This window comes from Streptomyces pinistramenti (assembly GCF_020564935.1).
Lineage (GTDB): Bacteria > Actinomycetota > Actinomycetes > Streptomycetales > Streptomycetaceae > Streptomyces > Streptomyces pinistramenti.
Map to the genome: position 1 here is coordinate 1 of NZ_JAJCXB010000015.1, position 57,671 is coordinate 57,671.

The 57,671-nt window shown below is 72.0% G+C and carries 43 protein-coding genes; 15 read left to right on the forward strand and 28 right to left on the reverse strand.

Features of this window, described 5'->3' with window-relative positions; translation table 11 throughout:
* Nucleotides 1–51 precede the first annotated feature (51 nt).
* From pyk to pta, 3 genes are read right to left on the reverse strand one after another with little or no spacing between them, the layout of a single operon-like run.
* On the reverse strand, nt 52–1,476 hold the full coding sequence (gene pyk / locus LIU39_RS13155; protein ID WP_227046855.1) for a pyruvate kinase: 1,425 nt from the start codon (nt 1,474–1,476) through the stop codon (nt 52–54).
* 60 nt (nt 1,477–1,536) lie between these two features.
* Nucleotides 1,537–2,748 carry an acetate kinase gene (locus LIU39_RS13160; protein WP_227046856.1) on the reverse strand — a complete coding sequence of 404 codons (1,212 nt, stop codon included), beginning with the start codon at nt 2,746–2,748 and terminating at the stop codon, nt 1,537–1,539.
* Between the two features lie 45 nt (nt 2,749–2,793).
* Nucleotides 2,794–4,890 carry a phosphate acetyltransferase gene (gene pta / locus LIU39_RS13165; RefSeq protein ID WP_227046857.1) on the reverse strand — a complete coding sequence of 699 codons (2,097 nt, stop codon included), beginning with the start codon at nt 4,888–4,890 and terminating at the stop codon, nt 2,794–2,796.
* Between the two features lie 230 nt (nt 4,891–5,120).
* On the opposite strand from pta, the gene LIU39_RS13170 reads away from it, so the two are divergent.
* Nucleotides 5,121–6,146 (forward strand): ATP-dependent 6-phosphofructokinase, encoded by a 1,026-nt coding sequence (locus tag LIU39_RS13170; RefSeq protein WP_227046858.1) that lies wholly within the window; start codon nt 5,121–5,123, stop codon nt 6,144–6,146.
* A gap of 76 nt (nt 6,147–6,222) precedes the next feature.
* On the opposite strand, the gene LIU39_RS13175 is transcribed toward LIU39_RS13170, so the two are convergent.
* From LIU39_RS13175 to LIU39_RS13195, 5 genes are all read right to left on the reverse strand, one after another.
* The gene (locus LIU39_RS13175; protein WP_227046859.1) at nt 6,223–8,784 is read right to left on the reverse strand and encodes an ABC transporter permease; all 2,562 of its coding nucleotides are present in this window, start codon (nt 8,782–8,784) and stop codon (nt 6,223–6,225) included.
* Nucleotides 8,785–8,845: 61 nt separating this feature from the next.
* Entirely contained in the window at nt 8,846–9,625 is a 780-nt protein-coding gene (locus tag LIU39_RS13180; protein WP_227046860.1) for an ABC transporter ATP-binding protein, read from the reverse strand.
* Between the two features lie 165 nt (nt 9,626–9,790).
* Complete coding sequence (locus tag LIU39_RS13185; RefSeq protein WP_227046956.1) at nt 9,791–10,504, reverse strand: helix-turn-helix domain-containing protein; 714 nt, start codon at nt 10,502–10,504, stop codon at nt 9,791–9,793.
* A 162-nt stretch (nt 10,505–10,666) separates the two neighbouring features.
* Nucleotides 10,667–11,347: a response regulator gene (locus LIU39_RS13190; protein WP_227046861.1), complete on the reverse strand. Its 681-nt coding sequence runs from the start codon at nt 11,345–11,347 to the stop codon at nt 10,667–10,669.
* Between the two features lie 49 nt (nt 11,348–11,396).
* Complete coding sequence (locus LIU39_RS13195) at nt 11,397–13,088, reverse strand: sensor histidine kinase (protein ID WP_227046862.1); 1,692 nt, start codon at nt 13,086–13,088, stop codon at nt 11,397–11,399.
* A 143-nt stretch (nt 13,089–13,231) separates the two neighbouring features.
* On the opposite strand from LIU39_RS13195, the gene LIU39_RS13200 reads away from it, so the two are divergent.
* Complete coding sequence (locus LIU39_RS13200) at nt 13,232–14,638, forward strand: cation:dicarboxylate symporter family transporter (RefSeq protein WP_227046863.1); 1,407 nt, start codon at nt 13,232–13,234, stop codon at nt 14,636–14,638.
* Between the two features lie 188 nt (nt 14,639–14,826).
* On the opposite strand, the gene LIU39_RS13205 is transcribed toward LIU39_RS13200, so the two are convergent.
* Entirely contained in the window at nt 14,827–15,459 is a 633-nt protein-coding gene (locus LIU39_RS13205; protein ID WP_227046864.1) for a TetR/AcrR family transcriptional regulator, read from the reverse strand.
* A 108-nt stretch (nt 15,460–15,567) separates the two neighbouring features.
* On the opposite strand from LIU39_RS13205, the gene LIU39_RS13210 reads away from it, so the two are divergent.
* Together LIU39_RS13210 and LIU39_RS13215 are read left to right on the forward strand one after the other, a co-directional pair.
* Nucleotides 15,568–17,313: an MFS transporter gene (locus tag LIU39_RS13210; RefSeq protein WP_227046865.1), complete on the forward strand. Its 1,746-nt coding sequence runs from the start codon at nt 15,568–15,570 to the stop codon at nt 17,311–17,313.
* A 111-nt stretch (nt 17,314–17,424) separates the two neighbouring features.
* Nucleotides 17,425–17,841 carry a DUF4259 domain-containing protein gene (locus LIU39_RS13215; protein WP_227046866.1) on the forward strand — a complete coding sequence of 139 codons (417 nt, stop codon included), beginning with the start codon at nt 17,425–17,427 and terminating at the stop codon, nt 17,839–17,841.
* Nucleotides 17,842–17,940: 99 nt separating this feature from the next.
* Here LIU39_RS13215 and glgB read toward each other — a convergent pair whose 3' ends face one another.
* From glgB to LIU39_RS13265, 10 genes are all read right to left on the reverse strand, one after another.
* Complete coding sequence (gene glgB, locus LIU39_RS13220; RefSeq protein ID WP_227046867.1) at nt 17,941–20,406, reverse strand: 1,4-alpha-glucan branching enzyme; 2,466 nt, start codon at nt 20,404–20,406, stop codon at nt 17,941–17,943.
* A gap of 87 nt (nt 20,407–20,493) precedes the next feature.
* A complete protein-coding gene (locus LIU39_RS13225) occupies nt 20,494–21,960 on the reverse strand; it encodes a maltokinase N-terminal cap-like domain-containing protein (protein ID WP_227046868.1) in 1,467 nt (488 codons plus the stop codon).
* Between the two features lie 291 nt (nt 21,961–22,251).
* Nucleotides 22,252–23,970 carry a maltose alpha-D-glucosyltransferase gene (gene treS, locus LIU39_RS13230; RefSeq protein ID WP_227046869.1) on the reverse strand — a complete coding sequence of 573 codons (1,719 nt, stop codon included), beginning with the start codon at nt 23,968–23,970 and terminating at the stop codon, nt 22,252–22,254.
* On the reverse strand, nt 23,967–25,970 hold the full coding sequence (locus LIU39_RS13235) for an alpha-1,4-glucan--maltose-1-phosphate maltosyltransferase (RefSeq protein ID WP_227046870.1): 2,004 nt from the start codon (nt 25,968–25,970) through the stop codon (nt 23,967–23,969). Before LIU39_RS13235 ends, treS begins: the two co-directional genes overlap by 4 nt.
* Nucleotides 25,971–26,266: 296 nt before the next feature.
* On the reverse strand, nt 26,267–27,895 hold the full coding sequence (locus tag LIU39_RS13240; RefSeq protein WP_227046871.1) for a M4 family metallopeptidase: 1,629 nt from the start codon (nt 27,893–27,895) through the stop codon (nt 26,267–26,269).
* 286 nt (nt 27,896–28,181) lie between these two features.
* A complete protein-coding gene (locus tag LIU39_RS13245; protein WP_227046872.1) occupies nt 28,182–30,206 on the reverse strand; it encodes a M4 family metallopeptidase in 2,025 nt (674 codons plus the stop codon).
* Nucleotides 30,207–30,497: 291 nt separating this feature from the next.
* On the reverse strand, nt 30,498–32,387 hold the full coding sequence (locus LIU39_RS13250; RefSeq protein ID WP_227046873.1) for an ABC transporter ATP-binding protein: 1,890 nt from the start codon (nt 32,385–32,387) through the stop codon (nt 30,498–30,500).
* Nucleotides 32,384–34,243 carry an ABC transporter transmembrane domain-containing protein gene (locus tag LIU39_RS13255; protein WP_227046874.1) on the reverse strand — a complete coding sequence of 620 codons (1,860 nt, stop codon included), beginning with the start codon at nt 34,241–34,243 and terminating at the stop codon, nt 32,384–32,386. Before LIU39_RS13255 ends, LIU39_RS13250 begins: the two co-directional genes overlap by 4 nt.
* A gap of 42 nt (nt 34,244–34,285) precedes the next feature.
* A complete protein-coding gene (locus LIU39_RS13260) occupies nt 34,286–35,455 on the reverse strand; it encodes a methyltransferase (RefSeq protein WP_227046875.1) in 1,170 nt (389 codons plus the stop codon).
* Nucleotides 35,456–35,590: 135 nt separating this feature from the next.
* Entirely contained in the window at nt 35,591–36,250 is a 660-nt protein-coding gene (locus tag LIU39_RS13265; protein ID WP_227046876.1) for a DUF4328 domain-containing protein, read from the reverse strand.
* 321 nt (nt 36,251–36,571) lie between these two features.
* Between LIU39_RS13265 and LIU39_RS13270 the strand changes: the two genes are divergently transcribed.
* Nucleotides 36,572–37,255: a DUF899 family protein gene (locus LIU39_RS13270; protein WP_227046877.1), complete on the forward strand. Its 684-nt coding sequence runs from the start codon at nt 36,572–36,574 to the stop codon at nt 37,253–37,255.
* 74 nt (nt 37,256–37,329) lie between these two features.
* Here the strand turns inward: LIU39_RS13270 and LIU39_RS13275 are convergent, their stop codons facing one another.
* Entirely contained in the window at nt 37,330–39,231 is a 1,902-nt protein-coding gene (locus LIU39_RS13275) for an ABC transporter ATP-binding protein (protein WP_227046878.1), read from the reverse strand.
* Nucleotides 39,228–41,180, reverse strand: coding sequence for an ABC transporter ATP-binding protein (locus LIU39_RS13280; protein WP_227046879.1), 1,953 nt, complete (start codon nt 41,178–41,180; stop codon nt 39,228–39,230). Before LIU39_RS13280 ends, LIU39_RS13275 begins: the two co-directional genes overlap by 4 nt.
* A 265-nt stretch (nt 41,181–41,445) precedes the next feature.
* Here LIU39_RS13280 and LIU39_RS13285 point away from each other — a divergent pair, with 265 nt between their 5' ends.
* The 7 genes from LIU39_RS13285 (at nt 41,446) to LIU39_RS13315 (ending at nt 48,662) form a co-directional block, all read left to right on the forward strand.
* The gene (locus LIU39_RS13285) at nt 41,446–42,699 is read left to right on the forward strand and encodes a L,D-transpeptidase (RefSeq protein ID WP_227046880.1); all 1,254 of its coding nucleotides are present in this window, start codon (nt 41,446–41,448) and stop codon (nt 42,697–42,699) included.
* 325 nt (nt 42,700–43,024) lie between these two features.
* Nucleotides 43,025–44,245, forward strand: coding sequence for a L,D-transpeptidase (locus LIU39_RS13290; RefSeq protein WP_227046957.1), 1,221 nt, complete (start codon nt 43,025–43,027; stop codon nt 44,243–44,245).
* Between the two features lie 91 nt (nt 44,246–44,336).
* On the forward strand, nt 44,337–45,104 hold the full coding sequence (locus tag LIU39_RS13295) for an enoyl-CoA hydratase/isomerase family protein (RefSeq protein ID WP_227046881.1): 768 nt from the start codon (nt 44,337–44,339) through the stop codon (nt 45,102–45,104).
* A 273-nt stretch (nt 45,105–45,377) separates the two neighbouring features.
* Nucleotides 45,378–45,905, forward strand: a complete 528-nt coding sequence (locus LIU39_RS13300; protein WP_372463851.1) for an ATP-binding protein — start codon at nt 45,378–45,380, stop codon at nt 45,903–45,905.
* Between the two features lie 537 nt (nt 45,906–46,442).
* Nucleotides 46,443–46,907 carry a hypothetical protein gene (locus tag LIU39_RS13305; protein WP_227046883.1) on the forward strand — a complete coding sequence of 155 codons (465 nt, stop codon included), beginning with the start codon at nt 46,443–46,445 and terminating at the stop codon, nt 46,905–46,907.
* A 103-nt stretch (nt 46,908–47,010) separates the two neighbouring features.
* Nucleotides 47,011–47,772 carry a DsbA family protein gene (locus LIU39_RS13310; protein ID WP_227046884.1) on the forward strand — a complete coding sequence of 254 codons (762 nt, stop codon included), beginning with the start codon at nt 47,011–47,013 and terminating at the stop codon, nt 47,770–47,772.
* Nucleotides 47,769–48,662: a cytochrome c biogenesis CcdA family protein gene (locus LIU39_RS13315; RefSeq protein ID WP_227046885.1), complete on the forward strand. Its 894-nt coding sequence runs from the start codon at nt 47,769–47,771 to the stop codon at nt 48,660–48,662. The genes LIU39_RS13310 and LIU39_RS13315 overlap by 4 nt, the downstream gene beginning before the upstream one ends.
* Nucleotides 48,663–48,736: 74 nt before the next feature.
* Here the strand turns inward: LIU39_RS13315 and LIU39_RS13320 are convergent, their stop codons facing one another.
* The 7 genes from LIU39_RS13320 to LIU39_RS13350 form a co-directional block, all read right to left on the reverse strand.
* Entirely contained in the window at nt 48,737–49,336 is a 600-nt protein-coding gene (locus LIU39_RS13320; RefSeq protein WP_227046886.1) for a hypothetical protein, read from the reverse strand.
* A complete protein-coding gene (locus LIU39_RS13325; protein WP_227046887.1) occupies nt 49,333–49,617 on the reverse strand; it encodes a hypothetical protein in 285 nt (94 codons plus the stop codon). Before LIU39_RS13325 ends, LIU39_RS13320 begins: the two co-directional genes overlap by 4 nt.
* 114 nt (nt 49,618–49,731) lie before the next feature.
* Nucleotides 49,732–50,997 (reverse strand): WXG100 family type VII secretion target, encoded by a 1,266-nt coding sequence (locus LIU39_RS13330; RefSeq protein ID WP_227046888.1) that lies wholly within the window; start codon nt 50,995–50,997, stop codon nt 49,732–49,734.
* A 193-nt stretch (nt 50,998–51,190) separates the two neighbouring features.
* Entirely contained in the window at nt 51,191–51,511 is a 321-nt protein-coding gene (locus tag LIU39_RS13335; protein ID WP_227046889.1) for a hypothetical protein, read from the reverse strand.
* Nucleotides 51,512–51,723: 212 nt separating this feature from the next.
* On the reverse strand, nt 51,724–52,554 hold the full coding sequence (gene nadE / locus LIU39_RS13340; RefSeq protein ID WP_308409379.1) for an NAD(+) synthase: 831 nt from the start codon (nt 52,552–52,554) through the stop codon (nt 51,724–51,726).
* A 54-nt stretch (nt 52,555–52,608) separates the two neighbouring features.
* Nucleotides 52,609–53,163 (reverse strand): GH25 family lysozyme, encoded by a 555-nt coding sequence (locus LIU39_RS13345; protein ID WP_227046890.1) that lies wholly within the window; start codon nt 53,161–53,163, stop codon nt 52,609–52,611.
* A gap of 105 nt (nt 53,164–53,268) precedes the next feature.
* Nucleotides 53,269–54,609 carry a glycosyltransferase family 4 protein gene (locus tag LIU39_RS13350; protein ID WP_227046891.1) on the reverse strand — a complete coding sequence of 447 codons (1,341 nt, stop codon included), beginning with the start codon at nt 54,607–54,609 and terminating at the stop codon, nt 53,269–53,271.
* Nucleotides 54,610–54,816: 207 nt separating this feature from the next.
* Here LIU39_RS13350 and LIU39_RS13355 point away from each other — a divergent pair, with 207 nt between their 5' ends.
* From LIU39_RS13355 to LIU39_RS13365, 3 genes are all read left to right on the forward strand, one after another.
* Nucleotides 54,817–55,560: a response regulator transcription factor gene (locus tag LIU39_RS13355; RefSeq protein WP_227046892.1), complete on the forward strand. Its 744-nt coding sequence runs from the start codon at nt 54,817–54,819 to the stop codon at nt 55,558–55,560.
* A 1-nt stretch (nt 55,561) separates the two neighbouring features.
* Complete coding sequence (locus LIU39_RS13360) at nt 55,562–57,052, forward strand: HAMP domain-containing sensor histidine kinase (RefSeq protein WP_372463852.1); 1,491 nt, start codon at nt 55,562–55,564, stop codon at nt 57,050–57,052.
* A 273-nt stretch (nt 57,053–57,325) separates the two neighbouring features.
* On the forward strand, nt 57,326–57,625 hold the full coding sequence (locus LIU39_RS13365) for a hypothetical protein (protein ID WP_227046893.1): 300 nt from the start codon (nt 57,326–57,328) through the stop codon (nt 57,623–57,625).
* The last annotated feature ends 46 nt before the right edge of the window (nt 57,626–57,671 follow it).

The window sequence follows — 57,671 nt, forward strand, 5'->3', positions numbered from 1 at the left end:
CGCGGGGGGGCCCCCCCACCGCCGTTGTCCGTCAGCGCCGTCGGCGGGCGGTCAGCTCTCGCCGCCGAGGTGGTGCACCCGCACCATGTTGGTGGTGCCGGGCACGCCGGGGGGCGAACCGGCAGTGATGATCATGGTGTCGCCCTGGCTGTAGCGCTGGAGCTTGAGCAGCTCCGCGTCGACCAGGTCGACCATCGCGTCGGTGTTGTCGACGTGCTGCACGACGAAGGTCTCCACACCCCAGCTCAGCGCGAGCTGGTTGCGGGTGGCCGCGTCGGTGGTGAAGGCCAGGATCGGCTGGGCGGCGCGGTAACGGGAGAGCCGGCGTGCCGTGTCACCGGACTTGGTGAAGGCCACCAGTGCCTTGCCGTTGAGGAAGTCCGCCATCTCGCAGGCCGCGCGGGCCACCGCGCCGCCCTGCGTACGCGGCTTCTTGCCGGGCACCAGCGGCTGGAGCCCCTTGGACAGCAGCTCCTCCTCGGCCGCCTCGACGATCTTCGACATCGTCTTGACGGTCTCGATCGGGTACTGGCCGACCGAGGACTCCGCGGAGAGCATGACCGCGTCGGCGCCGTCGAGGATGGCGTTGGCGACGTCGGACGCCTCGGCGCGGGTCGGCCGCGAGTTGGTGATCATCGACTCCATCATCTGGGTCGCCACGATCACCGGCTTGGCGTTCCTGCGGCACATCTCCACCAGGCGCTTCTGCACCATCGGGACCTTCTCCAGCGGGTACTCCACCGCCAGGTCACCACGGGCGACCATGACGGCGTCGAACGCCATCACGACCTCTTCCATGTTGTTGACCGCCTGCGGCTTCTCGACCTTGGCGATCACCGGAACCCGGCGGCCGACCTCGTCCATGACGCGGTGCACGTCCTGGACGTCCTTGGCGTCCCGGACGAAGGACAGCGCCACCATGTCGCAGCCCATGTGCAGGGCGAACTTCAGGTCATCGACGTCCTTCTCGGACAGCGCGGGGACGTTCACCGCGGCGCCGGGGAGGTTGATGCCCTTGTGGTCGGAGATGACCCCGCCCTCGATGACGATGGTGCGCACCCGCGGGCCGTCGACCTCGACGACCTGGAGGGCCACATTGCCGTCGTTGATCAGGACCGGGTCGCCCTTGGAGACATCGGCGGGCAGCCCCTTGTAGGTGGTGCCGCAGATGGTCTTGTCGCCGGGGATGTCCTCGGTGGTGATGACGAACTCGTCGCCGCGCACCAGCTCCACGGGGCCGTCGGCGAAGGTCTCCAGGCGGATCTTGGGGCCCTGGAGGTCGGCCAGCACGCCGACGGCGCGGCCGGTCTCCTCGGATGCCTTGCGGACGCGGTGGTACCGCTCCTCGTGCTCCGGCTGGGTTCCGTGGCTCATGTTGAAACGGGCCACGTTCATTCCGGCCTCGATCAGCGTCTTGAGCTGATCGTAGGAGTCGACGGCGGGGCCCAGGGTGCAGACGATTTTCGAACGGCGCATGGGCTGAATCCTATCGGTTTGTTTCGGAGCGGAATATTCCCCCGGGGGAAACACCAGGGACTAGGCGCTGACCAGGGCGTATGTCTGCTGGGCGATCTCCAGCTCCTCGTCGGTGGGCACCACGGCGACCGCGACCCTGGCGTATTCGGGCGAGATCAGCCGGGGCTCTCCGGACCGCACGGCGTTGAGCGAGGCGTCCACGGCCAGGCCCATCTCCTCCAGGCCGGCGATGGCGGCCTCCCGCACCGGCGCGGCGTTCTCGCCGACACCCGCGGTGAACGCCACCGCGTCCACCCGGCCGAGGACGGCGCAGTAGGCGCCGATGTACTTCTTCAGACGGTGGATGTAGATGTCGAAGGCGAGCTGCGCGCGCGCGTCGCCCGCGTCGATGCGGCGCCTGATCTCCCGCATGTCGTTGTCGCCGCACAGGCCGACCAGGCCGCTCTTCTTGTTGAGCAGCTCGTCGGTCTCGTCGGCCGACATCCCGGCGACCCGCTTGAGGTGGAAGGTGACCGCCGGGTCGATGTCGCCCGAGCGGGTGCCCATGACCAGGCCCTCCAGCGGCGTCAGCCCCATCGACGTCTCCACGCAGCGGCCGCCGGCCACCGCGGAGGCCGAGGCGCCGTTGCCCAGGTGCAGCACGATCACATTGACCTCGGACGGGTCCTTGCCGAGCAGCGCCGCGGTCTTGCGCGAGACGTACGCGTGCGAGGTGCCGTGGAAGCCGTAGCGGCGGATGCGGTGCGCGTCGGCGGTCTCCACGTCGATGGCGTAGCGGGCCGCGTACTCCGGCATGGTCGTGTGGAACGCGGTGTCGAAGACGGCGACCTGCGGCAGGTCGGGGCGGAGTTGCTGGGCCGTCCTGATGCCGGTGATGTTCGCCGGGTTGTGCAGCGGCGCGACCGGCACCAGACGCTCGATCTCCTTGAGCACCGCGTCGTCGATCACCGTCGGCACGGTGAACTTCAGGCCGCCGTGTACGACCCGGTGCCCGATCGCGGCCAGTTCCGGCGAGTCCAGGCCGAGGCCGTCGGCGGACAGCTCGTCGGCCACCGCCTTCAGCGCGGACTCGTGGTCGGCTATCGGGCCCTCGGCCTCGCGTACCTCGCCGCCGGTGGCCAGCGGGGTGTGGGTCAGCCGCGAGGTCGCCTCACCGATGCGCTCGACGAGCCCGGCGGCCAGGCGGGTGCCGTCGGCCATGTCGAGCAGCTGGTATTTCACCGACGAGGAGCCGGAGTTGAGGACGAGGACGCGGGAGGCGGTGGCAGTCATGGAGGGCTTTCCGGATGGGGTGCAAAGGGTGTGGGGAGGGCGGCGTCAGCCGGCGGTGTGCCCGGCGCCGGGCTGCGCGCCCTGCGCCTGGATGGCCGTGATGGCCACGGTGTTGACGATGTCCTGGACCAGCGCGCCGCGCGACAGGTCGTTGACGGGCTTGCGCAGGCCCTGCAGGACCGGGCCGACGGCGACCGCGCCGGCCGACCGCTGCACGGCCTTGTAGGTGTTGTTGCCGGTGTTGAGGTCGGGGAAGATCAGCACGGTGGCCTTCCCCGCGACATCGGATTCGGGGAGCTTGGTCTGCGCGACCGCCGCGTCCACCGCCGCGTCGTACTGGATCGGCCCCTCGACCAGCAGGTCGGGACGCCGCTCACGGACCAGCGCGGTGGCCTTGCGGACCTTGTCGACGTCCGCGCCCGAGCCGGAGGTGCCGGTGGAGTACGACAGCATCGCGATCCGCGGCTCGACGCCGAACTGGGCGGCGGTGGCGGCCGACTGGATGGCGATGTCGGCGAGCTGCTCGGCGTCCGGATCCGGGTTGACCGCGCAGTCGCCGTAGACCAGGACCCGGTCGGCCAGGCACATGAAGAAGACCGAGGACACGATCTGGGCACCCGGCTTGGTCTTGATGATCTCGAAGGCGGGGCGGATGGTCGCGGCGGTGGAGTGCACGGCGCCGGAGACCATGCCGTCGGCCAGGCCCTCCTGCACCATCAGCGTGCCGAAGTAGGAGACGTCGGCGACCACGTCGAAGGCCAGCTCGTAGCCGACGCCCTTGTGCGCGCGCAGTTCCGCGTACCGCTCGGCGAACCGCTCGCGCAGCGGGGAGGTCTGCGGGTCGATGATCTGGGCGCCCGCCAGGTCCATGGACAGCTCGGCGGCGCGCTTGCGGATCGCCTCCTCGTCGCCGAGCAGCGTCAGGTCGCAGACGTCGCGGCGCAGCAGCACATCGGCGGCGCGCAGCACCCGCTCCTCGCCGCCCTCGGGCAGTACGACGCGGCGGCGGCCGGCGCGGGAGCGCTCGATCAGCTCGTGCTCGAACATCATCGGGGTGACCCGGACGGAGCGGGCGACGGAGATGCGGTTCGTCAGCTCGGTGGTGTCCACGTGCCGCTCGAACAGGCCCAGCGCGGTCTCGGCCTTGCGCGGCGACGCGGCGTTGAGCTTGCCTTCGATGGCGAACAGCTCGCCCGCGGTGGGGAAGGACCCGCCCGGGACCGAGATGACCGGGGTGCCGGGGGCGAGCCGGCTCGCCAGCGCCATGATGTCGGGCCCGGGGCGCTCGTCGAGGGTGAGGACGACACCGGCGATGGGCGGGGCGCCCGCGCTGTGTGCCGCGAGCGAGCCGATGACGAGGTCGGCGCGGTCCCCGGGGGTCACCACGAGGCAGCCGGGGGTCAGCGCCTTGAGGAAGGTCGGCAGCATCGCGCCGCCGAAGACGAAGTCGCGGGCGTCCCTGGCGAGCCCGGAGTCGTCGCCGAGCAGCACCTCGGCGCCGAGCGTGTGCACGATCTGGGCGACGGTCGGCGCGGACAGCGCGCCGTCCTCGGGGAGCGCGTAGCAGGGCACCGGAAGCCGGGCGGCGAGGCGCTCGGCGACCGCCTCGCGCAGGCCGGGCGCGACGCGGTTGACGACCAGCGCGACGACATCGCAGCCCAGCGAGTCGTAGGCGCGGTAGGCATTGTGGGCCTCGGCGCGTACGGACTCGGCCTCCTGGCCCTGGCCGCCGACGACCGGGATCACCGCGGCGCCGAACTCGTTGGCGAGCCGGGCGTTGAGGCTCAGCTCGTCCGGCAGGCTGGTGCCCGCGTAGTCCGAGCCGAGCACGAGGACGTACTCGTAGTCCCGTGCCACCCGGTGGAAGCGATCGACGAGCCGGGAGACCAGTTCGTCGGTGCCCTGCTCGGCCTGGAGGGCTGCGGCCTCGTCGTAGCCGATGCCGTATACGGAGTCGGCGGGCTGTGTCAGCCGGTAGCGGGCCCGCAGGAGGTCGAACAGCCGGTCGGGTCCGTCGTGGACCAGCGGGCGGAAGACGCCCACCCGGTCGACGTGGCGGGTGAGGAGTTCCATGACTCCCAGCTCGATGACCTGGCGGCCGTCGCCGCGGTCGATACCGGTCACGTACACGCTGCGCGTCACGCGTGCTCTCCGATCCATTCCGTTGCTGGCATGGTCAAATTCAGCCGTTATGGTGAGCTTGCCCCTCTTGACAATACCCGCGGCTGTGGATACGTCGCTCTCCCAGTTTCCCCGAGACGGCGGCGCCGGAGAGCGCAGGGGTACCGGGCGAGTGAGGGCGGGGCCCACGGCGCCGTGAAACAATCGGACCGGCTCTCACGTCCGACAGCGAGCACAGGAGACACAGCACGATGCGTATCGGAGTCCTCACCGCAGGCGGCGACTGCCCCGGCCTGAATGCTGTGATCAGGTCCGTCGTCCACCGCGCCCTGACGGGGCACGACGATGAGGTCATAGGCTTCGAGGACGGATTCGCGGGCCTGCTCGACGGCCGCTTCCGCAAGCTCGACCTCGACGCCGTCAGCGGCATTCTCGCCCGCGGCGGCACCATCCTCGGCTCGTCCCGGCTGGAGCGCGCCCGGCTCCGCGAAGCCTGCGAGAACGCCAAGGACCACTCCAAGGACTACGGCATCGACGTCCTCATCCCGATCGGCGGCGAGGGCACACTCACCGCCGCGCGGATGCTGTCGGACGCCGGGCTGCCGGTCGTCGGCGTCCCCAAGACCATCGACAACGACATCTCCTCCACCGACCGCACCTTCGGTTTCGACACCGCGGTCGGCGTCGCCACGGAAGCCATCGACCGGCTCAAGACCACCGCCGAATCGCATCAGCGGGTCATGGTCGTCGAGGTCATGGGACGGCACGCCGGCTGGATCGCGCTGGAGTCCGGCATGGCGGGCGGCGCCCACGGCATCTGCCTGCCGGAGCGCGGATTCGACGTGAACGACCTGGTCACGATGGTCGAGGAGCGCTTCGCCCGCGGCAAGAAGTTCGCCGTCATCTGCGTCGCCGAGGGCGCGCACCCGGCCGAGGGCTCCATGGACTACAAGAAGGGCGCCATCGACCAGTTCGGCCACGAACGGTTCTCCGGCATCGGCAACGCCCTCGCCGCCGAGCTGGAAAGGCGCCTCGGCAAGGAGGCCCGCCCGGTCATCCTCGGCCACGTCCAGCGCGGCGGCACCCCCACCGCCTACGACCGTGTGCTCGCCACCCGCTTCGGCTGGCACGCCGTCGAGGCCGCCCACCGCGGCGACTTCGGCAGGATGACCGCGCTGCGCGGCACGGACATCACGATGGTGCCGCTCGCCGACGCGGTCACCGAACTGAAGCGGGTGCCCGCGCACCGCATGCACGAGGCCGAGTCGGTCTTCTGAGCCCCGGCCCCCCGCAGCAGCACGACGGCGGCGCGCCCCCTGGTGAGGGAGCGCGCCGCCGTCGGCACACCGGGGCTCACTGCGCGCCGATCGCCTCCAGCATGTTCAGCCGGGCCGCCCGGCGGGCCGGCCACAGCGCGGCCAGGATGCCGACGATGAGCGCCAGCAGAACGAACAGGCCGAGCCGGTCCCACGGCAGCTTGAGCGCGTACGCGGGGAGCCCGTTGCTCATGATGGAGCCGACGGACCAGGAGAGGAAGATCCCGACCGCGATGCCGAGGACCGCGCCGAACAGCGAGATGACCACCGACTCCAGGCGCACCATCCGCTTGATGCCGCCGCGGGAGAGCCCGATCGCCCGCAGCATCCCGATCTCACGGGTCCGCTCGAAGACCGACATGGCGAGGGTGTTGACGACACCGACGATCGCGATCACCACGGACATCCCGAGCAGGCCGTAGACCATGTTCACGAGCATCTCGATCGGGCCGGACTGCTCCTTGCGCAGCGCGTCGTGGTCCTGGACCTTCAGCAGCGGACTGTCGCCGAGCGTGTGGCGGATCTGCCGCTCCAGCGTTTGGGACGTCCCGCCCTTGGCCTTGACCAGCAGCTGGTCGTTCTTCTGCGTCACCAGGTAACGGTCCACCAGGGACGTGGTGGCCAGCGCCCCGCCGACGATCGTGTTGTCCTCGTAGACGCCGGCGATCTTCAGCCGGGCCTTCGGCTTGTCCTCGTCGAACGTCGCCGTCAGGGTGTCGCCGGTGTGCCAGCCCTGGCCCTTGGCCGTGCTCTGCGAGACGGCGATACCCCGGGGACCGAGGTCCTGGAGCGCCGTGAACGAACCGCTGGTGAAGGAGAGCCGGACGACCTTGCCGATCCGGGTGAGGTCGGTGCCGGTCACGTCCGAGAAGCCGTCCGCGGCCTGGAAGCCGGTGGTGCGCAGCGGGACCATCTGGTCGACGCCCGGGAGCTGCGCGACCTTACGGGACGCAGCGGGGTCAAGACCGGCGAAATTCGTCGTCGCGACCTTGTAGTCGGCGGTCAGCCCGCGGCTGATCTGGGCGTCCATCGCCTGCTGCACGGAGCTGCCGAGGACCGTCATGCCGGTGATCAGGACGAGACCGATCATCAGCGCCGACGAAGTGGCGGCGGTGCGCCGCGGGTTGCGCAGCGCGTTCTCCTTCGCCAGCTTGCCGCCGATTCCGAAGAGCCGGACGGTGACCAGGCCGGCCAGGGACACCAGCGGCCGGGACAGCAGCGGGGCGAGGATCACCGCGCCGGTGATGGTGAGGACGCCGCCCGCCATGGCGACCGGCATGTCCTCGGACGACGTCAGGGTGGAGGCGTAGCACATGATCGCCACGCCGAGGCCGCCGATGACGACGCCGAGGGAGTTGCGGATCACCAGGCCGCGCGGCGCGGGCGGCGCCTCGACGGTGTTCAGCGCCTCCACCGGGGCGATCTTCGCGGCCCTGCGGGACGGCAGCCAGGCGGCCAGGACGGTCACCACGACACCCACGGCCAGCGCGACGCCCACCGTGGCCGGGGTGATGATGACCGGACCGCCGGGGAAGCCCGCGCCGTTGGCGTTGAGCACCGCGCGCAGGCCCACCGCGATACCGGTGCCCAGGGCGAAGCCGACGACGGACGAGACCAGGCCCAGCAGACCGGCCTCGGCCAGCACCGAGCGGACGACCTGGCGCCGGGAGGCGCCGACCGCACGCAGCAGCGCGATCTCGCGGCTGCGCTGGGAGATGAGCATGGTGAAGGTGTTGGCGATGATGAAGATGCCGACGAACAGGGCGATACCGGCGAAGGTCAGCAGCGTCTGGCTCAGCGCCTTGTTCTGGTCCGCGATCATCCGGGCCTGGTCCGCGGCGAGTTGGGCGCCGCTGATGGCCTCGGCACGGTCCTTGGGCAGCAGCGTACGGATCTTCCCGGTCAGCGCCTGCTGGTCGGTGCCGGGCTCGGCCGCCACCACCAGCTCGTCGTACTGGCCGGGGTGCAGGTACAGCTTCTGGGCCGTCGCCGTGTCCAGGAGCGCCAGGCTGCCGCCCGCGGTCACCTGCGGGTCGTCGGTCGAGACGATGCCGACCAGCTTCTTCGTCTGCACCGGCCCGTCGACGGCGAAGCGCACGGTGTCGCCGATCCGGTAGCCCGCCGCCTTCGCGGTGCCTTCGGCCAGCGCGATCTCGCCGCCGTCCGCCGGGCCGCGGCCCTTGACCAGCGGGTAGCGGCTGTCCTTGCCGTCCTTGCCCGGCTGGTAGTTGGCGGCGCGGTTCTGCCAGCTGTCGCCGATCGGCTGGTTGTCCTTGTCGGCGAGGGTCGCCCTGCCGGAGACGTCGGCACGTACGGCACTGACACCGGGCAGCCCGCCGATCCGGTGCGCCAGCGCGTCGTTGAGGGCGGTGGACCGCTTGCCGTCCTCCGGCGGTCCCGGGTTGCCGACGTCGACGGCCCGTACGGAGACCGCCACGTCCTTGAGGTTCTTGGCGGAGGCGTTCTTGACGGCTTCGCCGACGGTGTCGCTGAAGACGAGGGTGCCGGCGACGAAGGCGACGCCGAGCATGACCGCGAGCGCGGTCATCAGCAAACGGGCTTTGTGCGCAAAGACGTTGCGCAATGCGGTACGGAACATGGTGGTGTCAGTCCTGGGTCCGGTGGCGCGGATGGGGCGGGTGCGGCGGCGCCGCGCGGGGTCAGCTCGTACGGCCCTTGGAGTCGAACATCCGCATCCGGTCCAGGACGGAGTCCGCGGTCGGCTCGTACAGCTCCTCGACGATCCGGCCGTCGGCGAGGAAGACGACCCGGTCCGCGTACGAGGCGGCGACCGGATCGTGGGTGACCATCACCACGGTCTGGCCCATCGCGCGGACCGACTCCCGCAGGAAGCCCAGGACTTCCGCGCCGGAGCGGGAGTCGAGATTGCCGGTCGGCTCGTCCGCGAAGATGATCTCCGGCCGGGCGGCCAGCGCCCGCGCGACGGCCACCCGCTGCTGCTGGCCGCCGGAGAGCTGGGCCGGCCGGTGCCCGAGCCGCCCGGACAGGCCGACGGTCTCGATGACGTTGTGCAGCCACTCGCGGTCGGGCTTGCGGCCCGCGATGTCCATCGGCAGCGTGATGTTCTCCTCGGCGGTCAGCGTCGGCAGCAGGTTGAACGCCTGGAAGACGAAGCCGATCCGGTCCCTGCGCAGCCGCGTGAGCTGCTTGTCGTTCAGCGAGGCCAGCTCCGCGTCGCCGATCCGCGCCGAGCCGGACGAGACCGAGTCGAGGCCCGCCATGCAGTGCATCAGCGTGGACTTGCCGGAACCCGAAGGCCCCATGATCGCGGTGAAGCGGCCCTTGCCGAACTCGACGGACACCGAGTCCAGCGCCACCACCCGGGTCTCGTTCCGGCCGTAGACCTTGCTGAGATCCGTCGCACGGGCGGCGACGGCCGCGGTGGTGCGGGCGGGGGTGGGGGCAGCCGCGAAGGACACGGGGACTCCTGGGGAGGGGGAACGGTGATGCCTCAATTGTTGAATGAGCACGTCACCGCGCACGTCACCCCCAGGGACCGAAAGCCCGACCGGCCGGAAGTGCCACCCGCACCCTCCGGGTCATCCCCTGGGGGGACGGCCGTCCGACCTTCGGCCGACGGCGCGTCAGCCTTCGCCGGTCTCCCCGGCCCGCTCCCAGAAGTGTTCCAGGATGCGGTCGAGGAAGGCGCGGCCGGCCTTGCCCGACGAGGCGGCGCTGCCCCCGCCGCCCCAGTTGAGCGAGGCGACCATCGTCGACTGGTACGCGTCGTGCAGGTGCTGGAGCACCTCCTGGAGCCGCTCCCTGGGCAGCGGCACGAGCTTGCCGACCGGCCGGACGTACGGCTGCCAGCGGGCGGTCGCCGCGCTGTGCAGCAGCTCGGCCAGGCGCTCCTCCTGGCCGGTGAAGCGGAGCAGGGCGGGCAGCGGCAGCGACAGCGCATCGGCGAGCGCGGCCGCCTGCCGGTCACTGCCCCGCCAGGCGCCGCCCCCCTCCAGCTCACGGTAGGCGGCGGTGTCCATGCCGATCCGCAGTGCCAGATCCGCGACCGCCAGGCCCCGCGCGAAGCGGTACTCGCGCAGCGTGCCGGGCACGCCGATCAGGTCGGCGGGCGCACACCACAACGCACCGGCCAGCGCGCTGAGTTCGGCTTCCGTCGGCGAGGTCTCGGCCAGCTCCCAGGAGGCGACGGTGGCCGCCGTCGCCGGGATGCCGTACGCGGCCCGGATGCCGTACGCGACGTGTGCGGGGGTCATGCCGAGGCCCTCGCGGAGCCGCCGGGCGGCCTCGGCGTCGAAGGGTGGCCTGCGGGGCTCTTCGGCATGCGTGCTCACCGGCACACGGTAGGTGACGCCGGATCGCGGCACCTATGGTGCGTACGCCCAAGCGTCAACGTCGTAGGAACGTACGGGCGCAAGGGGCTTTTCGGCCGCGGTCACGGCGGTATGCGCCCGCCGGGCGGCCCTGCCGCGGCGCCCACGCCGCCGCTCGGGCAACCGCCGTCAATGCCCTGACCAGCGGTAACGCAGCTCCGGCCGGCCGACCTGGCCGTACTGCGGGGCCCGCGCGGCGCGGCCGGCCTCCACGAGATGTTCCAGATAGCGGCGGGCCGTGATCCGGGAGATGCCGACCCCGGCGGCCGCCTCCGTGGCCGACAGCCCGTCATCGGCGGCGCGCAGCGCATCGGTGACCGCCCGCAGAGTGGCGGCGGTCAGTCCCTTGGGCAGCGCGGCGGGGCGCGGGGCACGCAGCGCGGCGATTGCCCGGTCCACCTCGTCCTGGCCGCTCGCCTCGCCCGCGGTCGCCCGGAACTCGGCGTAGCGCAGCAGCCGGTCGCGCAGCGTGGCGAAGGTGAACGGCTTGAGCACGTACTGCACCACCCCCAGCGAGACCCCCTCGCGCACCATCGTCAGATCGCGGGCCGAGGTGACCGCGATGATGTCCGCCGCGTGCCCCGCCGCGCGCAGGCTGCGCATCAGCTGGAGGCCGTGCCCGTCCGGCAGGTAGAGGTCGAGCAGCAGCAGGTCGACGGGGTGGTGGTCGAGGTGGCGGCGCGCGTCGGCGCCGGAGTGCACGGTCCCGGAGACCGTGAAGCCCGGCACCCGCCCGGCGTACAGGGCATGCGCGGCGGCGGCGACCGGATCGTCCTCGACGACGAGGACCCGGATAGCGGATGTGGTCATCGCGGACACCTTCTCCCATTCCCGCGCCCGGCGGGGCCGCACGGCCCGCTCATGAGACGCCGTCCCGCGATCTGGGCAGCGGGCGCAGCGGCAGCCGCACGGTGAACCGCGCGCCGCCGCCGTCCTCCGCGCCGAGCGTGAGGGTGCCGCCGTTGCGCCGCACCGCCTGCTGCACGAGCGCCAGGCCGAGGCCGCGCCCGCGGGCCGGCGCTGCGGGCGCCGGGACCTTGGTGGTCCAGCCCCGCCGGAAGATCTCGTCGGCCGCCTCATCGCCGATGCCGGGCCCGTTGTCCGCGACGCACAGCAGCAGTTCGCCGGCGTCCGCGTGAGCGGTGACGCGGACCTGCGGCGGCCCGGCGGCGGGTGTCCTGGGCGGCCCCGCGGCATCGGGGGCCGCCGCGTCGATGGCGTTGTCGATGAGATTGCCCAGCACGGTCACCAGGTCGCGGGCGGGCAGCCGGGGCGGGATCAGCCCGTCGTCGATCCGGCTGTCGGAGGTCAGCGTCAGCTCGACGCCGTGCTCGTTGGCCTGTGCCGCCTTGCCCAGCAGCAGCGCGGCGAGCACCGGTTCGGCGACCGCCCCGACGACCTGGTCGGTCAGCGCCTGGGCCAGCTCCAGTTCGGCGGTCGCGAACTCCACGGCCTCGTCGGCGCGGCCCAGTTCGATCAGCGAGACGACCGTGTGCAGCCGATTGGCGGCCTCGTGCGCCTGCGAACGCAACGCCTCCGCGAAGCCGCGCACCGAGTCCAACTCGCCGGACAGCGCCTGGAGTTCGGTGTGATCGCGCAGGGTCACGACGCTGCCGCGGTGCTCACCGCCGGAGACCGGCGAGGAGTTGACGACCAGCACCCGCTCGGCGGTGAGGTGGAGTTCGTCCACCCGCGGCTCGGTGGCGGCCAGCGCCCCGGTCAGCGGCTCCGGCAGCCCCAGCTCCGTCACCGGCCGGCCCACCGCGTCGTCCGCGAGCCCCAGCAGCTCCCGCCCGCCGTCGTTGATCAGCGCGACCCTGCGCCGCCCGTCGAGCATCAGCAGCCCCTCGCGTACCGCGTGCAGCGCCGCCTGGTGGTAGTCGTGCATCCGGCTCAGCTCGGCGGCGTTCATCCCGTGCGTGTGCCGCCGCAGCCGCGCGTTGATGACGTACGTGCCGAGCCCGCCGATGACCAGCGCGGCCGCCGCGACCCCGATCAGCGCGAGCACCTGGTCGCGCAGCTGCTCGCCGATGGACTCGATGGTGATGCCCGAACTGACCAGCGCCGTGATGCGGTTGCCGTGCTCGGGGTCGCGGACCGGGGCGACGACGCGCACGGACGGGCCCAGCACCCCCATGTGCGTCTCGTGGAACGTCTCGCCGCGCAGCGCCCGTTCGGTGTGCCCGTAATAGGTCTTACCGATCACCGAAGGTTCGGGGTGTGTCCAGCGGGTGCCGTCGGTGGCCATCACCACGATGAAGTCGACCCCCGCGTCCCGGCGCAGCCGCTCGGTGTACGGCTGGAGCGAGGCCGTCGGATGCGCACTGCGCGCGGCCGCCACGACCGCGGGCGAATCGGCCACCGCACAGGTCACCGCCGTGGCCTGCCGCCGCGCGGTCTCCTCCGCCTGGCGCCCCGCGCTGACGTACGCGAAGACCACGCACCCGGCGACGACCACGGTCACCAGCAGGACCTGCATCGCGAAGAGCTGCCCGGCGAGGCTGCGCGGGCCGCGCAGCGGGCGCGGCGTACGGGGACGGGGGAGACGCATACATAACAGTCTGCCCGGTCACTTTTACATGAACGAAACGCACGCAAGGGTGACGGGCGCCACACCCGACGTGCATAGTCGCCGGGACTTGTTGTGTGCCGGAGCCGCAGATCAGCGCACAGCCGTAGACCGAGGAGGCAGCCGTGGCTGCACAGACCCCACCGTCCCAGGGGACCACCGGCAAGACCGTGCCGAAGAAGCGGGACCGTACCCACTTCCTCTACATCGCCGTCATCGCCGCCGTCCTGCTCGGCATCGCCGTCGGCTTCGCCGCCCCCGGTGTCGCCGTCGAACTGAAGCCGCTCGGCACCGGTTTCGTGAACCTCATCAAGATGATGATCTCGCCCGTCATCTTCTGCACCATCGTCCTCGGTGTCGGCTCGGTCCGTAAGGCCGCCAAGGTCGGCGCCGTCGGTGGCCTGGCACTCGGCTACTTCATGGTGATGTCCACCGTCGCCCTCGCCATCGGCCTGGTCGTCGGCAACATCCTGGAGCCCGGCTCGGGGCTCCACCTGACCGAGACCGTCCGGCACGCGGGCCAGGCCCAGACCGAGGGCGGCGGTGAGAGCACGTCGCAATTCCTGCTCGGCATGATCCCGACGACCCTGGTCTCCGCCTTCACCCAGGGCGAGGTCCTCCAGACGCTCCTGGTGGCCCTGCTGGTCGGCTTCGGCCTCCAGTCGCTGGGCAAGGCGGGCGAGCCGGTGCTGCGCGGCGTCGGCCACCTCCAGAAGCTGGTCTTCCGGGTGCTCTCGATGATCATGTGGGTGGCGCCGGTGGGTGCCTTCGGAGCCATCGCCGCAGTGGTCGGCGAGACCGGCGTGGACGCGCTGAAGTCGCTGGCCATCATCATGGTCGGCTTCTACACGACCTGCCTGCTCTTCGTGATCGTCGTACTCGGCGCCCTGCTGCGGCTGTTCGCCGGCGTCAACATCTTCCTGCTCCTGAAGTACCTGGCGCGCGAGTTCCTGCTGATCCTCTCCACGTCCTCATCGGAGTCCGCACTGCCCCGGCTGATCGCCAAGATGGAACACCTGGGCGTCAGCAAGCCGGTGGTCGGCATCACCGTCCCCACCGGCTACAGCTTCAACCTCGACGGCACCGCCATCTACCTCACCATGTCGTCCCTCTTCGTGGCCGAGGCCATGGGGCAACCGCTGGCGCTCGGCCAGCAGATCTCCCTCCTGGTCTTCATGATCATCGCCTCGAAGGGCGCGGCCGGCGTCACCGGCGCGGGCCTGGCAACCCTGGCCGGCGGCCTCCAGTCGCACCGCCCCGAACTCGTCGACGGCGTCGGCCTCATCGTCGGCATCGACCGCTTCATGAGCGAGGCACGCGCCCTCACCAACTTCGCGGGCAACGCGGTCGCCACCGTCCTGGTGGGCACCTGGACCAAGGAAATCGACAAGTCCAGGGTCGACGAAGTACTCGCCGGCCGCCTCCCGTTCGACGAAAAGTCCCTCACCGCCGACACCCACGGCGAACCCCCGTCCCACGACACCCCCGACCCGCAGGACAACAACGGCACCAAGACCCCCGCGGCCGTCTGACCCCCGTACCCCCACACCCCGCCTGTGGGGGCCACCTCACCGGCCCCCACCCGCGCACGAGCAGACGGCCGGAGGACGAGGCCCGAAGGGCGGGGTGCGGGGATCACCGGCCCACCCCCACCCCCACCCGCAGCCAACCCACCGGGCCGCCAAGCCTCTCGGCAGACCAGGGCTCCCGGACGTCCCCGTCAGTCCCCCTCCACACCCGCCACCGCACCGGCCAACTCCGCCACCCGCTCCGCCGCCACCCCCACCGTGGCCAGCACCGCCGCAACCGCCGCAGCCCCCGCCTCCCGAGCCGGGAGCGCGCCGTAGTTCACCGCCTGCGTGATGCCGAACAGCGTGTGCTCATGCAGATGCGCCAGCGCCAGCGGCGGCAGATCCGTACGGAAACACCCCTCCCGCAGCCCCCGCCCGATCAACTGGGCGGCAGACCGCCGCACCGGCTCCAGCCGCGCCCGGATCCCCTCGTCCGTGACGCTGCGCCGGGCGAGCGCGAGCAGCAGCCGGTAGCGGTCGGCGACCTGCCAGACGGCGACGGTGGCGCGGGCCAGCGCGAGATCCGCGGGCAGCTCCGGGTCCGTACCGCTGTCGAAGGCCGCCGCGACATCGGCGGTCGCACTGTCGGTCAGCGCCGTGACCAGCGCTTCCCGGCTGGGGAAGTGCCCGTAGACGGTGCGCCGCACGACGCCTGCGGCCCGCGCGATGCGGTCCATGCTCGCGTCCGGGTCCTGCAGGAGTTCGGTCAGCGCGATGTCCATGATCCGCCGCCGGTTGGCGTAGGCGCGGCTGCTGGACGGACTGGACGGACCGGTCGTCATGGGCTCCTCCTCGATGGCACCCCATTTTGCACGCCACTGTGCAATGACATAAATTGCACAGCCTGTGTAATTGCACAGCACTGTGCAAGATCGTCAAGGTGGAGTGTCATGGGAATGAAGCGGACCAGGACGCCGGTCGACACGGCCGGACCGCCCCACGAGGAGGCCCGACCGCCTCAAGAAGAACACCGGCCACACCCTCGGCCGGCCGACCCCACAGCACCCGCCGACGACTCCGCCCCGCCCTACCCGAAGCGCTGGTGGGCGCTGGCCGTCCTGTGCCTGAGCCTGCTGATCATCGTGATGGCGAACACCTCGCTCACCGTCGCCGCCCCCGCCATGACCGCCGACCTCGGCCTCAGCAGCGCCGACCTGCAATGGGTCATCGACGGCTACACCGTCCCGTACGCGGCGCTGATGCTGCTGCTCGGCGCGATAGGTGACAAGTACAGCCGCCGCGGCGCCCTCGTCCTCGGCCTGCTGGTCTTCGCCGGCGGCTCGGTGTCCGGCGCCCTCGTGGACAGCTCGGGCGGCGTGATCGCCTCGCGCGCGGTGATGGGCGTCGGTGCCGCCATGATCATGCCCGCCACCCTCTCGCTGCTGGCCGCCACCTTCCCGCGCCGCGAACGCGCCCTGGCCATCACCGTGTGGACCGCCACCGCAGGGCTCGCCATCGCCGTCGGCCCGCTGGTCGCAGGCGCGCTGCTCGAACACCACGCCTGGTCCTCGTCGTTCCTGATCAACGTGCCGATCGCGCTGTTCGGCATCATCGGCGCGCTCCTGGTGGTCCCGGCATCCAAGGCGGGCCACCGCGAGCGTCTCGACCACATCGGCGGCCTGCTCTCCGTCGTGTGGACCGGCGCGCTGATCTACATGATCATCCAGGGGCCGCACTTCGGCTGGGGCACCGCCGCCGTCACCGCGGCGGTCGTCGCGGCCGTCGGACTCCTCTGCTTCATCCTGTGGGAGCTGCGCCACCCCCGCCCGGTGCTCGACGTCCGCCGCTTCGCGCGGCGCGCTTTCGCCGGCTCCAACCTCGCCGTCGCGCTCTTCTTCCTCGCCGTGTTCGGCGCGTTCTACTACCTCACCCAGCACCTCCAGTTCGTCCTCGGCTACTCGCCGCTGGACACCGGAGTCCGGATGCTGCCGCTGGCCGGCGCGGTGTTCGTGGGGGCGGCACTGACCGGCTTCCTGACCCCGCGGCTCGGCATGAAGGTCACCGTCACGGCCGGCATGGTCGGCGGCACGGTCGCCCTCGCGCTGCTCACCCGGATCGACGCCGGGTCCTCCTACGCCGACCTGGTCGCCCCGCTGATCATCCTGGGCGTGGCCATCGGCCTGGCGCTGTCCCCGTGCACGGACGCGATCATGGGCGCCTTCCCCGAGGACCAGCTCGGCATCGGCGGCGCCGTCAACGACACCTCCCTCGAACTGGGCGGCTCCCTCGGCATCGCCATCCTCGGCTCCATCCTGGCCGGCACCTACTCATCAGGACTCGCCGACAGCGCCGCCGCCGCTGCGGCCAAGGGCGGCCCGAAGCTCCCGGCGGACGCGCTGTCGACCGCACAGGACTCGGTCGGTGCGGGCCTCGCGGTGGCCCAGGAGGTCGGCAAGCAGGCGGCCGCGGGCGCGGCTCCCAAGATGGGCGCCGAGCAGGCCAGGGCGTTCGGCATGGAACAGGCGGGCGCGGTCGCCGACGCGGTGCGCGGCGCGTTCGCCGACGCGGTCGCGCACACCAGCCTGGTGGGCGCCGTCCTGCTCGGCGTCGGCACGGTCGTGGTGGCCGTCCTGCTGCCGCGACGTACCCGCCAGGCGGGATCCGGCACCGGGACGTCCGTCGGCCCACGCCCCTGACCTGCGGAGTTCTTCGCGGCCCGAGGATTGTCAGTGCCGCCTGGCACCATGCAGGAGACGGAGAAACACCGGGCGCCGCGGGCAGCGGCGCGGGCGAACGAGGAGCGGGGCATGGGGACATGGGGGACGAATCCGTTCGGCGGTGATGCCGCGGCGGACTTCGCGGCAAGCCTCGCCGGGCTGCCGGAGAACCGCCGGCTCTTCGCGGTCCGCACGGCGCTGGCCGAGGCGGCGGAGGAGCGGCGCTACCTGGAGGCACCCGAGGGCGAAGTCGCCGTGGCCGCGGCCGCGTTGCTCGCCGCCGCCAGGCCCGGTGGCGCTCCCGTCGCCCCGGCGTGCGGCTCCGGTCGCGCGATACCGGAGCCGTCCGACGAACTGGCCGGCCTGGCGGTGCACGCCCTGGACCGGGTCCTCGCGCCCGACTCCGAACTGGCCGAACTGTGGGACGAGTCCGATGCCGGGCCGGAGTGGCGCGCCTCGGTGGTCGGCCTGCGCACGGCGCTCGGCCCCGCCGCAGAGCGGGTCTGAGGCGGGGCCGGGGCGCGGGCAACGGAGCGGCCCCGCAGCGGAGTTCGTGGCGGCCCCGTCACCGGGGGACGCGGGGCACGCGCCGGGGCCGCGCGCCCGTCAGGCCGGCCGCAGCCAGAGGGTGGCCAGCGGCGGCAGGACAGGGGTGAGGGAGGCGGCGCGGCCGTGCCAGGGGACGGGCTCCGGCGCGAGGAGACCGGGGTTGGCGATGCCACTGCCCCCGTAACACGGGGTGTCGGTGTTCAGCACCTCGCGCCAGGCCGGTACGTCCTCGGGGACGCCGAGGCGGTAGGAGTGCCGGACCACGGGCGAGAAATTGCTGACGGCGAGGAGGGGGGATCCGTCGATGGCGAAGCGGAGGAAGGCGAAGACGTTGTCGTCGCCTGCGTGCGCATCGATCCAGGAGAAACCGGCCGGATCGGTGTCCCGTTCCCACAACGCGGGAGTGCCGCCGTAGCGGTGGTTCAGATCGCGGACGAGGTCCCGCACTCCCCGGTGGTCGGGCTCCGCCGCGTACGACGGATCCAGCAGCCACCAGTCGGGACCATGGCTCTCCGCCCACTCCGCGCCCTGTGCGAACTCCTGCCCCATGAAGAGGAGTTGCTTGCCGGGGTGGGCCCACATGTAGCCGAGGTATGCGCGATGGGTGGCCCGCTGCTGCCACCAGTCGCCCGGCATCTTGGACACCAGCGAGCGCTTGCCGTGCACGACCTCGTCGTGCGAGATCGGCAGCACATAGTTCTCGGAGTAGGCGTAGATCATGGAGAAGGTCATCTCGCCGTGGTGGTACTTGCGGTGCACCGGCTCCTTGGAGACGTAGACGAGGGAGTCGTGCATCCAGCCCATGTTCCACTTCAGCCCGAAGCCCAGGCCGCCGAACCCGCCGGGCCCCTCATGATGCGTGGCGCGGGTGACGCCGTCCCAGGCCGTGGACTCCTCGGCGATGGTGACCACACCGGGGCAGCGGCGGTAGACCGTCGCGTTCATCTCCTGGAGGAAGGCGACCGCGTCCAGGTTCTCCCGGCCGCCGCGCTCGTTGGGCGTCCACTCCCCGTCCGCCCGCGAATAGTCGAGGTAGAGCATCGAGGCCACGGCGTCCACCCGCAGCCCGTCGATGTGGAACTCCTCGCACCAGTACACGGCGTTGGCCACCAGGAAGTTGCGTACCTCGCTGCGCCCGTAGTCGAACTCCAGCGTGCCCCAGTCCGGGTGCGCGGCCCGCGACGGATCCGCGGGCTCGTACAGCGGCCGCCCGTCGAACTCGGCCAGCGCCCAGTCGTCCCGGGGGAAGTGCGCGGGCACCCAGTCCATCAGCACGCCGACACCGGCCCGGTGCAACGCGTCGATCAGGAACCGGAAGTCGTCCGGGGTGCCCATCCGGGCGGTCGGGGCGAAGAAACCCGTCACCTGATAGCCCCAGGACCCCCCGAAAGGATGCTCGGCGACCGGCATCAGCTCGACGTGCGTGAAGCCCAGATCCTTGACGTAGGAAGGGAGTTGAGTGGCGAGCTGGCGGTAGGACAGGCCGGGACGCCAGGAAGGGAGGTGCACTTCGTAGACGGAGAACGGCGCCTCGTGGGCAGGCCGCGCGCCGCGCCGGGCCAGCCAGTCCTCGTCCTGCCACGCGTAGCCCGACTCGTCCACGACCGAGGCGTTGGCGGGCGGGCACTCCGCCCTGCGGGCCATCGGGTCGGCGCGTACGGTCGGCGTCCCGTCCGGCCGGGTGATCCTGAACTTGTACAGCTCGCCGGCGCCGACCCCGGGCAGGAACAGCTCCCAGACGCCCGACGAGCCCAGCGAGCGCATCGCGAAGGCGGTGCCGTCCCAGTGGTTGAACTCCCCGATGACCTGCACGCCGAGGGCGTTGGGCGCCCAGAGCGTGAAGCGGGTGCCGGCCCGGCCCTGGTGTTCCATGACGCGGGCGCCGAGCGCGTGCCAGAGCTGTTCGTGCCGGCCCTCGCTCAGCAGATGCAGATCGAGATCGCCGAGCGCGGGCAGAAAGCGGTACGGATCCCGCACGGTCAGGGTGGTGTCCGCGTACGCGATCTGCAGTTCGTAGTCCGGGACGGTGCGCAGCGGCAGCACTCCCGCGAACAGCCCGTCACCCTCGGGGCGCAGCGCGGCGCGCAGCCCCTTGCCGACGACGGTCACGCCCTTCGCATACGGCCGCAGCACCCGGACGAGCACCCCGCCCGGCACCGGATGCGCGCCGAGCAGCCCGTGCGGATCGTGGTGCGCCCCGCCCAGCAGCCGCTCGCGGTCCTCGTCGGCGAGCGGCTCGGCGGCCCGCACCCCGCGCCCACCGCCCTTCGGCCCGGCAGCAGCGGTCCGTCCCGGCCGGGCAGCGGCCGGAGCCACCACGGAATCCGGCACGCTCACCGCGCCCGCGGGCACCTGAGACGAGGAGGAAGCAGAGGAAGCAGAGGAAGCAGAGGAAGCGGGGGAGGCGGAAGAAGCAGGAGTGGCAGCAGGAGCGGTCGCTTCCGCAGTGGCTGTGGTCGGGGCGGTGGTGCGGCGGCGGGACGGCGGTCGGGCGGTCACGTGGGGGCCTCCTCGGCGGGGCATCGGTCGGTCGGGACGGTCACCGGTGGTGCGGGGGCAGCCCCCGGCCGGGTATTGCGCCCATCACCTCGCTCACTCCCGCCACCGCCCTCACCCCCACCCGCCGCCTCCCTCCGCCGGCCGGCCGGCCCCCGCTGCCAGGCGGCGGACGGCGGCCATCGGTACGGGGAGCCAGTCGGGCCGGTGGCGGGCCTCGTAGAGCACTTCGTAGACCGCCTTGTCGGTCTCGTACGCGCGCATCAGCTCGGGTACCGACCAGGGGGCGAGCCCGCCGGCTTCGGCGTATCCCCGGCAGTAGGCGTCGCGGGTGCGGCGCGCCCACTCCAGCGACCAGGCGTCGCCGCCGGACGGGCCGCTGCGGGCCGCGTAGTCGAAGGAGCGCAGTATCGCCGCGACATCGCGCACCGCGGGCTGTGGCCGGCGCCGTTCGGCCAGCGGCCTGGCAGGCTCGCCCTCGAAGTCGATCAGCGACCAGCGACCGTCGCCCGCCGAGCACAGCGTCTGCCCCAGGTGCAGATCGCCGTGGATGCGCTGGGCGGCCCAGCTTCGCCCGTCGTGCCCGACGGCGGCCAGCGCATCGAACGCGGTGCGCAGCCGGGCACGGTAGGGCTCCAGGGCGGGCACCGCGCGGACGGTGGTGTCCAGCCGCTCGCTCATTCCGGCAGCGATCGACTCCAGCTGCGGGCGGCCCAGTTCGGCGGTGGGCAGCGTCTGCGCGAGCGCGGTGTGCACCTCGGCGGTGGCATGGCCGAGAGCCCGCGCGGCAGGGGTGAAGTCGGTGCGGACGGCCAGCGCGGCGAGCGCCAGCTGCCAGCCGTCGGACGAGTCCTGCAGGTACGGCTGGAGCACCCCGAGCGTGGTCGGCTCGTCGCCGGTCCCCGGAGGCCGGGCCTCGAACCAGGCGACGGGCGCGGGAACCCGTGGGCACTTGGCGTCCGCCAGCGCGCGGGGCAGCTCCAGATCCGGGTTGATGCCCGGCGTGATCTGCCGGAACACCTTGAGAATGAACGTATCTCCAAAGACGAGCGAGGTGTTGGACTGCTCCACGGCGATCGGCCGTCCTGGCAGCCCCGCGGGGATGTCGGCGCCGGCCTCCCGGCAGAAGTGCAGCGCCCCGAACCGCCCCGGCAACCGCAGACGCTCCAGCAGCAGGCCGCACAGCCGGCCGTCCCGCAGCGCGTCGTACACGGCGCGGCCACGGAGCGGGCCGCCGGACGGCCGGCCGATCAGCGCGGGCGCGAGCCGCGACGGCAGCGCCGGGCGGACCCCCAGCAGCAACTGATAGCAGTCGGCCGTGGCCGACGGCGGCGCGGACTGCCGGGTGCGCACCAGCAGCTGGAGCAGGCCGGGCCCGTTGCCGTCGGCGGTGCACGGCAGCAGCTCGGTCGCGGAGAGCAGGGTGAGGCCGGTGATCCGCCGTCCCTTGCCGGCGAACCAGCGCTGCCGCGGCACCCAGTCGGCGAGCAGCGGTGCGAGGGAGGGCAGCAGATCGGGTGCGGAGGTCAGCGGGCGGTCGGCGGCGTTTCCGGTGGCACGGGTCGAGGCGGTGTCCGACATGGCGTCGCGTCCTTTCCCCGGGCACACGACAGGATGCGCAAAGTGTCCCGGAATGCGGCCTGGTCTGTGCGGCGGCGCGGTGGGGGTACCCCCAGACGGAGTCCGGGGCGCCGGATGGTGTGCGGACGGCGGCGGTGCGCGGGCGGGGCGGCGGCCGCTGCTCCCGGGGGCGGTCCGCCCGTGCCGTGACCGGGCCCGGAAGAGCCGCCGCCCGAAAAGGAACGCCCGTACGCGCCGGGTGGCCGCGTACGGGCGGATTTCTCGGTGTCCCGTGCCGGGTGGGGCGGGGCGCTATCCGGCGTTCTTGCGCAGCCGGAACCAGTAGAAGCCGTGGCCCGCGAGGGTCAGCAGGTACGGCAGCTGTCCGATGGCGGGGAAGTGGACCCCGCCGATCAGCTCGACCGGGTGGCGGCCGCTGAATTCCTGGAGGTCCAGCTCCGTCGGCTGGGCGAAGCGCGAGAAGTTGTGCACGCACAGCACCAGGTCGTCGTCGGCCCCGCCGGCTCCCGGCGACTCGCGCAGGAAGGCCAGGACCGCCGGGTTGGTGGAGGGGAGTTCGGTGTAGCTGCCGAGGCCGAACGCCGGGTTCTGCTTACGGATCTCGATCATCCGGCGGGTCCAGTGCAGCAGCGAGGAGGGCGAACTCATCGCGGCCTCGACGTTGGTGACCTGATAGCCGTAGACGGGATCCATGATGGTCGGGAGTGAAAGCCTGCCGGGGTCGCAGGACGAGAATCCGGCATTGCGGTCCGGCGTCCACTGCATCGGTGTGCGCACCGCGTCGCGGTCGCCCAGCCAGATGTTGTCGCCCATGCCGATTTCGTCGCCGTAATAGAGGATCGGCGAGCCGGGCAGGGAGAGCAGCAGGGCCGTGAAGAGTTCGATCTGATTGCGGTCGTTGTCGAGCAGCGGGGCCAGGCGCCGACGGATGCCGATATTGGCCCGCATGCGCGGGTCCTTGGCGTATTCCGCGTACATGTAGTCGCGCTCTTCGTCGGTCACCATTTCGAGGGTCAGCTCGTCGTGGTTACGCAGGAAGATGCCCCATTGGCAGCCGGACGGAATCGCCGGGGTCTTGGCGAGGATTTCCGATACCGGATAGCGGGATTCGCGGCGTACCGCCATGAAGATGCGGGGCATGACCGGGAAGTGGAACGCCATGTGGCATTCGTCGCCGCCGACGGAGTAGTCGCCGAAGTAGTCGACGACGTCCTCGGGCCACTGGTTGGCCTCGGCCAGCAGCACGGTGTCCGGGTAGTGCGCGTCGATCTCGGCGCGCACCCGCTTGAGGAAGCCGTGCGAACGCGGCAGGTTCTCGCAGTTGGTGCCCTCCTCGGCGTAGAGGTAGGGCACCGCGTCGAGCCGGAAGCCGTCGATGCCGAGGTCGAGCCAGAACCGCAGTGCGGAGATCATCTCCTCCTGGACCGCCGGGTTCTCGTAATTGAGATCCGGCTGGTGGGAGAAGAAACGGTGCCAGTAGTACTGCTTGCGCACCGGGTCGAAGGTCCAGTTGGAGGCTTCGGTGTCGACGAAGATGATGCGTGCGTCGGCGTACTGCTTGTCGTCGTCGGCCCAGACGTAGTAGTCGCCGTACGGCCCTTCCGGGTCGGTACGGGATTCCTGGAACCACGGGTGCTGATCGCTGGTGTGGTTCATCACCATGTCGATGATGACGCGCATGCCGCGGTGGTGTGCGGCGTCGACGAATTCCACGAAGTCGGCCAGGTCGCCGAATTCGGGGAGTACCGATGTGTAGTCGGCGACGTCGTAGCCGCCGTCCCGCAGCGGGGATTTGAAGAACGGCGGGAGCCAGAGGCAGTCCACTCCCAGCCATTGCAGATAGTCGAGTTTGGATGTGATGCCCTTGAGGTCGCCTACGCCGTCGCCGTTGCTGTCCTGGAAGGAACGCACCAGGACCTCGTAGAAGACGGCCCGTTTGAACCAGTCGGGATCGCGGTCCTTTTCCGGGGTGTCCTCGAATGTGTCGTGCACGGGCTCATTGACGATCAATTGGGTGACCCTCCGATCGGTGAGGACGGTCGCAGGGACAGCACATGGGCGGGCGCCGGCGAGCGGCCCGGACCAAGGCGTACATAGTTGTCCCTGCCCCAGTGGTAGGTGTCGCCGGTGAGCTCGTCGCGCACCGGGAAGGATTCGTGCCTGCCGAGGCCGAGTTCCGGCATGTCCAACGACACCGTCGCCTCGTGGGTGTGGTGCGGGTCGAGGTTGATCACGGTCAGGACGGTGTCCGCTGCACTGCCGTGACCTTCACGTTTGGAGAACGCGAGCACCGAGTCGTGGTCGACGTGATGGAAGTGCAGGGACCGCAGTTGCTGGAGTGCGGGGTGCCTGCGGCGGATGCGGTTGAGGGTGGTGAGGAGCGGGGCGAGGCTGTGCGGGCCGCGGGCCGCGGCGGCCCAGTCGCGCGGCCGGAGTTCGTACTTCTCGGAGTCGAGGTACTCCTCGCTGCCGGGCTCGGCGGGGGTGGCTTCGCACAGCTCGTAGCCGGCGTAGACGCCCCAGGACGGGGAGAGGGTGGCGGCCAGCACCGCACGGATCTCGAAGGCGGTGCGCCCGCCGCTCTGGAGGTAACCGGGCAGGATGTCGGGGGTGTTGACGAAGAAGTTCGGCCGCAGGTGTGCGGCGCTGTCCCGGGACAGCTCGGTGAGGTAGTCGGCCAGCTCCTGCTTGGTGTTGCGCCAGGTGAAGTAGGTGTACGACTGGTGGAAGCCGATCTGAGCGAGGGTGTGCAGCATCGCCGGGCGGGTGAACGCCTCGGCGAGGAAGAGGACGTCGGGGTCGGTGCGGCTGATGTCGCCGAGCACCTTTTCCCAGAACAGCACCGGTTTGGTGTGCGGATTGTCGACGCGGAAGATGCGGACGCCCTTGGCCATCCAGAAGCGCAGCAGCCGTTCGGTCTCGCGGACCAGGCCACGGAAGTCGGTGTCGAAGGCGATCGGGTAGATGTCCTGGTACTTCTTCGGCGGGTTCTCGGCGTGCGCGATGGAGCCGTCCGCGCGGTGGTGGAACCACTCGGGGTGCCGGGTGACCCAGGGGTGGTCGGGCGAGCACTGCAGCGCGAAGTCGAGGGCCACCTCCATCCGCAGGTCGCGGGCGGTGCGGACGAAGTGGTCGAAGTCCTCGAAGGTGCCGAGGTCCGGGTGGAGCGCGTCGTGGCCACCGTCGGGCGAGCCGATGGCCCAGGGGGAGCCGACGTCGTGCGGGCCCGCGGTCAGGGTGTTGTTGGGGCCCTTGCGGAAGGAGGTGCCGATGGGGTGCACAGGCGGGAGGTAGACCACGTCGAAGCCCATCGCGGCGACGGCGGGCAGCCGTTCGGCGGCGGTGCGCAGGGTGCCGCTGGTCTTCGTGCCGTCCGGCGCGGTGGTGGCGCCCTCGGAGCGCGGGAACAGCTCGTACCAGGAGCCGTACAGCGCGCGGCGGCGCTCGACGACCAGGGGCATCGGGCGGGAGACGGTGAGCAGTTCGCGCAGCGGGTGGCGGCCGAGTGCGGCGGTGACGTCGGGGGCGAGGGCGGCGGCGAGGCGGGTGGCGGCGGGCAGCGCGGTGTCGCGCAGGGTGTCGACGGCGCCGAGCACCGGCTCGCGTCCTTCGCTCTTGGGGACGTCGCCGGCCGCCCGCTCCAGGAGGGCCGCGCCCTCGGCGAGGACCGTCTCGGTGTCGATGCCGGCCGGGATCTTGACGGCGGCGTTCCGGTGCCAGGTGGTGACCGGGTCCGACCACGCCTCCACGGTGTACGTCCAGCGGCCCTCGACGTCCGGGGCGACCTCGGCGCTCCAGCGGTCGGTGCCGGGGCGGTGTTCGTGCATCGGTGTCCAGGGGCCGCAGCGGCCTGCGGGGTTGCGCAGGACCACGTTCGCGGCGACCGCGTCGTGGCCCTCGCGGAAGACGCTGGCCGAGACGGCGAAGGTCTCGCCGACCACCGCCTTGGCCGGGCGGCGGCCGCAGTCGATCTGCGGGCGGATGTCCAGAACAGGGATGCGACCGATCATGGGATCACCAGAGAGTTGTCATGTTTTGCAGAATTTTGTCCTTTCTATCCGGTTGATAGAGATGTGGCGGGAGGCGGGCATCGGGGGGCCGGTGCCCTTCACTCGGTTGGCGGGCCGGGGCCGGGGCCTTGCGGGCGGAAGCGGCGAGACGTGCCGAAGGGCGGTGCACGAAAACGGCGGACGGCCGGGGATCTCTCCCCGGCCGTCCGCCGGATCCGGACACCGCCCACGCTCCGGGTCACGTCACAGGTACCCCGGAGCGGCCGGCGGTCTTCCGAACGCCGTGGTGTGCAGCGTTACTTGACGGCGACGCCGTTCCACGCGGCCTCGACACCCTTGACCTCGTCGCTGCCGGCCTTGTACAGGTCGGTGGCGGCCTTGACGGTCGCCTCGCGGGCGGCCTTGTAGTCGGTGTTCGAGGTCATGTACTCGGTCAGGGCCTTGAACCAGATCTTCTCGGCCTTGTCCCGGCCGATGCCGGTGACCTTCGAGCCGTCGGCCGTCGGGCTGTCGTACTTCACGCCGTTGATCTCCTTCGCGCCGCTGCCCTCGGACAGCAGGTAGAAGAAGTGGTTGGCGACGCCCGAGGAGTAGTGCGGGTCGAGGTTGCCGGTGTTGGAGTCCCAGTTGTCCTGCGACTGGCCGTCCTTGGAGGGCTTGTCCATGTAGCGCAGCGGGGTGCCGTCACCGTTGATGTTGATCTTCTCGCCGATGAGGTAGTCGCCCGGGTCGGACTTGTTGTTCGCGTAGAACTCGACCGCGGTGCCGAAGATGTCCGATGTGCCCTCGTTGAGGCCGCCGGACTCACCGCTGTAGGTGAGGTTGGCGGTGGCGGAGGTGACACCGTGCGACATCTCGTGCGCCGCGACGTCGATGGCGGTGAGCGGGGCCTTGTTGCCCTCGCCGTCGCCGTACGTCATGCAGAAGCAGCTGTCGTCCCAGAAGGCGTTGACGTAGTTGTTGCCGTAGTGGACGCGCGAGGAGGCACCCTTGCCGTCGCCCTTGATGCCGGTGCGGCCGTGCACCTCCTTGTAGTAGTCCCAGGTCTCGGCCGCGCCGTAGTGCGCGTCGACGGCCGCGGTCTGCGGGTCGTCGGGCTTGCCGGTGCCCCAGTTGTCGTCGTCGTCCGTGAACGCCTTGCCCTCGCCGTCCTCGGCGTTTTCGAGGTTGGTGGTCTTGTGACCGCCGCGGCCGCCGTCGGTCAGCGTGTAGCCGCTGCCTTCCTTGGTGGTGCCGAGGTCAACGGTGCCGCTGAACTCGCTCTCGCCCTTGCCGGTGTGGATCTCGTCGTACTGGAACAGCTTCTTGCCGCTGTTGGCGTCGGTGATGACGTGCAGCCGGCTGGGGGTGCCGTCCTTCTGCACGCCCTTGACGACCGTGTCGTACGCCAGGACCGGCGAACCGGACGCGGCCCAGACGACCTTCTTCGCGGCCTGCGCGCCGGTCTGCTTCGCGCTGATCGACTTGGCGGCTGCGCCCTGCGCGCTCTTCGCGGCGGCGGACGCGGCGATCTTCGGCGTGAGGGAGGCGACCTTGATGGTCTTGTCGGTCGACTTGGTGGTGCTCTTGACGGCGCCGCCCTTGGCGGTGTGCACGACCATGTCGCCGCCCAGCACCGGCAGTCCGGCGTAGGTGCGGTCGAAGCGGGTGTGGGTGGTGCCGTCGGCGTCCTTGATGACGTCCTTGACGACCAGCTTCTCCTGCGAGCCCAGGCCCAGGTCCTTCGCGGTCTGCGCCTTGGTCGCGCTCGCGTCGCGGAGCAGCTCGGCGCGGTGCGACGCGGTGAGCTTCAGGGGGGCGCCGCTCCGGTCGGTCTGCGCGGGCGAGGCGCCTGCGGTGCCGGCGGTGATGCCGGCGGCGAGCAGGGCCGCGGCGGCGACGACGGCACCGGTAACGCGGGTCTTACGGGATATGCGGGGGGTCACGCGTGCTCCTTCAACTTTGCCAAGTGGTGGGGGTGCAAAGCGATGCGGGTGTGACGTGCGTCGGGAAGACTGCCATTCGAACGCGTGCATGTCAGGAGGGCGCGCGAAGGTTGGCCGAAATTCGTCCGTAGAGAGAAGATCGCTGTCCGTATAACGGAGTCGGGCGCCGCCCCCGATGCTCCGGGAGCGACGCCCAACTCGCTGTTTGTGCAGTTCAGTTGTGGTGCGATGGCGATCGGGGGTCAGGAGTGCCACACCGAAGTGGCCTCCTGGTGCCGTCGCACCGTCAGAACGTCAGCTTCCAGCCGTTGAGCGTGCCGGAGTCGTAGCGGTACAGGTCCTGCACCCGCAGCTTCCAGGTGCCGGCGGCGGCCTGTGACGAGGCGTCGACGGTGTAGGTCTGCTTGACGTCGGCGGCGCCGTCGGACGTGCTCGCGTTCTTCAGCCGGTAGCTCGAACCGTTCGGTGCGATCAGGTCGATGACCAGGTCACCGCGGTAGGAGTGGGTGATGTCCACCGACACCTTCAGGGCGTTGGGTGCCTTGCCGGTGTGGGTGACCGTGATCGGCGAGGTCACCGCCGCGCCGCCGTCCGGGATCCGGACCGCGCCGGTGCTCTCGTAGACCTTGTCGCCGCCGGGGTTGGTGCCGTCGTCGACCCTGGAGCCGACGTTCACCGCGGCCCAGGTGTTGGCGACGGTGTTGTACGAGGCACTGCCCTGGCCGAACAGGTCGGCCGCGGCCTTCAGGGTGGCGGTACGGGCCGCCGCGTAGTTGGTGTTGGCGCTCATGTACTGGCTGAGCGCCTTGAACCACACCTTCTCCGCGTTGGCCCGCCCGATGCCGGGGACCGGCTTGTTGTCGTAGGTCGGGCTGTCGTAGTGGACGCCGTTGATGTCCTTGGCGCCGCTGCCCTCGGACAGCAGGTAGAAGAAGTGGTTGGCGACGCCGGACGAGTAGTGCACGTCCTTGTTGCCGACGCTGCTCGACCAGTAGTCGGCCGATGCGCCGTCCTTGGACGGCTTGTCCATGTAGCGCAGCGGGGTGCCGTCGCCGTTGATGTCGATCTTCTCGCCGATGAGGTAGTCGCCCGGGTCCTCGGCGGTGTTGGAGTAGAACTCCACGGCCGTGCCGAAGATGTCGGACGTCGCCTCGTTCAGGCCGCCGGACTCACCGCTGTAGATGAGCCCCGCGGTCGCCGCGGTCACGCCGTGCGACATCTCGTGGCCCGCCACGTCCAGCGCGGTCAGCGGACGGGCGTTGCCGCTGCCGTCGCCGTACGTCATGCAGAAGCAGCTGTCGTCCCAGAAGGCGTTGACGTAGCTGTTGCCGTAGTGGACACGGGAGTACGCCGCGACGCCGTCGCCGCGGATGCCGGTGCGGCCGTGCACGTTCTTGTAGTAGTCCCAGGTCTCGGCCGCGCCGTAGGCGGCGTCCACGGCGGCGGTCTGGGCGTTCTGCGGCGTGCCGTCGCCCCAGGTGTCGTCCGCGTCGGTGAAGAGGGTGCCGGTGCCGGACGAACCGTGGTTGAGGTTGTAGGTCTTGTGCCCGCCGCGGCCGTTGTCGGTCAGCGTGTACGAGGACCCCGAACCGGAGGTCCCCAGCGTGACCTTGCCGCTGTACTCGCTGTTGCCGATGCCGTTCTCGATGCCCTGGTACTGGAAGATCCGGGCGCCGGTGGTGGCATCGGTGATGACGTGCAGCGCGTTGGGCGTGCCGTCGTCCTGGAGCCCGCCGACCACGGTCTCGTACGCGAGCCGCGGGGTGCCGTCGGCGGCCCAGACGACCTTGCGCGGCGCCTTGTCGGCCTTGGTCTTCTCGGAGCCCTGCGCCTGCGCGGACTTGACGGCCTTGGACGCGGCGGCGGACGGCGTGACCTTCGCCGTCGTCGTCGGGACCGTCAGCTGCGCACGCAGCGGCTTGGTGACGCTCTTGACCGCGCCGGCCTTGCTCTCGTGCACGATCAGGTCGCCGCCGAGCACCGGCAGCCCGGCCCAGGTGCGTGCGTAGCGGGTGTGGGTGGTGCCGTCGGCGTCCTTCGAGACGTCCTTGACGAGCAGTTTCTCCTGGGCGCCGAGCTTGAGCTGCTCGGCCGTCGTCGCCGTGGCGGCGCCGGCGTCGCGTATCAACTTGCCGCGCTGGGACGGGGAGAGCGGGGCGGGCAGGGCGCCCGGGGCCGGCTTGGCGTGCGGGGTGCCGGGCTGCGGTGCGGCTGCCGTGCTGGTGCCGGCCTGTACGCCGACGGCCAGCATCGCCGTGACGGCGACGAGCGCGCCGGTCGCTGCGGCGCGCTGATGGGGGGTGCGTCTCACACTGACTCCTTCTGCGGGGCTGCGGCACGGTGGCCGCTACCGAGGGGGACCGGGCGGCTGGGTGGCCGTCCGGGCAGAGCGAGGCAGAACACATGGAGCGTGTGGGGGGAGACGTGGTGCCGACTGCCGCGCGGGGTGAGCTGTGGGGTCCGCGTGGCGGTTGCGGGGAAGAGTGCCACCGTCCCGGCGTTGTTGTCAGGGTCTCTTCAACTAAATGGCCGGAAACCGTCCGTTGCTCGGAATTCACCTCCGGATTACGGACAGATGACGGGAAAGCGCGGCGGGGGCCCTTCAGGCGTCCGCCGCGGGCCGGTCACCGGCTCCGTGCCAGGAATGCCACAGGGCCGCGTAGGCGCCGCCGGCCGCCACGAGCGCGTCATGGGTGCCGAGTTCGGCCCGCCGGCCCGCCGCCATGACCGCCACCCGGTCCGCGTCGTGCGCGGTGTGCAGCCGGTGCGCGATGGCGATGACCGTACGGCCCGCCAGCACGGCGGCCAGCGCGCGCTCGGCGTGCCGGGCGGTCCGCGGATCCAGCAGCGCCGTCGCCTCGTCCAGGATCACCGTGTGCGGATCCGCCAACAGCACCCGCGCCAGGGCGAGTTGCTGGGACTGCGCACCGTCCGGGCGCAGCCCGCCGGGGCCCAGCTCGGTGTCCAGGCCCGCGGGCAGCCGCGCCGCCCAGTCCGCCCCGACGGTGGCGAGCGCGGCGTGCAGCTCGGCGTCGGCCGCGGCCGGTGCGCCGATCAGCAGATTCTCCCGGACCGTCCCCAGGAACACATGGTGCTCCTGAGTCACCAGGACGACCTGCCGCCGCAGGACTTCGGGAGCCAGCTCGGCGACCGGCACCCCGCCGACCGTCACAGACCCGCCGCACGGCGCGTCGATCCCGGCGAGCAGCCTGCCCAGCGTGGACTTGCCCGCGCCGGAAGGGCCGACGAGCGCGAGCCGTTCGCCCGGCCGCACGCACAGATCGACCCCGCGCAGTACCTCGTCGCCAGGCCCGCCGGGATAGGCGTAGCGCACGCCGGTGACGTCGATGCGGCCGGTGGCACCGGGGGAACCGTGCGGTCCGTGGCGGTCGTTGCGGTGACCGTCGGCGGGGGAGGGCAGCGGGACCTGTGGGGCGGTACGGGGCGGAGCGGTCTCCGAGGCTCCTGTGCCGTCCGTGCCGTCCGTGGTTTCCGTGGCCGCGCCCAGCCCCTCCACCCGCGCGAACGCGGCGCCGCTGCTCTGGAGTTGCTCGACCCAGAGCAGGACGGTGTCCATCGGCGCCGACACCTGCCGCAGATACAGCGCGGCCGACACCACCACCCCCAGGCTCACCATCCCGGCGCCGTGCAGCGCCCCGCCCACCAGCAGCACCGCGACGACCGGGACCGTGTACGAGACGTCCACCGCGGGAAACACGACGCTGCGCAGGAACAGCGTCCGGATCCGCGTCCGCCGGCAGCGCTCGATGGCCTCCTGGCAGGCCGCCGCGCGGCGCTCCTGCAACCCGAGCGCCTCGACGGTCCTGGCGCCCGCCGCCGTCGCCGCGAGCAGCTCGGCGAGCGCCGACTGCGCCGCACCCTCCGCCAGATACGCCTCGCGCGCCCGGCGCAGATACCAGCGGACCGCGAACCCACTGCCCAGCAGGCCCGCCCCGCACGCGCCGAGCAGCGGATCGAGCAGCACCACCGCACCGAGCAGGAACAGCACCTGGACCACGGCGACGGACACCTCGGGCGCCGCATCGCGCAGCGTCCTGCCGACGGTGGCGACATCCGTCGTCCCGCGAGCCGTCAGATCCCCGGTGCCCGCCCGCTCCACGGTCGCCGCGGGCAGCGCCAGCGCCCGGTCGACGAACTCCGTGCGCACCCGGTCCAGCGTCCGCTCGCCGAACCGGTGGCCGACGTAGCGCGCGTACCGCACCAGCACCAGCTGGGCCAGCGCGCAGCCCAGGATCACCAGCGCCGGCCGGTCCACCGCGCCGACGCCGCCGCCGGCCCGCACCGCGTCGACGATCCTGCCGAGCAGCCACGGCCCGGCCAGACCCGCGGCCGCGGCCAGCGCGTTCAGGGCGAGCAGCGCGGCGAAGGCACGGCCGTCCCGGCGGACCAGCCGGAGCGCGGCCCGCCCGGTCCTGCGCGGCCCGGCCACCGGCAGCGCGCCGTCCGGTACGGCCTTGGGGTCTCCGGTCACCGGGCCTCCTCGGCCCGTACGCCGTCCACGGCCGGGCCCGCTTCCCGGCCGTCGTCCTCCGGTACGCCTACCTGGCCACTCCGGAGGCCCGCGGCCCCCGGGTCGTCCTCGCCGCGCGCCACCAGCCTGCGGTATTCCGGCTCCGACGCGAGGAGTTGACGGTGGCTGCCGACCGCCGCGACCCGGCCGCCGACCAGGTGGTACACGGTGTCGGCGCGGTCGAGCAGCAGCGGCGATGTGCTGGTGACGACGGTCGTGCGGCCCGACCTGGCGGCGTGCAGCCGGGCGGCGACGGCCGCTTCGGTGTGCGCGTCGACGGCCGATGCCGGTTCCACGGCGAGCAGCACCTCGGGGTCGGCCAGCAGCGCCCGCACCAGCCGGACCCGCTGCCGCTGCCCGCCCGAGAGATTGCGGCCGCCCGCCGCCACCTGCGCAGTCAGCCCGTCCGGCAGCCCGCGCACGATGTCGTCGGCGACGGCGGTGTGCAGGGCACGGTCCACGGCCGCCGCGTCCCGCTCGCGCCGTCCGGAGATCACCTCGCGCAGCGTGCCGGCGAACAGCTCCGCCTCGTTGTCGGCGACCAGGATCCGCTCCCGCAGCCGCGCGAGGCCGATGCTGTCGAGACGTACCGTGCCCCAGGTGGCGGCCGAGTCCGCGAATCCGCCGAGCCGGTCGATGACCGCGGCCGCATCGGCGGGCCGGTCCGATGCCAGCGCGGTGAGTGCCCCGGGCACCACCTCGACACCGGACTCCGGATCGTGCAGTGCGGACGGCACCGCGGGGCCGTCCGCCGCGCTGCGGCCGGGCCCGCCGTCGGCCGGCGGCTCCAGGTCCAGGAAGCGCGTCACGCGGCGGGCGGCGACCAGGCCCCGGGTGACGTCGTAACCCCCTTCGATGAGGAACGACACCGGCGCCACCAGTGCCGCCGTATAGCCGTACACCGCCACCAACTCGCCCACGCTGAGCGTGCCTTGGGCCGCCATCCGGGCCGCGAGCCAGGCCACGGCGGCGAGGAACAGGGTCGGCAGGCCCACTCCGAGCGCCTGGATCCAGCTGGTCACCGCGCCGACCCGGTACCCCTCGGCGCGCAGCGCGTCCGACTCCCTGCGGTACCGCTCGGCGAACGCCTCCTTGCCGCCGAGGCCGCTCAGCACCCGCAGGCCGCCGACCAGGTCCGTCAGCCGCGCGGCAAGACCGCTCTGACGCTCGCGGTAGCGGGACTCGGCGCCCTGCAACCGCCCCAGCAGCGGCCCCACCAGCACCGCGAGCAGCGGCACACCCAGCAGCACCAGCGCGGCGAGCAGCCCCGACACCGGCAGCAGCAGGGCCGCCACCACCCCGTACGCGAGGACGGCGCCGACGCCGGGGCCGGTGAGCGTCAGCGTCTGACTGATCACGGCGACATCCCCGATGCCGATCGTGACCACCTCACCCGCCGTCACACTCCGCGGCAGCGCGGCCCCCAGCCGCAGCGTGTGCGCGACGACGACCCGCACCGTACGGAAGGTGGCGTCCATCCGGATCCGGGTCATGGTGCGGTGCCGCATGATCGCGAGGAAGGCATTCAGCACCCCGGAGGCCAGCAGGACGCCGCTCCAGCCGAGCAGCGGCCCCGTCCGGCCCGGGGCCAGGCCCTCGTCGATGGCGCGGGAGAGCACGTACGGCGGCACCATCAGCCCGACCATCCACAGGCTGCCGAACGTCGCACCGGCGGCGACCCGGCGCAGCTGGCTACGGGTCAGCCACCACAGATAGCGCGCGGGGCCGCGACGGTCCGGCACGCCGGGGCCCGCCGTCCCACGGCCGGATGCGGCCGGCTCCACCGCGTCCCACAGGTCCGAAGCAGGGGCGCACATGCCCGCACCCTATGCGAGGCGGCCGCGGCGCCGATGGCGACGTCAGCGCCTGACGGCCCGCAGAATCACGAACTTCGGGTCGGACGCGACCACTTCGCAGTTGCCGAAGAGACGGCGCAGCCGTACGTGATAGCCGAGGTGGCGGTTGCCGATGACCCACAGCTCGCCGCCGGGGCGCAGCGCGGCGCGCGCCCCGCCGAACATGCTGCGGGCGGTCGCGTCGGACGTCGCGCGATGGCTGTGGAACGGCGGATTGTTGAGCACCAGGTCCACCGAACCGGCCGGCACCTGCGACAGCGCGTCGCCGACGACGAACTCGGCCTTCGCGGTGGCGGGCGCGTTCGCCGCGAAGGTGGCCCGCGCCGATGCCACGGCCGAGAACGACTCGTCGATGAAGGTCACTTCGGCCTCCGGATCGGCCAGCGCCATCGCGGTACCGACCACGCCGTTGCCGCAGCCGAGGTCCACCACCCGCCCGGCGCCCCGGCCCGCGGGCAGATGCTCCAGCAGGAAGCGGGTGCCGATGTCGAGACGGTCGGCGCAGAAGATACCGGCGTGATTGGTGACCGTACGGCCCGAGACGACCCCGACGTCCGCCGGCAGCGGATAGCTGCGCGGCCAGGAGCTGGAGGTGCGGGGGAGGCCGGGATCGGGTGTGCAGAAGATCAGCCGCGCCTTCTTGGCGGCGAGGGAGGTCCGGGTCGGGCCGAGGATCTGCTCGAACAGCTTCAGGGTCGAGGTGTGGATCTCGGTGACCATGCCCGCGCCGACGATGCGGGTGCCGGCGTGCACGGCGGGCGCCAGCCGGCGCAGCTGGTCCTCCAGCAGCGCGAGGCTCTTCGGCACGCGGACCAGCAGCAGGTCGATCCGCTCCGGCGGAGTGTCCAGCACGGAGTGCAGCCGTACCGCCTCCGGGTCGGCGCCGCTGCGCCGCAGATTCGCCACCGTCGCCCGCTGCGTGAGGTACGAGTCCGTGATCTGCACCGGGCGCCGGGCGGCCAGCGCGGTGACCAGGGCGCCCCACCGGTCGCCGAGGACGACGGTGGTGCCGGGGGAGCGGGGGGCGGCCTCGGGCTCGGTATCCGCCTCGGTCTCGGCGAGGTGCTGGAGCAGGTACGCGTCGGCGGCGTCCCAGGCGCGGAGCGTGTCGCGGGGGTCTTCGGGGAAGCGGGTGAGGTCGAACGCACCCCAGGACGTCGTGAAACGGTTCATCGTGGGCTCAGGCTAGCCGAGAGCGGGCAGGGCACGCGGCGGGGCCGCCGGGCCACCGGCCGCCCGAGCGGCGGTTACCGCGGGTGACCTGTGGTGCCCGCGTCGCGGGCCCGGCCGGAGTCGTGCCGCAGGGGCTCATTGCCGCTTTGGTTCATTGCCGCGTTGCGGCTGCGCCGCGGTGAGGGCGCGGACGACGAAGATGCCCGCCAACGCCGCGCCGACGACGGCCGCGTCACCGGCCAGGAGCAGCGGCGCACCCTCGTAGGCGCGTGCGATGACCTTGTCCGTCGAGTCCGCGTAGTTCGGGCCCAGCCCGCTCAGCCCGGCGAGCCACAGGCCCCACCACCAGTTCACGGCGCGCGGCAGCCGCTCCCCGGGGGCGCTCGCGCGGTGGATGTCGGCGACGATGCCGCGGGGCACCCAAAGGTTCATGACGGGCACGATCCAGCCTGCGTAGACCCATGGCCAGGCGTAGCGCGGCGGCTGCCCCGAGAGGGCGCGGGCGTTGTCCCGTACGCGCCACAGCCAGGCCAGGAAGGCAATCGCGCAGAGCGCCGTGGCCGCGTCTCCCAGGGCGCTGACGAGGTGGTAGGCGTTCTCCAGGGCGGTCAGCGGGCGGTGCCTGCCGTCGCCCTGGTCCGGCGGCCCGGAAGCGGGCATCCCGGACCTGGCGAGCTGGAACTGCCACAGTCCTCGGGCCACCCAGGCGGCGGCTGCGAGGGCGAGGGCGGCGACGGCGCAGCGGGCGGCTCCGCGCACCGGGCGCAGGGAGGGCGACGCTATGTGATCGTTCACCCGGGCATCCTGGCGCACGGAAGGCCGCGGATGCCAGGCAGGGCTGACGCAGCCGGCCCATCGGCCGGTTGGTCTGCGTTCGGCTGGAGTGGTCAACTTGCTTGCGGTACCCGTCACGTGATCCTGAGTCATATGAAACTCTGCGGCCGGCTTCCGGTGTCCGGTGCACCCGGTCCTCCCTGACCTCCCGGCCCACTCGCGGATCGGCACACCGGACGGCCTCCGGTTCAACTGTCGGCGGGCCTCGGAGCCGCCATAGACTTGAGGGGCTGGTCCGGGGGCACGGGGACCGGAGGGGGACGGCTGCCCCAGGAGGACGCGATGTTGCGGCACACCAGACTGGCCGGGGAATCGGCGGACTACCTTGCCGCCCGCGAAGAGCTGCGCCGGGCCGAGATCGACCTCATGCGCCACCGCGAGCAGGTCGCGGCCCGGCGGCGGGCACTTCCGCAGGGGCCGCCCGTCGACGACTACGTCTTCACCGAGGGCCCCGCCGACCTCGACGCAGGCGACACCCCGGTCCGCGAGGTCACCCTGAGCGGGCTGTTCACCGCTCCGGACCGCCCGCTGATCGTCTACCACCTGATGTACGGCAAGCTGCAGACCGAGCCCTGCCCGATGTGCACCCTGTGGATCGACGGCTTCAACGGCATCGCCCACCACGTCGCCCGCAACGCCGACTTCGCCCTCGCCGCTGCCGCGGGCCCGCCCGCCCTGCGGCAGCACGCCCGCCACCGTGGCTGGCACCGGCTACGGCTCCTGAGCTGCGGCGACAGCACGTTCAAGTACGACCTGGGCAGCGAGGACAAGGACGGCGAGCAGGACTCCGCCGTCTCCGTCTTCACCCGCGACGGCGACGGCACGGTCCGCCATCGCTACTCCGCCCACCCGCGCCTGGCCGACGACATCGGTGAGCGCGGCATCGACCTCCTGGCCCCCGTCTGGCACCTCCTCGACCTGACCCCGCAGGGCCGCGGAGACTGGTACCCGAACCTCGGCCACTGACCTCCGGCAGCGGTCACCACCCGCAGAGCACGGCCGGCAGCGCGCACGGAACGGCGGATCCGGGCCCGGCCCGCTCATCCCACGCTGTCCCGCCACACCCGGTGCAGCTCGGCGAAGCGGCCGCGGCCGGCGATCAGGGCGGCCGGGGGGCCGTCCTCCACGATCCGGCCGTCCGCCATGACCAGCACCCGGTCGGCGATCTCCACCGTCGACAGGCGGTGCGCGATCACCACGGACGTACGGCCGCGCAGCACGGTGTCCATGGCGCGCTGCACCGCCCGCTCGCCCGGAATGTCCAGCGAGCTGGTCGCCTCGTCCAGGATCAGCACGGCCGGGTCGGCCAGCAGGGCCCGTGCGAAGGCGACCAGCTGGCGCTGGCCCGCGGAGATCCGGCCGCCGCGCTTGCGGACGTCCGTGTCGTAACCGTCCGGCAGCGCGGCGATGAAGTCGTGCGCGCCGATCGCCTTGGCGGCCTGCTCGATCTCCGCGCGGCCGGCGTCGGGGCGGCCGATGGCGATGTTGTCGGCGACCGTGCCGGAGAACAGGAATGCCTCCTGGGTGACCATCACCACGCCACGGCGCAGCTCGGCGGTGGACAACTCCCGCAGGTCGACGCCGTCGAGCAGGACCCGGCCCTCGGTCGGGTCGTAGAAGCGGGCCAGCAGCTTGGCGAGGGTCGACTTGCCTGCGCCCGTCGATCCCACCACGGCGGTGGTTTCGCCCGCGGCCAGCGTCAGGCCGAGACGGGGCAGCACCTCGCCGCCGGTGCGGTAGGCGAAGCGGACGTCCTCGAAGGTGACCGTGCGGCCCGGCCGGCCGGCGGCGACGGTCGGCAGCGAAATCGGCGCTTCCGGCTCGGGGACGGACGGGCGCTGGGCGAGCAGTCCCGCGATCTTGCCGAGCGAAGCCGCCGCCGACTCATAGGAGTTGAGGAACACGCCCAGCCGGTCGATGGGGTCGTACAGCCGGCGCAGATACAGCACGGACGCGGCCAGGACACCCAGCGGCAGACCGCCGGCCGCCACGCGGTACGCGCCCCACAGCACGATCACGGCGACCGCGGTATTGGCCACCAGACCGGACAGGGCGACATACCGGGCCATCTCCAGGAGCGCGTCGCCGTTGACGCCTTGGTGCCGGCGGTTCAGCCGGGCGAACTCGGCTTCGTTGGACCGCTCCCGGCGGAACGCCTGCACCGGGCGGATGCCGTTGACCGTCTCCGTGAACTTCACGATGACGGTGGCGATGGCCGAGGACTTCGTGCCGTACACCCGCCGGGAACGGCGCCGGAAGGACGCCACGAGAAGGTACAGCGGGCCCGCGGAGACGAGGGCAGCGGCGCCGGAGCGCCAGTCCAGGTACAGCAGCATCGCGGTGATGTAGACCGTCGACAGGCCGACCGAGATCAGCTCTTCCAGGCCCTCCTCAAGGAGTTCGCGCAGCGACTCCACGTCCGTCGTCGCCCGGGAGATCAGCCGGCCGGAGGTGTAGCGCTCGTGGAAATCCAGGCTGAGCACCTGCGCGTGCCGGAAGATCCTGCCGCGCAGATCGAGCAGGACGTCCTGGCTGAGCCTGGCCGAACGCCGGACGAAGAGGTACTGGAGCCCGCCGGACGCCGCGGCGCACAGCGCGGCTGCCACCGCGACGGCGATCAGCGGGCCGGAGTCCTGCGCGCGCAGAGCGGGCACCGCACGGTCGAGCGCGAACGCCACGAGCAGCGGCCCCGCCTGCACCGCGGCCTGCTGGAGCAGCAGCACCACGGCCGCCGCCCAGACGCGCCGGGTGTGCGGGGCGAGCAGCGAACGCAGCAGGGAGCGCGAGGCGCCATCGGGGGCCGGCAGCACGTCCCGCTCGAAGGCGTCGCCGGGCGCGGGCCCGGCCGCCGCGCCGGAGGGGCCGCCCGGTGCGGCGGCCGTCGCGGAGACCCGGCCGTCGTCGTGGCGCTCGGGCGGCAGGTCCGTGGAAGGTGCTGTCATCGGGTGTCGCCTCCGTCGGGCCGCGGTGTTACTCCGCCGGCCGGTGGCGGGCTCCCGACCGGCTCTGTCTCCCCGGCATCGGCCGGGCCCGGGGCCTCCTCCGCCCGGCGGGCCTCTTCGGCCGCAGGCGAGGCGCCGGACATCAGGGCGGCGTACTCGGGGTGGCTCCGCAGCAGTTCGTGGTGGGTGCCGACGGCGGTGATCCGGCCGCCGGACAGCAGCGCCACCCGGTCGGCGAGCAGGACCGTGGACGGGCGGTGCGCGACGACCAGGGCGGTGGTGGTCGCCAGTACCGTGCGCAGCGCCGCCTCCACCTTCGCCTCGGTGTGCACGTCGAGCGCGGAGAGCGGGTCGTCGAGGATCAGGAAGCGGGGCCGGCCGGCCACGGCACGGGCCAGCGCGAGCCGCTGCCGCTGGCCGCCCGACAGGCTCAGCCCCTGCTCGCCGACCTGCGTGCCGGGGCCATCGGGCAGCGCGTCGACGAATCCGTCGGCCTGGGCCACCTCCAACGCGCGGCGCAGATCGGCCTCCTGGAGGTGCTCGCCGCCCATGAGGACGTTCTCCGCCGCGGTCGCCGAGAACAGCGTCGGCTCCTCGAACGCGACCGACACCAGGGCGCGGGCCTCCTCGCGGGTGAACGTGGTCAGGTCCCGCCCGTCGAGCGTGATCCGGCCCGCCGTGGCGTCGTACAGCCGCGGCACCAGGGCGGTGAGGGTGGTCTTCCCGCTGCCCGTCGTGCCGACCAGCGCCATCGTCTCGCCGGGCCTGACGTGCAGATCGATGCCGCGCAGCGTCGGCGGTGCGTCCCTGGGCGCGTCGGGATACCGGAACTCGACCCCCGCGAACTCCAGCCCGCCCCCGCCGTCGCCCGCCGTGCGGCCGCGCGCCGTCTCCCCGGCCGCGGCGGCCGGCGCCCGCTCCGGTGCGTCGTCCGCCACCGGCTCGTCCAGCACCTCGAAGTACCGGTCGGTGGCGGTCGACGCTTCGTTGCTCATCGCCAGCAGGAAGCCGATCGAGTCCACCGGCCAGCGCAGCGCGAGCGCCGTCGACAGGAACGCGACGAGGGTTCCGGCCGAGAGGCCGCCGTGCGCCACCTGGACCGTGCCCAGCACCAGCGCGGCCCCGATCGCCAGCTCGGGGAGGAAGGTGATGGCTCCCCAGATCGCCGCCAGCAGCCGGGCCTTGTGGAGTTCGGTCGCCCGTAGCTCGTGGCTCAGCTGCCGGAAGGCGCGGGCCTGGCTGCGGTGGCGCCCGAAGCCCTTCACGACCCGGATGCCGAGCACGGACTCCTCGATCACCGTCGTCAGATCGCCGACCTGGTCCAGCGCCCGGCGGGCGGCGAGCGCGTACTTCGCCTCGAACACCGAGCACACCACCATCAGCGGCAGCACCGGCGCCAGCAGGACCAGCCCGAGCCAGAACTGCTGCGCCAGCAGGATCGCGCAGCCCACCAGGATCGTGACGCTGTTGACCAGCAGGAACGTCAGCGGGAATGCCAGGAACATGCGCAGCATCTGGAGGTCGGTGGTGGCGCGGGAGAGGATCTGTCCCGAGGACCAGCGGTCGTGGAAGGCGACCGGAAGACGCTGGACGTGGCGGAACAGGGCCTCGCGCATGGACGCCTCGACCCGGGCCAGCGGCCGGGCCACCAGCCAGCGCCGCAGCCCGAACAGGCCCGCCTCGGCGACCCCCAGCAGCAGCAGATATCCGCCGCCCAGCCACGCCCCGCCCGGATCCCCCTCCGCCACCGGGCCGTCCACCAGCCACTTCAGCACCAGCGGGATGACCAGCGAGATGCACGAGGCGACCACCGCCACCACCGAGGCGGCGGCCAGCCGCCCGCGCACCGGCCGGACGAACGGCCACAGCCGTAGCAGGGAACGCACGGCGGAGTGCCCGTCGGGCCCGCCGGACGGGGAACGCGTCGGTGTACTCGTTGCAGCAGCCATCGGGAGTGAGGGTAAGGGCGACCACTGACAACGCTCACGTGGTTTTCCGCCGGGCCCGCGACCGCCGCAACAGCGTTCAGAACTCCTGCTGTTCGGCGAGGTGCGCCTCGGCCGGGATGTGGGCGTATGCGGCATGGCTGAGGCGCAGCTCGCCCGGTGCGCGAGGCGGCGGCGGGCGGCGCGCTTCCGGGTACGCCCGAGCCGCGCGGCATGCCGGGCGGTCACATACGGTGCGGTGACCGACTCATCCGTCACAATTCGGCACATGTCCGGTGATAAGAACCGCAACTCCCAGCGCACCGCCCGCCGATCGCCTGCCCGCTCCACCACGCAGGCCGGGCGCCGCGCCCTCCTCGCCCTGGCGGCCCTGCTCTGCCTGACCGCACTGGCCGGCTGCACGGTCCCTGGCGGGCTGCTCAGCGGTAAGCCGCCCGGTCCCCGGCACGCGATCGAGGTCGTCCCGGGCGACGGCGCGCACGGCGTACGGGCGGAGGGACGGTTCGAGGTCCGGGTGCCCGCCGGGCGGCTGCAGCGGGTGGTCGTCAAGCGGGCCGGGGACACCGGGCAGGCGTCCGTCGCGGGCCGGATCTCGCCGGACCGTAAGACCTGGCGGCCATCGGCAGGGCCGCTGGAGCCCGGTGCGAAGTACACCGTGGACGCGGTGGCGGTGGACGGCAAGGGTCACCGCGCGTCCCGCCACACCACCTTCACCACCTACGTGTCCCCGAACCGCCTGATCGGCTACTTCACCCCCGAGAACAAGGCCACGGTCGGCACCGGCATGATCGTCTCGCTCCAGTTCAACCGGCCGATCGCGCGCCGCGCCGTCGTCGAACGGGCCGTCTCGGTCACCGCGGAACCGGACGTGGAGATCGCCGCCCACTGGTTCGGCAACCAGCGGCTGGACTTCCGTCCGCGCGAGCGCTGGCAGCCGGGCACCGAAGTCACGGTGGACCTCCGGCTGCGCGGGGTGAAGGCGGGCCCCCATGCGTTCGGGACGCAGCAGAAAACCGTCCGCTTCCGGATCGGCAGGGACCAGACCAGTGTCATCGACGCGGCCACACACACTCTGACGGTCAGCCGCGACGACAAGGTGACGGCCACCCTTCCGGTTACCGCGGGCGACCGGAAGAACCCCACGTACAACGGGAAGATGGTGATCCTGGAGCGGCACAAGGTGACACGGATGAACAGCAGGACCGTCGGCTTCGGCGGCGAGTACGACATCCCGGACGTGCCGCACGCCATGCGGCTGACCCCGTCGGGGACCTTCCTGCACGGCAACTACTGGGCGCCGCCCGAGGTCTTCGGCTGGGACAACACCAGCCACGGCTGCGTCGGCCTGCGGGACATCAAGGGCGGCGGGCGGGGCACACCCGCCGGGTGGCTCTTCGCGCAGTCGATGGTCGGCGACATCGTGGAGGTGCGGAACTCGAAGGACCGCACCGTCGCGCCGGACAACGGGCTCGGCGGCTGGAACATGCCGTGGGAACAGTGGCGCCAGGGGAGCGTGCTGTAGCCGCGTCCGCGCGCTCGCACGACCGCGTCCGGCCGGCCCGTCGGACGTCCCGCCCGCCGCCCGCACGCCCGCCGCCGTTCTGCCGCCCCGCCCCAACCTCCGCCCGCACGGCCACCTTCCGTGCCGTTACGCACCACCCGCAGCACCAGGAAACGGAACGGTTCCCTCGCCGGGCATCGCACTGTCGGACCGGTGTGGTTATCTATCGGCACGCGCGCAGCGGTCCGTCACGCAGGGCGGCAGGCGGCGTGCCGGTAGGCGGTGTTCCGCGCGCGGGGGAGTGCGCGCGGTGCGAGGGGGAAAGGGGCCAGTCGTGAGTCAGCCGATGGCGAAGGAGCCGGTGCGCCGGCGATGGCCGCGGCGCGGCGGGATACCGCTGGCGCTGTTGCTCGGATCCGTGCTGCTGGTGACGGCGTGCGGCGGCGGTGCGGCCGACCGGAAGGAGCCGGGCGGCAAGGCGGGGAGCGGCAGGGCCGCCTCGCAGGCGGCCGTGACCGTATCGCCCGAGGACGGCGCCGACGGCGTCGCCACCAGCGGCGCGCTGAACGTGACGGCCCGGAAGGGCAAGCTCAGATCCGTCAAGGTCAAGGACGACAAGGGCAACGAGGTCGGCGGCAGGATATCCGGCGACGGCGCGCGGTGGCGGCCCGGCGGCCATCTCGGGGCGTCGACCGAGTACACCGTCGATGCGGTGGCCGTCGACAGCCGGGGCCGGGAGTCCGCCGAACACTCCCGCTTCACCACGCTCGTCCCCAAGAACACCTTCATCGGCCGCTACACCCCGGACGGCGGCCGGCGGGTCGGCGTCGGGATGCCGGTCTCGATCCGCTTCACCCGCGGCATCACCGACCCCGCCGCCGTCGAGAACGCCGTCAAGGTCACCGCCGAGCCGCCCGTCCCGGTCGAGACCCACTGGTTCGGCAACGACCGCCTGGACTTCCGCCCCGAGACGTACTGGGCGCCGGGCACCAAGGTCACCCTCCGGCTCGCTCTGGACGGCGTCGAGGGCCGCCCGGGTGTCTACGGCACCCAGGACAAGTCGGTGTCGTTCACGGTCGGCCGCAGCCAGGTGAGCACCGTCGACGCCGCGTCGAAGAAGATGACCGTGGTCCGCGACGGCAAGAGGATCAAGACCATCCCGATATCCGCTGGCGCACCGGGCACCGAGACCTACAACGGCCGCATGGTGATCAGCGAGAAGCTGCCGGTCACCCGGATGAACGGCGACACCGTCGGCTTCGGCGGCCAGTACGACATCAAGGACGTCCCGCACGCCATGCGGCTCAGCACCTCCGGGACGTTCATCCACGGCAACTACTGGTCGGGCAGAGCGGCGTTCGGCACCCGGAACGCCAGCCACGGCTGCGTGGGACTGTTCGACCAGCGTGGCGGCGGCGACGCGTCCACCCCCGCGGCCTGGTTCTTCGACCACTCGCTGATAGGCGACGTGGTGATCGTCAAGAACTCGCACGACGAGACGATCCAGCCGGACAACGGCTTCAGCGACTGGAACCTCTCCTGGAAGCAGTGGAAGGCCGGGCGGTAGGACGGCAAGCGGCGCGGCGGCGCGGGGCCGGGCGCCACTGTGACCAAGTGCACCGCAGCCGCCGCCGTTAACGGCAACTAACCTTCCCTGCATGACTGTGAACTTCGAGGTCGCCGATGGCGTCGGCACCATCAGCCTGGACCGCCCGCCGATGAACGCGCTGGACATCGCCACCCAGGACCGGCTCCGCGAGCTGGCCGATGAGGCCACCCGGCGGGATGACGTGCGCGCCGTCGTGGTGCGCGGCAGCGAGAAGGTGTTCGCGGCCGGCGCGGACATCAAGGAAATGCAGGACATGGACCACCCGGCCATGATCGTCCGCTCCAAGGCGCTGCAGGACGCGTTCACCGCCGTGGCCCGCATTCCCAAGCCGGTGGTCGCCGCGGTCACCGGCTACGCGCTGGGCGGCGGCTGCGAGTTGGCGCTCTGCGCCGACTTCCGGATCGCGGCCGACAACGCCAAGCTCGGGCAGCCGGAGATCCTGCTCGGCCTCATCCCGGGCGCCGGCGGCACCCAGCGGCTGGCCCGGCTGGTCGGCCCGTCCAAGGCCAAGGACCTGATCTTCACCGGCCGTCAGGTCAAGGCCGACGAGGCGCTGAGCATCGGCCTGGTCGACCGGGTGGTACCGGCCGACGAGGTCTTCGAGCAGGCGCACGCCTGGGCCGCGCGGCTGGCGAAGGGGCCCGCGCTCGCGCTGCGGGCCGCCAAGGAGGCCGTCGACGGCGGCCTGGAAACGGACCTCGACACCGGCCTGACCATCGAACGCACCTGGTTCGCCGGCCTGTTCGCGACCGAGGACCGGGAGACCGGCATGCGCAGCTTCGTCGAAGAGGGGCCGGGAAAGGCCAAGTTCCGCTGATACGGCCGGTGTTGGTGCCTTTCAGGTTTGGCCGATACCCGGTGCCTCGTGTGAGGGAATCGCGTCAGCCTTAACCGCGCCTTGCGCGCACCTTGTGCACGGGGCCTGCGCATGCCTGGTAGGCGTGGGATCTTCGCAGGTCGGACCGTGCGCGGCCGAACCTTAACTGCCGCTGGCATATGTCTCGTCGGGGGTCGCGAACCGGTGATTCCGGGCAGATGATTCTGCCGGTTCCGGCCCCGCGAGGGTCATGCAGCGGCCATGATGGGGGGCATGGCGGGCCTCGAAGGAATGGAGCAGCCGCGGCCGTGCGGTGACACGGCCGCCGTGCACCGGGGACTCCCGGAAGTGGACAGGGGGGGCGGGGCGCTGCCGGACGCCCTGCACCTCGCGGCACTCGAACTGGTCGGTGATCCGACCGTCAGCGAGGTGAGGCTGCCCTCACGCCCCGAATCCGCAGGTACCGCACGCCGGTTGACCCAGTCCGTGCTCCTGGAGCAGTGGGCCCTGTCGCCGCAGCTCGCCGAGCACGCCGTACTGCTGGTGTCGGAGCTGGTGGGCAACGCCGTACGGCACACCGGGGCGCGCCGGTTCGGGCTGCGGATGCTCCGGCGGCGCGGCTGGATCCGCATCGAGGTGCGCGATCCGTCCCGGGGGCTGCCCTGTCTGATGCCGGTCCAGGAGATGGACACCAGCGGGCGCGGCCTCTTCCTCGTCGACAAGCTCTCCGACCGCTGGGGCGTGGACCTGTTGCCGCGCGGCAAGACGACGTGGTTCGAGATGCGGGTCACCGACCGCTGAGCGGGGTGGCGCGGGTGCCGTGACAGGGCCGGAAACGGGACTGGGGCCTCCCGCGGGTTGTGCGGGTGAGGCCCCAGTGCCGACCCGCGGCGGACGGAAGGGGTGTGTCCGCGGGGTCGTGAACGACCTGGCCCGGGTCAATGGGGGTCGCTGCGGTCGACTATGGCAGGTCGGCCGCCAGTTGCCAAAGGGGCAACTACGGACAAGGTAGCCGATAATGCATACAATTGGCGCCTGATCCAAGGTGAGGTACGCCACCGGCCTTATAAACGACGGTTGAATAACCGGTTGCATCGATGGATATGCGGTGAAGGGGCGGAGTTGGAGCGCTGAGCGGCGGGACTGCGGCGTCCCGTCGGGATGCCGCTCGCCCGGTGGCGCCGGTGTGCCCCGCGTCCGGTGCCTGCTTCGGACCCGCCCCCGCGGTCCGTAGGATGGGCCGCTCATGCTCCCGTGTGCGGCCGGTGGTTCGCCTGCCGGGGAGCCGGACGGCGGGCGCCGGGCGACGGCTGCGCGCTGACGGGGAAGGAGGACGCCATGACACACGCACGCCGGCCGGCTGCCGCGATCCTGCTGCTCCTCCTCGCCGTCACCTTCGGGCCGCTGCTCTGCCGGACCGGCGGCGACCAGGCCGGGAAGGCGGCCCAGGCGACCACCGCGAGCAGCACCTTCGCGGACACCGGCACGGCGGACGCCGCCGCGGACGGACCGGGCACCGCCACCGGGCCCGTAGGCCCTGCGGCCGGACACCGGGCGGACCGCTTCGCCGTATGGACCGACGTCATCGACGTACCCAAGCGCTGCTCGGGACAGCACGCGCCCGGCAACGACGAGTCCGCCCCGCTGCCCGCCCCGCACCGCGTCGAACCCCTCGCCCCCGGCACCGCGGGCCCCGCCCCGATGGCCGTCGACGCGCCCGCGCAGTTCGCGCTGGCCCGGCCGCCCACCGCCGCCGCGGGCGACGCCGACCACTCCACCCTCCTTCCCGTACTGCGGATTTAGGCCGTTTCCGGGCTCGCCCCGCACCCGCGGGCCACGCCCCGACCGGCCCGGCCGTGCCGCCCCGGCGCCCGGCCTTTCCCCCGAGTACGACTGGAGCTTTCGCATGCCCACATCCGCCTCTCCCACCCGCAGGTTCGCCGCCGTCGGCGCGGTCATCGCCCTCGTCGTCGCCGTGATCGCCATCGCCGTCGCGGTCGGCAAGGCTGTCGAGGGCGGCCGCGACACCGGCGAGCCCGAGGCCGCCGCGTCCGTCTCGCAGCAGGAGGACGCAGGACAGCAGAAGATGTACGACCAGCTCGCAGAGCAGACCAGCAGGCGCCAGGACGGCGACCCGCTGGCGGTCGGCAGGAAAGACGCCCCGGTGGTGCTGGTCGAGTACGCCGACTACCAGTGCTCGTTCTGCGGGCGCTTCACCCGCGAGACCCAGCCCGGCCTGATCAAGAAGTACGTGGACGCCGGCACGCTGCGCATCGAGTTCCGTAACTTCACCATCTACGGTGCCGACTCCGAGCGCGCCGCCCGCGCCTCCTGGGCCGCCGGGCAGCAGGGCAGGTTCTGGCAGATGCACGACGAGCTGTACGCCAAGACCCGTAAGGGCGACGCGCTGGCCGAGGACCGGCTGGTGGAGCTGGCCCGCACCAGCGGGGTCAAGGACATCGACAGGTTCCGCAAGGACCTGGACAGCGAGGCGGCCAAGCGCGCACAGCAGAAGGACCAGGACGAGGGCTACCGGCTCGGCGTCCAGTCCACCCCGTCGTTCTTGGTCAACGGCCGTCCGGTGGCCGGCGCACAGTCCACGGAGGTGTTCGGCCGGGCGATCGAGGACGCCGCTGCCGCCGCGAAGGCGAAGGGGTCGGGCAAGTGACCGACATCGGCTACCTCGCCGCCTTCCTGGGCGGCGTCCTCGCCCTGATCAGCCCGTGCAGCGCCCTGCTGCTGCCCGCCTTCTTCGCGTACTCGCTCGCCAACCCCGGCAAGCTGCTGGCCCGTACCGGCGTCTTCTACCTGGGGCTCGCCACCACCCTCGTCCCGCTCGGCGCGGCGAGCACGGCCGCCAGCCGGCTGTTCAACGGGCACCGCGATCTGCTGGTCGCGGTCGGCGGCTGGGTCGTCATCGCGATGGGTGTCGCGCAGATCCTCGGCCTGGGCTTCGCCTCCAAGCGGGCCCAGGCGGCGGCCGCCCGGATCACCCCGCGCTCGGCCGTCTCGACCTTCCTCCTCGGCTGCGTCTACGGCCTCGCGGGCTTCTGCGCCGGCCCGATCCTCGGCGCGGTGCTGACCGTCACCGCGGTCAGCGGCTCACCGGTGTACGGCGCCTCGATGCTCGCCGTCTACGCGCTGGGCATGGCGCTGCCGCTGTTCGTCCTCGCACTGCTGTGGGACCGCTTCCGGCTCGGCAGCCGCGGCTGGCTGCGCGGCCGGGAACTCCGGGCCGGAAGGCTGCGGCTGCACACCACCTCGCTGCTGTCCGGAGTCTTCTTCGTCGGCATCGGCGTGCTGTTCCTGCTCTTCAACGGGACCAGCGCACTGCCCGGAATCCTGGACGCGGACAGCGAATTCCACGTCGAGGAATGGGTCGCGGGGATCGGGAACGCGGTGCCCGACTACGTGCTGATCGCGCTGGCCGCACTGGTCGTCGCCGCGGTGCTCGGACGGATCGCGCTGCGCCCTGAGAAGCCGGGGAAGCCGGGGAAGCAGATCAGGGAAGGCGGCGATCCGCAGGAGAGCGGGGAGGCCGCGGAGCAGGCGCGGTAACGGGGCGCGCCGGGGCCGTCGTCCAGGCTCCGACCGGAGCGGCAGCGGCCGGCCCGCTCCGGTCGGCGCCCGGCTCAGTCCTTGAGGGGGTTGGAGGTCAGATCGATCAGGTTCTTGCGGGGGTCGGACGCGACGAAGCGGTTGAACTGGGCAAGGCAGGAGAACACCAGGAGACGGCTGACACGGGGGTCGTGCACCGTGACCTCGTAGCCGGAGCGGATTCCGGCACGGCGGGAGAGCGCGAAACCCTCGGACGCGTCCGACCGGAACCGCAGACGATGTGAGAGGACGTTGTTGACCTGCGCGGCGTCGAAGGCCATCCGCAGCGGGGAAGCGTGACGCAGCCGGCTCCCGGCGCCCGCCGGTTCTCCGGCCAGCTCGCCCAGGTCGTGCTGGACGAAGGTCCAGCGGTCCGCGCTGTTCGTGCGGCTCTTGCGCTCGACGGTGCCCACCGGCGTCCGGTCGGGTAGCCATGCCTTCCATTCGCTGACGAACCCGGCGCACTCCGCCAGCCCCTGCCCGGCCGTCACGGTGTAGGGGCGTGAGCCCTCGTAGTGCACCTCCCTGTGCATACGGGCCACCGGCTCCCGCTGCCCGTTCACCCGCGCCAGGAAGGTGGTGTGCGAGCGGGCGTATTCCACTGTGACGGTGAAGGAGCTGAGCGACTGGATCACGGCCGGCCGCTTCCGGACCGCGGGCCGTTCTGCCGGTCGGCCGCGTCCTCGGTGGCCACCCGGCTCAGCTTGGCGATGAGGTGCTTGATGTCGTCCACCTCCGAGCCCGCCCGGAGCTGTTCGTAGATCTCTTCGGTCACGGCGTCCTGGCGGGCGGTCTTGCTCTCCAGCAACTCGTCACCGATCTGGTCCGTGGCCGCGATACGCGCCTCGTCGGCGGGATCCAGCGGTGAACCGGGCGGCTCGGGGTGCTGAGGGTTGACGGGCCGGTACGACGACATGGCGCCCTCCAAAAAGGTCGTCAGGGACGGGAAAGGGGTGGCGGGAGAGGGGGAAGACGCAGTGGCAGCGCCTGATCGGGCGTGGCCGGGCGGGACCGTGACGACAGGACCTGGCTAGGCCGCGGGGAGCATACCGATGCGCGCGGCGCCGGCCGCAGGGCTCCAGCCACTGCTCATTTCGAACGAGAAGCCGCGCTGCTCCACATCGTCGATCAGGCTGCCCACCGTCGGCATCGGGGAATCCAGCGCCTCGGTCACCTTCTTGACCGCTTCTTCGATTCCCTTGACGGCCTTTTCGATTCCCTCGTAGATGCCCTCGATGATTTTGATGGCCGTGATGATCTTGCTGACTATCTTGTAGATCTTGTACAGCTTGTAGGCCGAGTACAGGCCGGCGCCGATGTCCGCCAGCGGGTCCTCGGGGCCGAGGCCGACGGCCTCGATGGCCGCGTCACCGGCGAGCATCTCCGCGCCCTCCTTGGCGAGTTGCTCGACCTCTTTGTTGATCAGGTCGTCCAGGGCCCGCAGTGCCTGGTGGAGGAGGACGATGACGACGTCGTAGCCGTCCTTGTACGCCTTGGCCACGATCTTGGCGGCGTCCCCGACGCCGCCGATACCCATCGTCCACCGGAACAGATAGGAATCGAAGGCCGTTCCCGTATCGCCCTTCCACTCGCTCCCGAGAGCCCAGGACCCCTTGCGCAGGGTGCCCGCGACCGTGTAGACGGCAGCCCCCAGGCTGTCGTACGCATCGTGGAGGGACATGAGCCGCCCGTAATCACCGAGGACGGGCTTGAGAAGAAGTTCGATCAGGCTCTGGCCCGTAAGGAAGCTGAATACCTTGTCGGCGGTCTTCAGCTCACTCTTCATTCCCAGCAGCATCAGCTGGTGGTGGATGTTCTTCGTGGTGGCTTCTTCCGCGTTGACCGGCGCCTTGAGGGACACCGCTTCATCGGTGAAATCAGCGACTTGAGAGGCGCCGGGAAGGGCGCTGATGTTCGGGAAGTGGGAGATCGCATCCGGGTAAATGGAGTGCAGGTCCGCCATGGTCTGCTGATCGGCTGTGGCGTAGTCGCTGCCCGTCCGGCGGACCTTGTCCTCGATCACTCCCATTCCCCGGTGGCATTGCGCGAGTTTGCCGGAGAAGTAAAGTGCCGCCTTCGGTACCAGGAGTCGCAACGGCAGCAGGATCCCCTCCAGGTCATCGTCCTTGCTGCAGTGCTGGTCGCCGTACCGCTGAATGTCGCCGAGGTGACCGGCCTGCTTCGACGTCAGGTCGGCATACTGGTGGAAATTACCCTGGGACGGCGCCTGAAATCCCGACATAAAGGTCCCCCGCGTGGTGTGGTGCTGGTACTCCAGGGGGATGGGCAGGGGCACGTGCACCCCGTGGCCGCACTGTCATCCCCCTGTGAGTTGAGGCCACGGCGAGAATAGGTGACCCGAGTCGCGGACGGACCACGGTTTGCTTTTGATGAAGTTTTCGCGTCCAAAAAAATTGCTTAATTATTTCGTTGCTTCTCTTTTGCTTTTTGAGAGCGGCCAGGCCGTCGCAGGTACTGCCGTCGGAGTTCTAAGCGATGCGCCGCCGGTGCACATGCGGGTGTGCGTCCGCCCGGCGTCGCCGGTCGTTGCAGAGCAGGCACTTGCCGTAGCCCGGCGGAAGCGGATCCTCCGGGTCGCCGTACAGCGGATCGACGGCGCCGTGCGGATGGACGGCGCAGCCGGTCGGGCCGTTCTCCTCGCTGAGCGAGCTGGCGGCGGTCAGCGCCTGGCGGAGGACGTCGACGAGCTGGTCGGCGTCCCGCCGGGTCGGGGCGGCTTGCAGGGACGAGGCAATGTCGGATGCGGTGGTCAGCGCGGTCCGGAGTTCGCGCAGTTGTGCGTAACCCATGCCTCGGAGCGTAGGCGGCCCCACTGACAGTTGATCTTCCGATCGCACTTCGCGGCTTCCCATGGCCGCATCCCTGCCCACTCCCGCCGACGGATTAGCCCCCGCACGGTGACCGTCGCCTTACCGGCTCATGACAGGTCCGTGCGCGGCCGGCGGGCGCACGCCGACGGGCCCGGGGCGGGGTGCCCGCGGGCCCGTCGGCGAGTCCGGTGTCAGGGGGCGACCGGCAGGGCGCGCTTGTGGCCGGTGAGGCGGTAACGGCGGACGATCGTCTCGAAGGCCGCGTCGGGCACCGGCCGGCCCACCAGGAAGTCGTCGATCTGGTCGTAGGACACCCCGAGCGCGTCCTCGTCGGGCTTGCCCGGGTCGAGGGTCTCCAGATCGGCCGTCGGCACCTTTTCGACCAGCTCGGCCGGGGCGCCGAGGGCCGCGGCCACCGCGCGCACCCGGCGCTTGGTCAGCCCGGTCAGCGGGACGACGTCGGCCGCGCCGTCGCCGAACTTGGTGAAGAAGCCGGAGACCGCCTCGGCCGCGTGGTCGGTGCCCACGACCAGGCCGTCCTGGGCGCCCGCCACCGCGTACTGCGCGATCATCCGCTGCCGGGCCTTGACGTTGCCCTGCACGAAGTCCTGGTGATGCGCGTCACGGAACTCCACGCCGCCGTCCAGTGCGGCCGCCAGCGCGGCGTCGCTCGCCGGCCGGATGTCGACGGTCAGCAGCCGGTCGGCCCGGATGAAGTCCAGTGCCAGCCGGGCGTCCTTCTCGTCGGCCTGCACGCCGTACGGCAGCCGCATGGCGAAGAACGTCGCGTCGTGCCCGGCGACGCGGGCCCGCTCCACGGCGAGCTGGCAGAGCCGGCCCGCCGTGGTGGAGTCCACGCCGCCGCTTATCCCGAGCACCAGTGACCGCAGGCCGGTCGAAGTCAGCCGCTCCGCGAGGAAGGCCACCCGGCGCTCGATCTCCTGCTCGGCGTCGAAGGACGCGGTCACCTGGAGATCCCGGGCGATCTCCTGCTGCACGGTCATGGACGCCGGGTCGGTCACGGCTGCTCCTTGTGTCTGGGGTTTCCTCCGGCCGGTGGGCCGGCTACGGAAACCTTATGACGGGTGCGCCCACTTCTTGAGGGCGGCCTTGTCGGCGAAGGCCCCGACGTTCTTGTCCAGCGGGGAGTCGGTGTACTGGTGGATGCGCCACTTCGCCTTGATCCTCGGATGCCCCGCGGAGACGTAGTCGGCGATCCACAGGCCGTCGGCGGCGTACGACGTGGTGTCGTGGTTGAGCCAGAAGTCGCGGTTGCAGTAGAGCATCACGCGGTGCGTCGGGCGGAGCTTCTTCACCTCCAGCAGGAACTGGTCCTTCTGCGCGTTGCTCGCGTACGTCCCGTCGCCGGTGCGTTCCCAGTCGGCGGCCAGGACGTCGCCCTGGACGGACGCGCACTTCTCGACGAAGTACTTGGCCTGGGCCGCGATGTTCCCGGGCCACAGGAAGTGGTAGAAGCCGACCACACAGCCCGCCTTGCGGGCCTTGGCGGCCTGCGCGGACTGGTGCGGATTGATGTAGGACCGGCCCTCGGTGGCCTTGACGAACACGAAGTCCAGCCCGTCGGTGGAAAACGACGAGTTGTACGAGCTGATATCGACACCGTGCAGCATGAGCGGCCTCCCGCCGATCGGACCTGCGTTTCCGAAGCGTCATCTGCGTCCCAGCAGTTCAGCATGGGCACGTCCTGAGACGCCAGATCAGGGTCGTGAAGTTCCCTACAGCGAGGGTGTGTTGGTGACGGAGGGGGCGGTCGGGGCGGACGAGGCACCGGTTGTTCCGCGGACCGCCGGGTCCGCCCCGCGGTGCGCCGCCGGTGCGCCGTTCCCGGGCCGGCGCACGGCGGTGAGGATCCGGCGCGCCAGGCGCCGTCCGCGCGCGCGGGCCCACCCCAGAACGCGCCGCAGCGCCCGCCGCCTGCGGGTGGACCGCAGTTCCTCGAAGAGGCGCTGGTAGCGGGCGGCGATCGGCCCGGGGTCGTAGCGCGTCGCGCTGTGCAGCGCGGCGGCGGCCATCCGCCCGCGGCGCTCCGGATCCTCGACCAGCGTGAGCAGGGCACCGGCCAGCGCCATCCCGTCGCCGCGCGGTACCAGCAGCCCGTCCGTGCCGTCCGTGATGATCTCGGCGGGGCCCAGCGGGCAGTCGGTGCTGACGACCGGCACGCCGCAGCGCATCGCCTCGACGAGCGTCATGCCGAAGGACTCGGCGTCCGACGCGGAGGCGACGACGGCGGCCTTGGCGAACTCCGCCTCGATCGGCGAGCGCGGACCGGTCAGCTCCGCCCGGTCGCCGAGGCCGAGTCCGTCGATCAGCTGCTGGAGCCCGGCCCGCTCGGCGCCGCCGCCGTGGATCCGCAGGCGCCAGTCCGGGTGCTTGGCCGCGACCGCGGAGAACGCCTCGATCAGCAGGTCGAAACGCTTGCCGGGGACCAGCCGGCCGGCCGCCGCGATCACCTTGCCGGTGCCGTCGGACGGCGGGACCTGCGGCGCGGGCACGATGTTGGGCACCGCCTGGATGCGGACGCCGGGCAGCGGCATCCGGGCGCGGTAGACCGCGGCGTCCGCCTCGGTGGTGGTGACCACGGCGTCCAGCGTCCGGTAGTGGCGGGCGAGTTCGGCCCGCAGCCGCTTGCCGTGCGCGTCGTGGCGCAGGTGTTCCTGGGCGATGCGCAGCGCGCGGTGCGGGGCGAAGCGGGCCACGTAGACGTTGATGCCGGGACGGGTGCCGATCACCACGTCCGCGTCGGTGGCCCGCAGGTGGGCGGCGGCCCGGATGTCGACCAGCCGGCTGTACTGCTCGTACCGCTTCTCGGCCGCGGGGAAGTCGTGCGCGGGCTCGGAGAACCGCGGGTCCGCCATGTCGTCGCTGCCGACCCGGGTGTCCACCAGCGGGACGAGCCGCACCCGGGGGTCGACGGCGAACCGCGGGACCTCCCGGTGGCGCAGCATCGAGACGATCTCCACGTCGTGCCGGTCGGCGAGGGCGGCGGCGAGATTGAGCGTGGTGCGGATGGTGCCGCCGATGGCATAGGCGTTGTGCAGCAGGAGGGTGATCTTCATCCGGTCTTTCCCGGTAGGTACGCCGCGTCTCTCCGGCCGTCCGGCCCGGCGCGGCGGCCGGACGCCCCGGGCCTACCGTCCGGCCCGTGGCCACGCTGGCGGCACGGGGTAAGCCCGCGGCGTGGTCCGGGTGAGAGCCCGGTAAGAAAGCCGCGGGGGCCCCACGGCCCTGAGCGCCCGACCCACCGGGCTTGGCAGACTTGCCGGGTGACCTACGCCGTACTGCTCGCCGAGGACGACCGCCCGATCCGCACCGCCCTGGAGCGCGCCCTGACGCTGGAGGGCTACCGGGTGACCGCGGTCGCCGACGGGATCCAGGCACTGGCGGCGGCGCACCGCGAGCGGCCCGACGTCATCCTGCTGGACGTGATGATGCCGGGCATCGACGGGCTCCAGGTCTGCCAGGTGCTGCGGGCCGAACAGGACCGCACCCCCGTCCTCATGCTCACCGCCCGGGTCGAGACCGCCGACCGGATCGCCGGGCTCGACGCCGGTGCGGACGACTACGTCGTCAAGCCCTTCGAGGTCGAGGAGGTCTTCGCCCGGCTGCGCGCGCTGCTGCGGCGGACCGCGCCGGACGGCGAGTACGGCGACCGGGACGGCGCGGCGGCCGACGAGCCGGGCGCCGGGTACGAGCGCGCGGCGGACAGCGGGGTCGTCGAAGCGGCCGACCTGCGGATCGACGGGCCGTCCCGCAGGGCCTGGCGCGGCGGACGCGAACTGGAGCTGACCCGCACCGAGTTCGAGCTGCTGGAGCTGCTGGTGCGCAACGCCGGCATCGTGCTGGACCACTCGACGATCTACGACCGCATCTGGGGCTACGACTTCGGCCCCGGCTCCAAGAACCTCGCGGTGTACGTCGGCTATCTGCGGCGCAAGGTGGACGTGCCGGGCAGCAGGCCGCTGATCCACACGGTGCGCGGCATCGGATACGTCCTGCGGGAGGACTGAGGTGGGCACGGGCGGCGGCCGGCCCCGGGCCCGGCCGGGCCCCTGGCTCCGCCGGCTCCGCGCACGGCTGCGGGACCGTGCGCCGGCCAGTGCGCGCACCTCCTTCGCGGTGACCTTCGCCGCCGGCGCCGCGGCGGTGACCGTGCTGGTCGGCGTGCTCAGCTACGACGCCGCGGCGCGGCTGGTGCGGGTGGACGAGAAGTCGGTGTTCTCCGGGGTCGTGGGCGATCTCAGGGACCAGGTGCGGGAGAAGCCGTTCGGGCCCGCGGACTACACGGCCGCCGACGCGGACCACGACGGCCCGCGGGACGACCTCACCCGGCCGACCCGCACCGACGTCCAGGTGCTGGACGCGGACGGCCGGACCGTGGACCCGGGGCGCCCGCGGCTCCCGGTCGGCGCGGCGGAACGGAAGCTGGCAGGCGCGGCGCAGGCCGGTCGGTACGCGGAGCGCGAGGCGACGGCGGGCGGTGACGCGTACCACCTCGCGACGGTCGCGCTCGGCGGCGGGCGCGGCGCGGTACAGGTCGCGCAGAAGTCCAGCGCTTCCGAAGAGCTGCTGGCCGAACTCCAGCTGCGCACCGCCCTGTTGGCGGCCGCGGTCCTGGTGGTGGCCGGGGCGGCGGGCTGGTGGCTGGCGCGCCGGATCACCGGCCGGCTGGTCCGGCTCACCTCGGTCGCCGAGAGCGTCGCCGAGCACGGCAGGCTGGACGTGCCGGTGCCGGTCGCAGGACGGGACGAGGTCGGGCGGCTGGGCCGGGCCTTCGATGACATGCTCGGGCGGCTGGCGCGCTCGGCCTGGGACCAGCAGCGGCTCGCCCAGGACGCGGGCCACGAGCTGCGGACGCCGCTGACCTCGCTGCGCACCAACATCTCGCTGCTGCACCGCTTCGATGAACTGCCGCCCGCCGCCCGCGAGGAGCTGCTGGCCGACCTGTCGGGCGAGGCGCGCGAGTTGACCGACCTGGTGAACGAGCTGGTGGACCTGGCGGCCGGCCGTCGGGACGCCGATCCGCTGAGCGAGGTGGGCCTGGCGGACGTGGCGCAGAAGGCGGCGGCCGCGGCCCGCAGGCGCACCGGCCGGGAGATCACCGTACGCACCGAACACCCCGTGGTGGTCGAGGGCCGCCCGGCCGCGCTGCACCGGGCCCTGTCCAACCTGCTGGAGAACGCCGCCAAGTTCGACGCGGGCGGGGCGGCGCCGATCGAGGTCGTGGTCACCGGCGACCGGATGGAGGTGCTCGACCGCGGCCCCGGGATCGCGGACGCGGACCTCTCCCGGGTCTTCGACCGCTTCTACCGTGCGCCGGCCGCCCGCGGGCTGCCCGGCTCGGGACTCGGCCTCGCCATCGTCCGCGAGATCGCCGCGGCCCACGGCGGCCACGCCTTCGCCGCCCACCGCCCCGGCGGCGGCGCGGTGCTGGGCTTCACCGTCGGCCCGGGACCGCCGCCGCCGACCGGGAGCGACGCCGCGGATATCCAGGGCGGGTGACCGGGCGGCCGAAAGGGGGCGCCCGCGGCCGCGTGCGCCCCCTCATGACATCACTACGCCCCCGGTCGGAGGGGTTTCGGGCGGCTGCGCGCCGCGCGCCGGTGGCCGAAAACCCATGAGTCGATGACGAACGCTCCAGGTCTTCCCCCGGTCTTCGCCAAGCGGGCATGGACCGGTGAGTAGGGGAGCACCACTGTGCTGGGTGCCGCCGGACGTGGGGTCCGTACCGGCATCCGCACCGGAAACCATCGCACCATCTGGGGGACAGTACCGATGGACATACCCTTCCGCCCCGCCGCCGACCACCCGGAATCACACCGTCCGACACTCACCTCCACCCGCTGCGCCGCCGCGTCCGCCGAGGACCCGACGCCGTGCGAGGGCCCGCACGCGGCCGCCACGATCGTCTCCGGGGACGGCACGGAGGTGGCCGGCTGTCTGCACCACTGCGCCCGGCTGCTGGCCGGCCTGGACGGCGGCCGGGTCCACCCCTTCGTACCGGTGGACCATTCCCTGGAGATCTACTCCCGTGCGGGTGAACTCCCGCCGTTCGCCTGGGAGATAGGCAGGTAGCGGCGGCTTCCCGCAGGGCGGCGGGGCCGGTGGGCCCCGCCGCCCT

What these genes read in the sequence shown, in the direction of transcription:
- pyk (WP_227046855.1), bottom strand. Translation starts at nt 1,476, where the DNA reads ATGCGCCGTTCGAAAATCGTCTGCACCCTGGGCCCCGCCGTCGACTCC.
- LIU39_RS13160 (WP_227046856.1), bottom strand. Translation starts at nt 2,748, where the DNA reads ATGACTGCCACCGCCTCCCGCGTCCTCGTCCTCAACTCCGGCTCCTCG.
- LIU39_RS13170 (WP_227046858.1), top strand. Translation starts at nt 5,121, where the DNA reads ATGCGTATCGGAGTCCTCACCGCAGGCGGCGACTGCCCCGGCCTGAAT.
- LIU39_RS13175 (WP_227046859.1), bottom strand. Translation starts at nt 8,784, where the DNA reads ATGTTCCGTACCGCATTGCGCAACGTCTTTGCGCACAAAGCCCGTTTG.
- LIU39_RS13190 (WP_227046861.1), bottom strand. Translation starts at nt 11,347, where the DNA reads ATGACCACATCCGCTATCCGGGTCCTCGTCGTCGAGGACGATCCGGTC.
- LIU39_RS13195 (WP_227046862.1), bottom strand. Translation starts at nt 13,088, where the DNA reads ATGCGTCTCCCCCGTCCCCGTACGCCGCGCCCGCTGCGCGGCCCGCGC.
- LIU39_RS13205 (WP_227046864.1), bottom strand. Translation starts at nt 15,459, where the DNA reads ATGACGACCGGTCCGTCCAGTCCGTCCAGCAGCCGCGCCTACGCCAAC.
- LIU39_RS13210 (WP_227046865.1), top strand. Translation starts at nt 15,568, where the DNA reads ATGGGAATGAAGCGGACCAGGACGCCGGTCGACACGGCCGGACCGCCC.
- LIU39_RS13215 (WP_227046866.1), top strand. Translation starts at nt 17,425, where the DNA reads ATGGGGACATGGGGGACGAATCCGTTCGGCGGTGATGCCGCGGCGGAC.
- glgB (WP_227046867.1), bottom strand. Translation starts at nt 20,406, where the DNA reads ATGCCCCGCCGAGGAGGCCCCCACGTGACCGCCCGACCGCCGTCCCGC.
- LIU39_RS13225 (WP_227046868.1), bottom strand. Translation starts at nt 21,960, where the DNA reads ATGTCGGACACCGCCTCGACCCGTGCCACCGGAAACGCCGCCGACCGC.
- LIU39_RS13235 (WP_227046870.1), bottom strand. Translation starts at nt 25,970, where the DNA reads ATGATCGGTCGCATCCCTGTTCTGGACATCCGCCCGCAGATCGACTGC.
- LIU39_RS13255 (WP_227046874.1), bottom strand. Translation starts at nt 34,243, where the DNA reads ATGTGCGCCCCTGCTTCGGACCTGTGGGACGCGGTGGAGCCGGCCGCA.
- LIU39_RS13260 (WP_227046875.1), bottom strand. Translation starts at nt 35,455, where the DNA reads ATGAACCGTTTCACGACGTCCTGGGGTGCGTTCGACCTCACCCGCTTC.
- LIU39_RS13270 (WP_227046877.1), top strand. Translation starts at nt 36,572, where the DNA reads ATGTTGCGGCACACCAGACTGGCCGGGGAATCGGCGGACTACCTTGCC.
- LIU39_RS13275 (WP_227046878.1), bottom strand. Translation starts at nt 39,231, where the DNA reads ATGACAGCACCTTCCACGGACCTGCCGCCCGAGCGCCACGACGACGGC.
- LIU39_RS13280 (WP_227046879.1), bottom strand. Translation starts at nt 41,180, where the DNA reads ATGGCTGCTGCAACGAGTACACCGACGCGTTCCCCGTCCGGCGGGCCC.
- LIU39_RS13285 (WP_227046880.1), top strand. Translation starts at nt 41,446, where the DNA reads ATGTCCGGTGATAAGAACCGCAACTCCCAGCGCACCGCCCGCCGATCG.
- LIU39_RS13290 (WP_227046957.1), top strand. Translation starts at nt 43,025, where the DNA reads ATGGCGAAGGAGCCGGTGCGCCGGCGATGGCCGCGGCGCGGCGGGATA.
- LIU39_RS13295 (WP_227046881.1), top strand. Translation starts at nt 44,337, where the DNA reads ATGACTGTGAACTTCGAGGTCGCCGATGGCGTCGGCACCATCAGCCTG.
- LIU39_RS13300 (WP_372463851.1), top strand. Translation starts at nt 45,378, where the DNA reads ATGGCGGGCCTCGAAGGAATGGAGCAGCCGCGGCCGTGCGGTGACACG.
- LIU39_RS13305 (WP_227046883.1), top strand. Translation starts at nt 46,443, where the DNA reads ATGACACACGCACGCCGGCCGGCTGCCGCGATCCTGCTGCTCCTCCTC.
- LIU39_RS13310 (WP_227046884.1), top strand. Translation starts at nt 47,011, where the DNA reads ATGCCCACATCCGCCTCTCCCACCCGCAGGTTCGCCGCCGTCGGCGCG.
- LIU39_RS13325 (WP_227046887.1), bottom strand. Translation starts at nt 49,617, where the DNA reads ATGTCGTCGTACCGGCCCGTCAACCCTCAGCACCCCGAGCCGCCCGGT.
- LIU39_RS13335 (WP_227046889.1), bottom strand. Translation starts at nt 51,511, where the DNA reads ATGGGTTACGCACAACTGCGCGAACTCCGGACCGCGCTGACCACCGCA.
- LIU39_RS13345 (WP_227046890.1), bottom strand. Translation starts at nt 53,163, where the DNA reads ATGCTGCACGGTGTCGATATCAGCTCGTACAACTCGTCGTTTTCCACC.
- LIU39_RS13350 (WP_227046891.1), bottom strand. Translation starts at nt 54,609, where the DNA reads ATGAAGATCACCCTCCTGCTGCACAACGCCTATGCCATCGGCGGCACC.
- LIU39_RS13365 (WP_227046893.1), top strand. Translation starts at nt 57,326, where the DNA reads ATGGACATACCCTTCCGCCCCGCCGCCGACCACCCGGAATCACACCGT.